General features: G+C 70.3%; 44 protein-coding genes (2 of these 44 cut by a window edge). 21 read left to right on the top strand and 23 right to left on the bottom strand.

Annotated features, from left to right (window positions below):
- From ACIPM1_RS28910 to ACIPM1_RS28925, 4 genes are all read right to left on the bottom strand, one after another.
- Positions 1–5,107, bottom strand: partial view of a type I polyketide synthase gene (locus ACIPM1_RS28910; protein ID WP_402439524.1) — the 5' portion only. 782 nt of this gene lie to the left of the window's left edge; only the first 5,107 of its 5,889 coding nucleotides appear in the window; its start codon is at positions 5,105–5,107; the stop codon falls past the left edge of the window.
- Complete coding sequence (locus ACIPM1_RS28915; RefSeq protein ID WP_402439526.1) at positions 5,104–6,108, bottom strand: hypothetical protein; 1,005 nt, start codon at positions 6,106–6,108, stop codon at positions 5,104–5,106. The genes ACIPM1_RS28910 and ACIPM1_RS28915 overlap by 4 nt, the downstream gene beginning before the upstream one ends.
- Entirely contained in the window at positions 6,105–8,051 is a 1,947-nt protein-coding gene (locus tag ACIPM1_RS28920; protein ID WP_402439607.1) for a CRTAC1 family protein, read from the bottom strand. The genes ACIPM1_RS28915 and ACIPM1_RS28920 overlap by 4 nt, the downstream gene beginning before the upstream one ends.
- Positions 8,052–8,609: 558 nt before the next feature.
- On the bottom strand, positions 8,610–9,410 hold the full coding sequence (locus ACIPM1_RS28925; RefSeq protein WP_402439528.1) for a TIGR03084 family metal-binding protein: 801 nt from the start codon (positions 9,408–9,410) through the stop codon (positions 8,610–8,612).
- 182 nt (positions 9,411–9,592) lie between these two features.
- Here ACIPM1_RS28925 and ACIPM1_RS28930 point away from each other — a divergent pair, with 182 nt between their 5' ends.
- The 3 genes from ACIPM1_RS28930 to ACIPM1_RS28940 all read left to right on the top strand — a co-directional run bounded on the left by ACIPM1_RS28930 (position 9,593) and on the right by ACIPM1_RS28940 (position 12,969).
- Positions 9,593–10,582 carry a DUF1702 family protein gene (locus tag ACIPM1_RS28930; protein WP_402439530.1) on the top strand — a complete coding sequence of 330 codons (990 nt, stop codon included), beginning with the start codon at positions 9,593–9,595 and terminating at the stop codon, positions 10,580–10,582.
- Positions 10,583–10,630: 48 nt separating this feature from the next.
- Positions 10,631–11,608: a DUF1702 family protein gene (locus ACIPM1_RS28935; protein ID WP_402439531.1), complete on the top strand. Its 978-nt coding sequence runs from the start codon at positions 10,631–10,633 to the stop codon at positions 11,606–11,608.
- 65 nt (positions 11,609–11,673) lie between these two features.
- Positions 11,674–12,969, top strand: coding sequence for a cytochrome P450 (locus ACIPM1_RS28940; RefSeq protein WP_402439609.1), 1,296 nt, complete (start codon positions 11,674–11,676; stop codon positions 12,967–12,969).
- Positions 12,970–14,008: 1,039 nt separating this feature from the next.
- Here ACIPM1_RS28940 and ACIPM1_RS28945 read toward each other — a convergent pair.
- A complete protein-coding gene (locus ACIPM1_RS28945) occupies positions 14,009–15,325 on the bottom strand; it encodes an MFS transporter (RefSeq protein WP_402439533.1) in 1,317 nt (438 codons plus the stop codon).
- A 635-nt stretch (positions 15,326–15,960) separates the two neighbouring features.
- Between ACIPM1_RS28945 and ACIPM1_RS28950 the strand changes: the two genes are divergently transcribed.
- From ACIPM1_RS28950 to ACIPM1_RS28965, 4 genes are read left to right on the top strand one after another with little or no spacing between them, the layout of a single operon-like run.
- Complete coding sequence (locus tag ACIPM1_RS28950) at positions 15,961–17,229, top strand: condensation domain-containing protein (RefSeq protein ID WP_402439535.1); 1,269 nt, start codon at positions 15,961–15,963, stop codon at positions 17,227–17,229.
- A complete protein-coding gene (locus ACIPM1_RS28955) occupies positions 17,229–17,495 on the top strand; it encodes an acyl carrier protein (protein WP_402439537.1) in 267 nt (88 codons plus the stop codon). Before ACIPM1_RS28950 ends, ACIPM1_RS28955 begins: the two co-directional genes overlap by 1 nt.
- 4 nt (positions 17,496–17,499) lie before the next feature.
- Positions 17,500–18,963, top strand: coding sequence for an AMP-binding protein (locus ACIPM1_RS28960; protein ID WP_402439539.1), 1,464 nt, complete (start codon positions 17,500–17,502; stop codon positions 18,961–18,963).
- A complete protein-coding gene (locus ACIPM1_RS28965; protein ID WP_402439541.1) occupies positions 18,944–20,239 on the top strand; it encodes an acetyl-CoA carboxylase biotin carboxylase subunit family protein in 1,296 nt (431 codons plus the stop codon). The genes ACIPM1_RS28960 and ACIPM1_RS28965 overlap by 20 nt, the downstream gene beginning before the upstream one ends.
- Before the next feature lie 258 nt (positions 20,240–20,497).
- Here the strand turns inward: ACIPM1_RS28965 and ACIPM1_RS28970 are convergent, their stop codons facing one another.
- From ACIPM1_RS28970 to ACIPM1_RS28980, 3 genes are all read right to left on the bottom strand, one after another.
- A complete protein-coding gene (locus ACIPM1_RS28970) occupies positions 20,498–21,166 on the bottom strand; it encodes a Type 1 glutamine amidotransferase-like domain-containing protein (protein WP_402439543.1) in 669 nt (222 codons plus the stop codon).
- Between the two features lie 645 nt (positions 21,167–21,811).
- The gene (locus ACIPM1_RS28975) at positions 21,812–22,243 is read right to left on the bottom strand and encodes an SgcJ/EcaC family oxidoreductase (protein WP_402439545.1); all 432 of its coding nucleotides are present in this window, start codon (positions 22,241–22,243) and stop codon (positions 21,812–21,814) included.
- Between the two features lie 299 nt (positions 22,244–22,542).
- Positions 22,543–23,694, bottom strand: coding sequence for an acyl-CoA dehydrogenase family protein (locus ACIPM1_RS28980; RefSeq protein WP_402439547.1), 1,152 nt, complete (start codon positions 23,692–23,694; stop codon positions 22,543–22,545).
- Between the two features lie 310 nt (positions 23,695–24,004).
- Between ACIPM1_RS28980 and ACIPM1_RS28985 the strand changes: the two genes are divergently transcribed.
- Positions 24,005–24,976 carry a carboxymuconolactone decarboxylase family protein gene (locus ACIPM1_RS28985; RefSeq protein WP_402439548.1) on the top strand — a complete coding sequence of 324 codons (972 nt, stop codon included), beginning with the start codon at positions 24,005–24,007 and terminating at the stop codon, positions 24,974–24,976.
- A 229-nt stretch (positions 24,977–25,205) separates the two neighbouring features.
- Here the strand turns inward: ACIPM1_RS28985 and ACIPM1_RS28990 are convergent, their stop codons facing one another.
- From ACIPM1_RS28990 to ACIPM1_RS29005, 4 genes are all read right to left on the bottom strand, one after another.
- Positions 25,206–26,207: a GNAT family N-acetyltransferase gene (locus ACIPM1_RS28990; RefSeq protein WP_402439550.1), complete on the bottom strand. Its 1,002-nt coding sequence runs from the start codon at positions 26,205–26,207 to the stop codon at positions 25,206–25,208.
- A 132-nt stretch (positions 26,208–26,339) separates the two neighbouring features.
- Positions 26,340–27,506: an epoxide hydrolase family protein gene (locus ACIPM1_RS28995; protein WP_402439552.1), complete on the bottom strand. Its 1,167-nt coding sequence runs from the start codon at positions 27,504–27,506 to the stop codon at positions 26,340–26,342.
- A gap of 45 nt (positions 27,507–27,551) precedes the next feature.
- Positions 27,552–28,253, bottom strand: a complete 702-nt coding sequence (locus tag ACIPM1_RS29000) for a DUF2306 domain-containing protein (protein WP_402439554.1) — start codon at positions 28,251–28,253, stop codon at positions 27,552–27,554.
- Positions 28,254–28,630: 377 nt separating this feature from the next.
- On the bottom strand, positions 28,631–29,686 hold the full coding sequence (locus ACIPM1_RS29005; RefSeq protein ID WP_402439555.1) for an alpha/beta fold hydrolase: 1,056 nt from the start codon (positions 29,684–29,686) through the stop codon (positions 28,631–28,633).
- Between the two features lie 409 nt (positions 29,687–30,095).
- Here ACIPM1_RS29005 and ACIPM1_RS29010 point away from each other — a divergent pair, with 409 nt between their 5' ends.
- The 3 genes from ACIPM1_RS29010 (at position 30,096) to ACIPM1_RS29020 (ending at position 33,153) form a co-directional block, all read left to right on the top strand.
- The gene (locus ACIPM1_RS29010) at positions 30,096–31,277 is read left to right on the top strand and encodes an acyl-CoA dehydrogenase family protein (protein ID WP_402439610.1); all 1,182 of its coding nucleotides are present in this window, start codon (positions 30,096–30,098) and stop codon (positions 31,275–31,277) included.
- Between the two features lie 80 nt (positions 31,278–31,357).
- Positions 31,358–31,789, top strand: coding sequence for an SgcJ/EcaC family oxidoreductase (locus tag ACIPM1_RS29015; protein WP_402439557.1), 432 nt, complete (start codon positions 31,358–31,360; stop codon positions 31,787–31,789).
- A gap of 29 nt (positions 31,790–31,818) precedes the next feature.
- Positions 31,819–33,153: an FAD-dependent oxidoreductase gene (locus ACIPM1_RS29020; protein ID WP_402439559.1), complete on the top strand. Its 1,335-nt coding sequence runs from the start codon at positions 31,819–31,821 to the stop codon at positions 33,151–33,153.
- A gap of 79 nt (positions 33,154–33,232) precedes the next feature.
- Here ACIPM1_RS29020 and ACIPM1_RS29025 read toward each other — a convergent pair whose 3' ends face one another.
- Positions 33,233–34,492, bottom strand: a complete 1,260-nt coding sequence (locus ACIPM1_RS29025; RefSeq protein WP_402439612.1) for a cytochrome P450 — start codon at positions 34,490–34,492, stop codon at positions 33,233–33,235.
- 567 nt (positions 34,493–35,059) lie between these two features.
- Between ACIPM1_RS29025 and ACIPM1_RS29030 the strand changes: the two genes are divergently transcribed.
- From ACIPM1_RS29030 to ACIPM1_RS29040, 3 genes are all read left to right on the top strand, one after another.
- Positions 35,060–35,812: a thioesterase II family protein gene (locus tag ACIPM1_RS29030; RefSeq protein ID WP_402439560.1), complete on the top strand. Its 753-nt coding sequence runs from the start codon at positions 35,060–35,062 to the stop codon at positions 35,810–35,812.
- Positions 35,813–35,982: 170 nt separating this feature from the next.
- Positions 35,983–36,144 carry a hypothetical protein gene (locus tag ACIPM1_RS29035; protein ID WP_402439562.1) on the top strand — a complete coding sequence of 54 codons (162 nt, stop codon included), beginning with the start codon at positions 35,983–35,985 and terminating at the stop codon, positions 36,142–36,144.
- Positions 36,145–36,207: 63 nt separating this feature from the next.
- A complete protein-coding gene (locus ACIPM1_RS29040) occupies positions 36,208–37,128 on the top strand; it encodes an oxidoreductase (RefSeq protein WP_402439564.1) in 921 nt (306 codons plus the stop codon).
- Positions 37,129–37,341: 213 nt separating this feature from the next.
- On the opposite strand, the gene ACIPM1_RS29045 is transcribed toward ACIPM1_RS29040, so the two are convergent.
- The 4 genes from ACIPM1_RS29045 to ACIPM1_RS29060 all read right to left on the bottom strand — a co-directional run bounded on the left by ACIPM1_RS29045 (position 37,342) and on the right by ACIPM1_RS29060 (position 41,833).
- The gene (locus ACIPM1_RS29045; RefSeq protein ID WP_402439566.1) at positions 37,342–37,965 is read right to left on the bottom strand and encodes a prephenate dehydrogenase/arogenate dehydrogenase family protein; all 624 of its coding nucleotides are present in this window, start codon (positions 37,963–37,965) and stop codon (positions 37,342–37,344) included.
- 57 nt (positions 37,966–38,022) lie between these two features.
- On the bottom strand, positions 38,023–38,826 hold the full coding sequence (locus ACIPM1_RS29050) for a TIGR03084 family metal-binding protein (RefSeq protein WP_402439568.1): 804 nt from the start codon (positions 38,824–38,826) through the stop codon (positions 38,023–38,025).
- A gap of 770 nt (positions 38,827–39,596) precedes the next feature.
- Positions 39,597–41,261: an FAD-dependent oxidoreductase gene (locus tag ACIPM1_RS29055; protein ID WP_402439570.1), complete on the bottom strand. Its 1,665-nt coding sequence runs from the start codon at positions 41,259–41,261 to the stop codon at positions 39,597–39,599.
- Positions 41,258–41,833 (bottom strand): DUF5987 family protein, encoded by a 576-nt coding sequence (locus ACIPM1_RS29060; protein WP_402439572.1) that lies wholly within the window; start codon positions 41,831–41,833, stop codon positions 41,258–41,260. The genes ACIPM1_RS29055 and ACIPM1_RS29060 overlap by 4 nt, the downstream gene beginning before the upstream one ends.
- 282 nt (positions 41,834–42,115) lie before the next feature.
- Here ACIPM1_RS29060 and ACIPM1_RS29065 point away from each other — a divergent pair, with 282 nt between their 5' ends.
- Both ACIPM1_RS29065 and ACIPM1_RS29070 read left to right on the top strand, forming a co-directional pair.
- Complete coding sequence (locus tag ACIPM1_RS29065) at positions 42,116–43,141, top strand: ParB N-terminal domain-containing protein (protein WP_402439574.1); 1,026 nt, start codon at positions 42,116–42,118, stop codon at positions 43,139–43,141.
- Positions 43,142–43,197: 56 nt separating this feature from the next.
- Complete coding sequence (locus ACIPM1_RS29070; protein ID WP_402439576.1) at positions 43,198–43,971, top strand: helix-turn-helix transcriptional regulator; 774 nt, start codon at positions 43,198–43,200, stop codon at positions 43,969–43,971.
- A 330-nt stretch (positions 43,972–44,301) separates the two neighbouring features.
- Here ACIPM1_RS29070 and ACIPM1_RS29075 read toward each other — a convergent pair whose 3' ends face one another.
- Positions 44,302–45,483, bottom strand: coding sequence for an IS701 family transposase (locus tag ACIPM1_RS29075; protein ID WP_402439578.1), 1,182 nt, complete (start codon positions 45,481–45,483; stop codon positions 44,302–44,304).
- A 230-nt stretch (positions 45,484–45,713) separates the two neighbouring features.
- On the opposite strand from ACIPM1_RS29075, the gene ACIPM1_RS29080 reads away from it, so the two are divergent.
- Positions 45,714–46,448 carry a TetR family transcriptional regulator gene (locus ACIPM1_RS29080; RefSeq protein ID WP_402439580.1) on the top strand — a complete coding sequence of 245 codons (735 nt, stop codon included), beginning with the start codon at positions 45,714–45,716 and terminating at the stop codon, positions 46,446–46,448.
- A gap of 551 nt (positions 46,449–46,999) precedes the next feature.
- Here ACIPM1_RS29080 and ACIPM1_RS29085 read toward each other — a convergent pair.
- Positions 47,000–47,761 carry a DUF899 family protein gene (locus ACIPM1_RS29085; RefSeq protein WP_402439582.1) on the bottom strand — a complete coding sequence of 254 codons (762 nt, stop codon included), beginning with the start codon at positions 47,759–47,761 and terminating at the stop codon, positions 47,000–47,002.
- 568 nt (positions 47,762–48,329) lie between these two features.
- Between ACIPM1_RS29085 and ACIPM1_RS29090 the strand changes: the two genes are divergently transcribed.
- Complete coding sequence (locus ACIPM1_RS29090; RefSeq protein WP_402439584.1) at positions 48,330–49,970, top strand: MFS transporter; 1,641 nt, start codon at positions 48,330–48,332, stop codon at positions 49,968–49,970.
- Positions 49,971–50,931: 961 nt separating this feature from the next.
- A complete protein-coding gene (locus ACIPM1_RS29095) occupies positions 50,932–51,231 on the top strand; it encodes a maleylpyruvate isomerase N-terminal domain-containing protein (RefSeq protein ID WP_402439586.1) in 300 nt (99 codons plus the stop codon).
- Between the two features lie 574 nt (positions 51,232–51,805).
- On the opposite strand, the gene ACIPM1_RS29100 is transcribed toward ACIPM1_RS29095, so the two are convergent.
- A complete protein-coding gene (locus ACIPM1_RS29100) occupies positions 51,806–52,144 on the bottom strand; it encodes an STAS domain-containing protein (RefSeq protein ID WP_402439588.1) in 339 nt (112 codons plus the stop codon).
- Positions 52,145–53,143: 999 nt separating this feature from the next.
- Here ACIPM1_RS29100 and ACIPM1_RS29105 point away from each other — a divergent pair.
- Entirely contained in the window at positions 53,144–53,512 is a 369-nt protein-coding gene (locus ACIPM1_RS29105) for a hypothetical protein (RefSeq protein ID WP_402439590.1), read from the top strand.
- A 280-nt stretch (positions 53,513–53,792) separates the two neighbouring features.
- Here the strand turns inward: ACIPM1_RS29105 and ACIPM1_RS29110 are convergent, their stop codons facing one another.
- Both ACIPM1_RS29110 and ACIPM1_RS29115 read right to left on the bottom strand, forming a co-directional pair.
- Positions 53,793–54,128, bottom strand: a complete 336-nt coding sequence (locus ACIPM1_RS29110) for a hypothetical protein (RefSeq protein WP_402439592.1) — start codon at positions 54,126–54,128, stop codon at positions 53,793–53,795.
- 913 nt (positions 54,129–55,041) lie between these two features.
- Positions 55,042–55,581 (bottom strand): carboxymuconolactone decarboxylase family protein, encoded by a 540-nt coding sequence (locus tag ACIPM1_RS29115; RefSeq protein ID WP_402439594.1) that lies wholly within the window; start codon positions 55,579–55,581, stop codon positions 55,042–55,044.
- A 396-nt stretch (positions 55,582–55,977) separates the two neighbouring features.
- On the opposite strand from ACIPM1_RS29115, the gene ACIPM1_RS29120 reads away from it, so the two are divergent.
- A complete protein-coding gene (locus tag ACIPM1_RS29120) occupies positions 55,978–56,520 on the top strand; it encodes a carboxymuconolactone decarboxylase family protein (protein WP_402439596.1) in 543 nt (180 codons plus the stop codon).
- A gap of 371 nt (positions 56,521–56,891) precedes the next feature.
- Here the strand turns inward: ACIPM1_RS29120 and ACIPM1_RS29125 are convergent, their stop codons facing one another.
- On the bottom strand, positions 56,892–57,671 hold the 3' portion of the coding sequence (locus tag ACIPM1_RS29125; protein WP_402439597.1) for a hypothetical protein. Its footprint extends 207 nt past the window's final position; the window shows 780 of its 987 coding nt (coding positions 208–987); its start codon lies beyond the right edge, outside the window — the gene reads right to left on this strand; the stop codon is at positions 56,892–56,894.

Genomic DNA, 57,671 nt, shown 5'->3' on the forward strand with positions numbered 1-57,671 from the left:
GGTGCAGCCGTTCGACGCCCACGGGCAGCAGCGTCGCGTCCGGCACACAGGCCTGAATGGAGTGCATCAGCGCGTCCCGGGTGCCCGGGTCGGCCAGCACCAGGTCGGGCGGCAGGAAGCCTGCGAACCAGGGCGCGGTGGCGGACGTGGAGATGTCCGCGACGCACTCCTTGGCGGCGAGGTGCCGATAGCCCGTCAGGCGCTGGAAGCGGGCGCCCTGGAACAGCACCGGCCCGTACATGTCCCGTGCCGGTTCCAGGGCCGGACGCACGCCCTCGGGCGGGGGCGGCCCGGCCGGGAGCTGCTGGTGCGGCCCGTAGCGCAGGACGGCGCGGAAGTGGTCGGCGCGGAAGTCCGTCTCGCTGCTGCGGATCACCGCGCGGACGGTGTCGGGACCGGTGGCCAGCACGGCCACCCGCACGGTGGTCGTGCCGTCCGGCGGCACCGCCACCGGACGCAGGAACTCGGCATCCTCCAGGATGGGCACCGCCTCGCTTCCCGTGCGGCCGGTGAGGGCCGCGGCGGCCTGGGCCATGGCCTCCATGCCGAGCACGGCCGGGAGCAGGAGGGTGTCGTCGAGGAGGTGGTCGGCGAGGTAGGGGTCGGTGGCGGCGGACAGTTCGGAGTCGACGACGAGTTCGACGCCGGGGTAATAAGTCTGTACGCGCTCCACGAACCGGAGCAGCGGCAGTTCCCGCTCCTCCAGGGCGATGGTCGGCAGGCCGCCGGCGCGGCCCATGACGACCAGGGTGTCGGGCACGTCCGGATGGGCCAGCACATGGCGGAGCATGGCGACGCCCTCGTCGGCAGGGATCGGCTCGATGCCCTCGCGGATGAGCGACTCGAGCACGCCGAGCCGTTCGCCCATCCCCGCACCGGACCACACCGACCACTCCAGCGCGATGCACCGGCAGCCCGGAAGGTCCTCGCGCAGCCGCGCGATCCGTTCGGTCAGCCAGTCGTTGGCGGTGGCGTAGTCGGCCTCGCCGCGCAGTCCGGCGCGGCCGATGATGCTGCCGAACGCGACGACCAGCCGCAGGTCGGCCGGGTCGACGGCGGCCAGGACCGCCTCCAGTCCGGCGATCTTGACGGCCAGGGTGCGGCGGAACGACGCCTCGTCGAGGTCGGCGAGTGCGCGCGGTTCGTTGCGTCCCGCGCCGTGCAGCACGGTGGTGACGGGGCCGAGACGTTCGCGTATCTCGTTGACGGCGGCCTTGGTGTCGCCCGGTGAGGTGACGTCGGCGCGGACGTAGTGGAAGCGAACGCCCGCGGCGGCCATCCGGCCCAGGTTGGCGGCGAGTTCACGGTCGGTCTCGGGGTCGGAACGGCCGAGCAGTCCGATGGCGCATCCGGACTCGCGGGCCAGGGACAGGGCGCACTCGGCGGTGATGCCCTTGCCTCCGCCGGTGACCAGGAGGACGTCGTCGCCGGTCAGCGGGAACTGGGCGGTGGTGCCGGGATCGTCCGCGACGGGCGGCAGGGCCCGCAGCACGGGGACCCGGCGGACGCCCGCGGCGTCGTAGTGCACTTCGCTGAAGCCGCTGGTCGCCGCGACGTCCGCGACGATGCGGTGCGTCAGCCGCCCGAGGTCGGGCAGGCTGTTGAGCGGGAGCGTGACGACGGTGGTGGCGGTGTCGGGCGCCTCCAGGTGGAGCGTCTTGGCCAGCCCGGCGGCCCCGCGCCGGTCGCCGACGGCGACAAAGCGGGCGGCTGGCTTGGTGGGGTGCAGGGCGGCGCGAGCGGCTGAGAGCATCAGCGCGGCATGCTCGTCGTCGCAGTCGGCGGGCAGGCACAGCAGCACGCCCCCGCCGAGCCCGGCCTCGCGCAGCGCCGCCGCGAGCGGCTCGGCCAGCGGATGCCGGTCGGGAGCGAACACGGTCCAGTGCGCGCCGTCGCCCTCGGCGGACGCCTTTGGCCCGGGCGCCTTCCCGGTTTCCGCCTCCACCAGGTCGACCGAGAACGCCCGGACCCACGGCGCCACGCCGGCCGCAGCGATTGGGCGGTCCGCGTCGGAGGGCAGGGCCGTGCCGGCCAGCTCGTCCAGCAGGACCGCCAGTTCGGCCAGCGTGGAGGTGGCGAACGCCGACGTCGTGGCCATGGGGTTGACCCCCAGCTCACGGGCCGCGTCGTTCATGATCTGGCCGACCGTGATCGAGCTGAGGTGCAGCTCGTCCAGCGGGTTGGTGTCCGGCGAGAGGGCCGAGGGCGGCAGCTCGGCGCGGGCCGCGGCAAGCCGCAGCAGGACGTCGAGGCTGCTCGGGCCGTCCCCGGCGGAGGCCGACGGTGCACCGGTGGACGCGCCCGCCGGTGCCATCTCGTCGCGGACGGCATCCGCGCCGGTGCCCGCGTCCAGCGCGAGCGGCAGGTCGCCGTCCGGTGCCGACTCGCACGGGTTGGCGAGGAAGCGGAACTCCTTGTCCAGCGGCAGGGGCCGGGTGAAGCGGTCCCGGAACAGCTCCCCGTGGCGCACCGGGGCGCCGAGCACCCACGCCGCCGCCACACCCAGGAAGAGCCCCGCGAGGGACGTGCTGTCCGTGTCGAGGGCGATCGCCGGAACGTCCACCGTCTGTCCGGCGAGCCCGCTCAGGACGCGTCCCGGGCCGACCTCCAGCAGCAGGTCGCTCTCGGCGGCGAGGCCCTCGACGGCCTGCGTGAACCGCACGGGGGCGAGGACCTGACGGGTCATCAGCTCCGCCACGTCCGTGTCCCGGTCGAGCGGCCCGCCGGTGACCGTCGAGACCACCCGCCGCGAGAGCGGCCGCAGCCGCTCCCCCGCCAGATGCTCGGCGAACGCGTGCGCCGCGGGGGCGACCGCGGGCGAGTGGAAGGCGTGGGAGACATTGATGCGCTGCGCGGCGAGGCCCTGCGCGACCGCCCGCGTGCTCACCCGGTCTACGGCGTCGGCAGGCCCGGAGACCACGGTCTGGCGGGAGCCGTTGTAACCGGCGATCACCACCGGCTCGCCGCTCAGCAGCGGCTCCACCGCCGCCGGCCCCGCTGCGATGCTCGCCATCGCCCCGCCGCCGTCGCTGGCCGCCGCCATCACCCGGCCTCGCGCGGCCGCCGTGCGCAGCAGCCCGGCCTCGTCCATGGCTCCGGCCCAGTGCAATGCCGTCAGCTCGCCGAGACTGTGGCCCGCGGCGCACGTGCCCTCGATGCCGAGCGCGTCCAGTACGCGCAGTCCGGCCGCCGAGGCGGTGACGATCCGGGGCTGGGCCACTTCGGTCGCCACCTGGTCGCCCCGGGCCGGGAGATCCTGCGCCCGGTAGAGCTCGTCCACGGCGGCGAAGCGGGCGCGCAGCGCGCCCCCGTCGCCGCGGCGGCCCGCGCCCTGCCCGGGGAAGAGGAAGCCGATCCGTGGCGGTGCGTCGGTACGCCGGCCGAGAAACAGGCCGGCGGCCGTATCGAGGAGGTTGCGGGCGCCGCCGTCGACACGCGCCAGCAGCTCGGTGAAACGCTCCTCGGCCTGCTCCGGAGAGGAGGCGACGACGGCGGCACGGACGGTACGGCCCGCGAGGTCGGCCTCCAACGTGGCCGCCAGGTCACCGAGTTCGGCATAGGACAGGTGCCCGGCGAGAGCGGCGAGCCGGGTCAGCCGGCCGCGCAGGTCTGCGGTGTCGTCCGCGTCGACCAGGAGCAGCTCGCAGTCCTGCCGGGACCGGACCAGGCGGACGGTGGACTGGGGCAGAGCGGTGGGGCTCCCCCCGTCGGCATGCTCGACGACGATGTGGGCGTTGATGCCGCCGAAGCCCATCGAGGAGACGCCGGCCCGCATCGGGGCGCCCTCGGGCCGCACCTCCGCATCCCGGGGCACCCGCAGCGCGGGCCGCTCGCCGAGAAGTTCCGGGTGGGGGTCGTGGTGGCCGGTGGCCGGCGGAATGACCTGGTGGCGCACCACCTGCACGGCCTTGAGGAGTCCGGCGATCCCGGCCGCGGCCTTGGTGTGTCCCATGTTGCCCTTGACGGTGCCGAGGGCGGCGGGCGGCGCGTCCGGGTCGGCGGCCCGGCGCGCCTCGGACAGGGCACGCAGTTCGGTGGCGTCGCCGACGGCGGTGCCGGTGCCGTGGCCTTCCAGGTAGGACACGGTTTCCAGGCCGAAACCGGCGGAGCGGTAGGCGCGGTCGAGGGCGAGGCGGTGACCGCTCGCCTCAGGGCGGGTGATGCCGCCGCGGCCATCCGAGGACCAGCCCCAGCCGGCGATGACCGCATGGCGCAGGCGTCCCTGGGCGACGGCGTCCTCGTCCCGCATCAGCACCACGGCGCCGCAGCCCTCGCCGGGCCAGAAGCCGTTGGAGTGGCGGTCGTAGACGCGCATCTCACCGGTGGCCAGGGCTCCGGTCTTGGCGAAGCCGATCACCTCGAACGGGTCGATGCTCAGGTCCACGCCGCCGGCGATGGCCACGTCCCACTGCCCGGAGGCCAGCGCGTTGCACGCCGTGGCGACGGACAGCAGCGACGAGGAGCAGGCACCGTCGACCGTGAACCCGCCGCCGCCGAGGTCGAAGTGGTTGCAGATCCGTCCGGCGATGGTGTTGGCCAGGCCGCCGGCCAGAGTGTCCTCGTCGATCGGCGGGAACGGCTGCTTGTACCGCTGTTCCAGAGTGCGCAGGAACTCCGCCAGCTCCGCATCCGGCCAGCCCTGCTCCCGCAGCGCGGCGGCGACGGTGCGGCGTACGTACGGCCAGCGCAGCCGCATCAGGTTGGCGCGGCTGAACTCGCCGGTGAGGCTGTTGCCGATGACGGCGCCGGTGGTGGACGCCGGCAAGCCCCCGCCGTCGGGGAACCCCGCGTCCTGAAGGGCCTGTGAGACGGTGTCGAGCGCCAGCCAGTGCGTCATGTCCGTGGCGCGGAAGGTGCTGCCGGCGATGCGGTGTTTGACGCGGTCGAACTCGAAGCCCTCCAGGACCGCCGCCTTGCGAGCGTAGTGGCGATCGGGGGCGGCGGGGTCGGGCGAGTAGTAGTCCTCGTGGCGCATCCGCTCGTCGGGGAGGCGGCGAAAGGCGCGCCGTCCGGCCAGGACGTTCTGCCACAGCTGCTCGGGCGTGTCTGCGTCGGGGTAGCGGCAGGCCATCCCGACGACCGCGATGCGCGGCCGCGGGCCGGTCATGCCGCCACCGCCTCTGCCTCGGATCCGGTGGCGGCGGTCGCGGACGGCACCGCGGCGGCGGCCCGCTCGCGCCGGCGCTGCAGCAGGTGGGCCGCCCACCAGCCGGCGCCGCGCAGCCCGCACACCAGCGTCACGGCGAAGAACAGCGTGTAGACGACGTTGAAGACCATGAGCACCCCATAGACCATCGCGACCGATGAGCCGAACATGAACTGGTTGCGAGCCTTGGCCGGCGTCGTCCCCGGATCGCTGATCATGTAGTTGGTGAAGAGCACGAAGGCCACGCCGCTCATCACACCGACGGCCGAGAACACCGCGACGTCCCAGACGAAATGGCGGATGACGCCCTGGATCGCGAAGCCGCCCAGCCAGCCGACGATCAGCGCCACGCGCTTGGTCAAGATGGCGTTGATGACGGTTCCCGCGGTGGCGATGATCAGCGGGATGGCGACCCGGAAGAAGTTGTTGGCGTTCTCCGTGAACTGGTACGGCGGCGCGATGCTGAACCAGGTGCCGAAGCAGAGCAGCGAGACGGTGATGCCGAAGTTCGACGGGTTCATGAAGTGCCGCATCCGGCCGCCGATCGGCGCCTGGAACACGTGCTTGCCGCCGACGCCGACGACCACGCCGAACAGGACCGGAAGGAAGAGGTCGTTGCCGTAGGTGAGCATCGACACGGCCAGCGAGGTGATGTGGGCGGGCAGCAGGAACTCGTACACCCCGCGGACGCCCCGGCCGCGGAAGCGCGGGGCCCGCCTGTACGCCCAGGCGCTGACCAGTTCGAGTCCGGTCTCGGTGGCGTATCCGCACAGGACCGCCAGGATCGGCCAGAGCCACGGCTGCTCGAAGCCGAGCAGGGTGTAGCCGAAGATGTTGAACACGCTGATGGAGATGGCGAAGTTGCGCAGTGCGAGGTAGCGCGGGTCCGGTTTGGCGGCGGGCGGCGCCGCTGTGGCGTGCGGGGCCTGTTCCGTGGAGGGTTGCGTGACCGTCGCGGTCATGAGCCCGACACCTCCTGGGCGTCGCTGGTGAGCATGAGAGTGTGGGTGCCGGGTGTGAGGCGGCGGACCTGCTGGTGGAGCTCGCCGTGGGCGTCGCGCCATCGCAGGTGCACGGTCACCGGACCGTCGTAGGAGCCGAGCCCGAAGCGGACGTCGAAGCTGCGGAAACCGCTGTGGCCGCCGCCGCCGTCGAGCTGTGCGATCTGCGTGCCGTGGGGCGTCGTGGCGCGCACGGTGGCGCCGTATGCGGGGCTGCCGGCGGCGGCCAGACCGCTGCGGGATCCTCCCGCGGCCGGCCCTGCCGAGGGACGCAGCAGGTTCAGGGTGAGGTGATTGCCGCGGTGCGCGGTGGTGTTGGCGTAGAAGGCGGGCGGCCCCCACTGCCGGGCGACGGCGAAGTCCAGCGCCCCGGTGCCGGTGGTGTCGCCGGTGGCCACGGCGCGGGTGGGATGGGGTACCGCGAGGCCGAGCTGCTTGCTGATGTTGGCGAAGGATCCGTCGGGGGTGCGGGCGTAGAACGCCAGCTCGTTGTGGCCGGCGATGTCGTCGCCCGGCCCCTCGTGGGGCCACATGGAGGGGTTGGACAGCAGAAGGTCGTTGGCCATGGCCATTTCCTGAAGCCACGGCCAGCGGTCGATCTTGCCCTTGACGAAGCCGTCGGTCTGGACCACGTCCTGGTGGCCGGAGTTGAGGAAGTCGCCCATCTTGACGTCCCAGTTCCAGCCTGTCCACGCCAAGCCCTTCGCACGGGCCTCCTGGCTGAACGGGGCAGTGCCGTCGGCGAGTTGCCGGTTCATCTCCGCCTCGCTGGCGGCCCGGTTCTTCCAAACGAAGTTGGACTCCTCCAGGCCCCATGCCACGGTGATGTTGCTGACCATCATGTCGAAACGGCCGGTGTTGTCGAGGTCGCCGAAGTCGACGCCCATGCCCTTGAAGGAGTCCTTGCCGAGCAGGAACGACTTGGGTGTGGTGCCGGTGCGTTCGCCGATGGCCTCGGTGAAGCGGATGTGGCCGGCCCTGGAGCGGTTGTACAACAGGTGGTCGTGGCCGAAGTCGTTGGCGATGTAGAGCTCCGGCAGGCCGTCACCGGTCAGGTCGGCGCCGGCGGCAGCAAGCGTCCAGCCCGTGGCCGCGTCGTACGGGATCGCCTTCGGCTCCTCTATATAGGCGGCGGTGGGCCGGGGGCCGGACGTGGCGGACGTCCAGCGCAGCACATGGTCGCCGCCGGCGTTCTGGGCACGGGACAACGAGTCGTTCATGACCACGTTGTTCAGGCCGTTCGGGTCGAGGACGTCGGAGTCCGGGAAGTAGTTGCCGACGACGATGTCCGGATGACCGTCGCCGTCCAGATCGCTCACGTGCACGGTGTCCGTGTTCCAGCGCGGGCCGTGGTACCGGCCGTCCTGCGACTGCGAGGGCACCAGCTCGCGTGGCACGTAGGCACGGGGTGAGGGCGTACGCGCATCGGAGCGGGCCAGGAAGAGCACCGGGGTGCGGCCCCAGTAACTGACCAGGATGTCCATGCGCCCGTCCCCGTTGAAGTCGCCGAAGGTGCACCCGGTGGGCGCCATGGTGCGGTCCACGGGGAGCGGCGCGGCGTCGAGGAGGAACGGCGTGAAGCGGTCGGCCTGACGGGCCGTGGGCGTGTACGTCACCGTCACCTGGTCGGTGCGGGTGTCCACGATGCACATGCCGGACGCCCGGCCGTGGCCGGTGACGTCGTTGATGGCGATGCTCGCGCCCACCGACGAGATCCAGGAGCGGATCTTCTCGTAGGCGGGGTTGACGGTACGCACGGTGCGCTTGGGCAGCCCGTCGTAGCCCGGCGGCATGGCGATGGGCATTTCCTTGAACCGGTAGGCGGCGGCCACCTTTGTACCGTCAGGAGCGGCGACTGCTGCCCGGGTTGCGAAGAACAGTGACGCCACGATGAGAACCGTCACCAGCCCCGGCACCAGTCTGCGAATCCGCTGGCTATATGCCACGGTGCTCCTCTCTCTCTTGTGGTGGTCAGGATCGGCGTGTGAATCATGGGATTGCATTCTTCAGATACGATCCGGGATCACCGCGCAACCGGCATCTCCCGACTTGCTAGCCGATGTATTCGCACTTCAGGGCAGTCGGCAAGCTCGAAGAAGCGTCACGGGACGCGTCATCGCGAGAATTCTCGACGGTGACTCGGCACGCGTCGTGAAATTTCTTGTTCACTTGCCGGCCACGTCCGATGAGATGCCCTGGAGGTGTCGGCGGGAGATGGATTTTCGAGATGCGCCGGAATGTGAGGGGAGCATGGAACTCGCTGCGGTCGACTGAGTTCGGCCGTTCCGGATCAGGGCTTTGGAACGGCGGTCATTCCAGGCTGGTGATGAATCGTCCGGCGACCGCAGGGCCGGTATCGGCGCCGCTCGGCGGGTTTGCCTGAGGTGCGCTGTGACCTGGAGGGCGGCCGTTCGTGGCATCCGGGCTCGGGTGCCACGAACCGGGCGGCACGCGGGCGCTGATCAGCGCCCGGCCCGCGCGAACTGGCCCGGCCTGCGCCCGGGTCCGGTAGGGCCGCGGTAGGCCTGGGCGATGTCGAGCCACTGGTCGGCGTCCGGACCGGAGGCGGTGAGCGCGAGGTCGTCGCGGTGCCGGCGCCGGGTGGCCAGCAGACAGAGATCGACGGCGGGGCCGGTGATCTGCTGCTCCGCGTCGAGAGCGCCGAGCGTCCACGTCTGGCCCGAGGGCGCCGTCAGTTCGAAGCGCAATCCGTTGCGGGGCCGCGGCAGACCATGTGACTCGTAGCCGAACTCCCAGGTGAGGCAGGTGTATTCGGCGACATGCCGAACTCGGTCGGTGTACTGGCGCTCGACTTCGAGCGCGTCGGCGATGTCCTGGCCGTGCGCGAACATCTCCATGATCCCGGCAGCCGCCAGCACCGCCGCCGGAATCGGCCGGACCAGCCACGGCACCAGCCGCTCCTGGGGCACACGATTCAGCGCCCGCTCGGTCGCCGCCCGCTGGGTCCGCCAGGTCTCGATCAACTGCGCGCCTTCGAGGGGCAGATACGGCTTCAGCCCGTTCTGGACGGCCTCGCCGAAGGTCGTGATTCCGGCGAGGAACGCCTTGAACCCGGCGGGATCCTCCGCCGCCTTCTCGGCCAGGCCGAACACCATGATCAGGTGGGCGACCTGGTGCCGGACCGACCATCCCTCGGCCGGAGTGGGCCGTGCCCACTCGGTCTCGCCGGCATCGGCGAGCAAGGCCTCGAGGGCGTCGCCCTCGGCCACCAGATCGCTGAGGACGTCGCTGTGCTGGGTCATGCCTCGTTCCTCTCTGCGGGCGGCTTTGTCGCGAGGCCCAGTCTGGGGGGAGGCAGGGGTCGGCCACTTCTCCGGCCGTGCTGTCGATGCACCACCCACCGGCAGGGGCAACCGCAGAGAAGCACCGACTGCCCCGCCGTGGCGATGATGGTCTGGCCGTCGAGTCATTCGTGGAGGGGAACGTGGCGAGGACGTTGAGAGCGCTGCGGCGCGTGCTGCTGGCCCCCGACCTGACCGAAGTGTCGTTCGCCCGGCGCGGCTTCGCACCGCTGCCCGCAAACGATCCCGCCACCCGGCTGGAGGACGTCCCGCGCGCCGTCGTGTGCGGCTTCGAGTGGGCCATGGAGGCACACGACACCCCCGGCATCGCGCATCGCCTGGATCTTCTGGATCCCGAACAACGCGGCTTCGGCTACGAGGGCGCCACCATGGCGTTCACCATCCTGGACGTGATGGGCCGCGGCCACCGGACCCGCGAGCTGCTCAACGGCCCGGGCCGCCCCCACGTCCTCCTCGCCTACATCGGCATCGGCTTCGCCATGGCACGGCTGCCGCGCGTCCTGTGGAGGAAGGTGCTGCCCGACCTCACCGGACAGCCCTTCCACCCGGTGATGAGCTGGCTCGCGGTGGACGGCTACGGCTTCGACCTTGCCTATTTCCATACCCGCCGCTGGGTGGACGAGCAGCGGGTTCCCGCGAGTTATCCGTGGCAGGGCGCGCCCGCCTACTTTCCTCGTGCCGTCGACCAGGGCATCGGCCGTGCCCTGTGGTTCATCCACGGCGCCCGGCCCGAGCGGGTCGACGCGGCCATTCGCGGCTTCGCCGAGCACCGGCGGCCGGACCTGTGGAGCGGTGCCGGGCTCGCCTCCGCCTTCGCCGGCGGCTGCGGGACGGACACGTTCGACACGCTGCGGCGTCTGGCCGATCAGCATCTGCCGGCGCTGGCCCAGGGGGCGGTATTCGCGATCCGCGCCCGCGACCTGGCGGGCTACGTGCCCGAGCACACGGCCGTCGCCGCACGGGTGCTGACAGGCCTTTCGGTCGAGGCCGCGGTCGCCCTCGCCGACGACAGCGCCGTCGCGGAGGGGCAGGCGGGCCCGGTCCCGGCCTACGAGCAATGGCGGCGTGCGATCCAAGCCCACTTCCTGCCCGAAGGGGCCGTCCCCCGATGACACTTCGGCCCCCACGCCAGGAAAACAGCCGATAGGAAAGGGAAATCCATGCCGAGCACCATGGGCAGGCTGCGTCGCCGGATCCTGACGCCCAGCGTGAGTGAGACCCTGCTGGAGACCCGCGGCTTCCACCGGAAGACGCCCGAAGCCGGACAACTGCTCGAGACGATAGGCAGCCGGTTCCTGGAGGGGTACGGCCACGCCATGGCCGCCCGCACCACGGACGAGGCCGAAGCGCACCTGGAGGCGATACCGGAGCGGTTCCGCGGCTTCGCCTACGAGGGCGCGGGCATGGCGTACGGCGTCCTCGACGGGATGCCCGGCTGGAAAAGGGACGGCGTCGACCGCCTGCTGGCCGGCCGCGGCGGCGCGCACATCTACATGGTGTACGTCGGCATCGGCTGGTCCATGGGCCGACTGCCGCGGTTCCGCTGGCCGAACGTCGACTCCCTCGACCCCCTGCTGCGCTGGCTGGTGCTCGACGGGTACGGCTTCCACCAGGCGTACTTCCACACCGACCGGTATGTGAACCAGCAGTACCGGGACGAGCGGTTTCCGTGGCCCGCCCACGACTTCCCCAACTACACCAGCCGCGCCATCGACCAGGGCATCGGTCGTGCCCTGTGGTTCGTGTGCGGCACCGACCCCGGCGTCGTCGCCACGACGATCGCGAAATTCCCCAAGACACGCCACGCAGACCTCTACAGCGGCGTGGGCCTCGCCGCGACGTACGCCGGCGGCTGCGACGAGGAGGAGCTGACGGCGCTGCGCGATCAGGCGGGACCCCATCGGGGCGCGCTGGCACAGGGCAGCGCCTTCGCCGCGGAGGCCCGGCTGCGCGCCGGGCTGATGGTGCCGCACACCGCGTCGGCCACCCGGGTACTGTGCGGCCTGGAGCCGGACGAGGCCGCCCGCATCACCCAGGAGGTCCGCCCGCGGGCGACAGGGACGGGATCCCTGCCGGCGTACGAAGTGTGGCGGCAGGCCATCGCCGAGCGGATCGCCGCCGTGACGGAGCGCCGGTGACCGGCGTGACCAGCGCGGCCCGGCGGGTTCCCCCGTCGCCGCCGCTGCGCGCAGTACCGTCCCTGATGCGGCAGCTGGCCAAGGACCGCCTGTCGATGATGACGGCCGCCGCCGGCTACGGCGACGCGGTGCGGCTCTCCCTCGGCCCGAAGACGCTGTACTTCTTCAACCATCCCGACCACGCCAAGCACGTGCTCGCGGACAACGCCGCCAACTACCACAAGGGCATCGGCCTGGCCCAGGCCCGGCGCGCTCTGGGGGACGGCCTGCTGACCAGCGAGGGCGAACTCTGGCACCGGCAGCGCAAGGTGATCCAGCCCGCCTTCCAGCACCGGCGGATCGCCCAGCAGGCGGGAGCCGTGGCCGAGGAGGCGGCGGCACTGGTCGAGCGGCTGCGCGGGTACGAGGGGCGCGGGCCGGTGAACCTGACGCGGGAACTGACGGGGCTGACGCTGGGCGTGCTGGGCCGCACGCTGCTCGACACCGGCCTGGAGGAGTTCGGCGACCTCGGCCATGCCTTCGAGGCGGTCCAGGAACAGGCCATGTTCGAGATGGTCACCATGGGCGCGGTGCCGATGTGGATCCCGTTGCCCCACCAGATGCGCTTCCGGCGGGCTCGTGTCCGTCTGCAGCAAGTGGTCGAGCGGTTGGCGGCGCAGCGTGTCGCGCGCGGCGGGATCGAAGAGGGGGACGACGCCCTCTCGCGGTTGATCGCCTCGGTGCGTTCGGAGGCCGACCCGCGAACCGGTGAGCGGCGACTGCGGGACGAGCTGATCACCTTGCTGCTGGCGGGCCACGAGACCACCGCTTCCACCCTCGGCTGGGCCTGCTACCTGATGGACCGTCACCCCGAGGTCCGGGAGCGGTTGCACCAGGAGGCGGTGGAGGTACTGGGCGACCGGCTCCCCCGCTACGAGGATCTGCGCCTGCTGACGTACACGACCATGGTGGTCGAGGAGACCATGCGACTGTATCCGCCGGTGTGGATTCTGCCCCGGCAGGCGCAGGCCGCCGACGAGATCGGCGGCTACGGTGTCCCGGCCGGCGCGGACGTCCTGATCTCTCCTTACACACTGCACCGGCACCCGGATTTCTGGGACGCGCCGGGGCAGTTCCGGCCCGAGCGGTTCGCGCCCGGGAAGCGGGGCGACCGCCCGCGGTACGCCCACATCCCGTTCGGCGCGGGCCCGCGGGTGTGCGTCGGCAGCAGTCTGGGGCTGATGGAGGCCGTGTTCACCGTGGCACTGCTGTGCCGGGAGCTGCGCCTGGAGAAGGTGCCCGGCCTTCGGGTGGTCCCGGAGCCGATGCTGTCGCTCGGGATGCGCGGCGGGCTGGAGGTGACGGTCCGGAAGGCGCGGTGAGGTGCCGGGGGGCGACGGGGTTCCTCCCACCGCCCCCGACCGGCCGCCGGCACGAGGTCCTCCTCGAGGTGCGGCCGACCGAATCCGCTGCAGTGCCATCGGCACGGGTGGGTCGAGAACGCCCCCCTCCATAAACGACGGCGGACTGCGGTCCCCGGCAGCGCAGGACGGTGTCGATCACCCGGCTGCCGCTCGCCGGGACCATCGGCACGGTGCTGGGATCGTGGCTGTGGGGCCGACTCGGCGGCCGCGCTGCCCGCCGGGCATCCATGCTCTTCGCCGGGACCAGGCAATCACAACCCGCTACGGAGCCGTCGTCGTACCCGGCGACGCGGACACGGTCGCAGCCCCCGTCCCGGGGCAACGCCGGGGCATCCGTGCACTGTTCGGCATAGGGCAACTGCTGCTCCGCCCCGGCCGTCACGGCCGTGGAGCATCGGCATCGGGCTGACCACATGCGGATTCCTGCGGTGGGTGCCCGCCGAGCCGGCCCGCCTGGGCTACTCCGAGTTCGACTCCGCGGACGTCGTACGCAACGCCGCCGTGCTCCGGCGATCTCTGCCGGCTCGGTCCGTACCGTCTCGCGGACAGGACATGCGTGGAATCGGTGCGCCGGGCGGTGCGTTCGCGCACGAGCCCGGCCTCCTCGTGCCGGGCCGGCGCGGGGGCGTATTCGACGTCTACACGGCAGCGCACCGCCTCGGCTGCCTGCCGGTCGCCGGAGGGGGCCAGGAACTGCAGCACGCTCGAGGTGGCAAGCTGGGCAGGCGAGAGGCCCACGCGCCCGTGGCGCGGTGCCGCCCGGCGAAGTCCTCGTCGTTCCACCGTCCGGCGAGACGGTCTCGTACCGTCTCGCCGTCGCGTCGTCCGGGTCCGCTCGCACGCGCGCCCCGCGCTGTCGGAGCTTGGACTGCTCACCGGGACGGGGACGGAGGGACGACGGGTACCTCGAGGGCCCTACAGGTCTTCGCAACAGCCCGCGGGCCTGCTGATCATGCTGCCGTACCGGAAAACTCCGAGGTCCCCGACAGAGCCAGGCTCAGACAGGGTCGTCGGCGGGCGAAGGGGTGGGGGTTGAGGTTTCGGCTGTCACGGGTTCGGTGGTCGTGGTGGCCGGTCGGGTGCGTACCCCCCAGCCGGCGATGGCGGGGCCGGTGAGGCCGAGCAGGAGCAGGAGTGCGCCGAGTGCGAGCCAGCCGATGCGGCCGTGGCTCAGTGCGAGGCCGAGCAGCAGGGCTGGGGCGACGGCTTTGGCTGCTGCTGAGGCGGAGGAGGAGAATCCTTGGTATTGGCCTTGAGCGTAGGCGGGGGGGAGTCCGTATTCGAAGGCGAAGGTGCCGGACACGTACCAGATTTCGCCCAGGGTGAGCAAGACCATGCCGACGATCAGCAGCAGGAGCGCGGCCCAGGCGGGCAGGTCGGCCATGAGGCTGAGGGCGGCGCACCCGAGGAGGAGGGCGATGCCGGCCCGGCGCAGTGCCGTTCCGCCGTCGGTGATCGTCTGAATCTTGTCGCCGAGTCTTACCTGGAGCAGTACGACGAGTGCCGTGTTGAGGACGAAGGCCACGGTGACGGACCAGGCCGGTGCGTGGGTGTGGCCCACGATCCATACCGGGACCATGATTTCCATGATCATGTTCTGTACGGCCATGGCGCCGCCGACGAGTGCGTAGGCGACGAAGGCCTTGTCCCGCAGCGCGATCCGTTTCGGTGCCGGTGTGGTGACGGTGCCGGTCTCGCCAGTGTGCGGTGCGTCCTGAGAGGGGCGGGGCAGGGGCTGGTAGTTCGGCAGTCGGAATAGCAGCAAGAGTGCCGTCACCTGGGCGGCGCTGAAGGTGACGGCCAGAATGCGGTAAGCGGTCGGGGTGCCGATCTCGATGCCGATACCGGCGATCAGGGAGCCGAGTGCCACTCCCAGGTTTGTCACAGCCCTGGTCTGGGATCGGATGGTGACGGTGCGCTCACCACCGACGCGGCGGAGGAGTGCGCCGGCGGACGGGAAATAGGCTGCGAGGCTGAAGCCCATGAGGGTCTGGACGGCGAGCAGGGTCCAGAAGTTCTGGACGAAGAGGTAGGCGACGCCGACAACGCCCAGTGCGGCAAGGGCTGCTGTCATCACGCGGCGTGGGCCGACTCGGTCGGCGAGTGCGCCGGCGGGGATCGAGGCCGGTATGGCCAGCAGGCCGGAGACGGTGAAGGCCAGCCCGACCTCGGCCGCCGGGAGGCCGACTATGCGGGTGAAGTACAGGATGCTGATCGGCAGGAGGATTCCGGCGCCGATTGTGCCGATGAATGTCGATGTTACGTATGTGCGCTCAATGCCCGATTCAGGGAAGAGGGACTTGACGAAGGCCATTGGGTTTAATGTGGACATGTCCGCCTTCTGTGATCAATGGCGCCGGTACCATCTGCGGGCAGCACGCCGCACCATGGCGCTGATCCGAACGTGACAACATCCTGCCGGCCGCCTGCCCGTTACTGCGGGCCATGGTGAATCGGGTTGATACAGGCAGACACCATAGTGCCCGTTGAGGAGGGGGTCTTCTTCCAACGTGCTCTGCTGCGCCGGGCCGGGCCGGGGCGGGAGGGGGCGTCGGGTGGCCGCTCCGGCGCTTGTTGTCCCTTGTCGGCAGGTGCCGGCCGTTCCTTCCCGCGGACCGATCACGCGGTCGTGGGGGCGCTTCGTCGCGGCGAGCGGATATCACAGGTCAGGACGGCACGCTGCGGGGTCCACCGGCGCGGGCCGTCAGCAATCTGAAAGTTGTCCGCTTCACCAGCCGGGACATAACTTCGGCATCGCATGCACCGTGCAGCTCAATGAGACGTATTCGCGTAAACGTTACTACTCAACGGCGTTGACACGCTCCGGTCGTGTTCGAACGCGGGCTGAAGAAGGTAGTTGGCCAGATGCGAGAAACTGAGGGATCCATCCGGTATCCGCTCTCCGCCCAGTTGACATCGTGCTGCATCAGCGAACCGGGCGGAAAGGACATGGCGAGGTTCGTCATGCCCATGGCCTTGCGGATCAGGGGCAGCGTGGACTCCGCAGCTCTGCAGGGCGCGCTGGATGACCTGGTGGCCCGGCACGAATCGCTGCGGACCGTGATGACGTGCGGCTGCGGGGACGGCGACGCCGGGTACCAGACGGTGCAGCAACCGGCCCCGGTGCCGTTCACCGAGCACCAACTGGGCGCGGGACCGGGCAAGTCGCGCGACGAGGTCGCCGAGGAACTGCTCACCACGCTCTACGCGGAGACCATGTCGAGGTTCGAGACGCCGCTGGTGCGGGCAGCGCTGTACCGGTTCGACGACCGCGACGCGGTGCTGACCATCCTGAACCACCACCTCGCCGGTGACGCGTGGTCCACGCATCTGCTCCGGCGCGACCTGGCCGCCTTCTACCGGGCCCGGACGGCCGGGACGGCGCCCGAGCTGCCGCCGGTGCGCCAGTACGGCGAGTACGCCCTGTGGCAGCAGGAGCGGCTGAGCGGTGCGAAGGCCGGGACGGACCGGGAGTACTGGGCCGGCCGGCTCGCCGGTTCCCAGGTCTTCGCGCCGCCGGCCGACCACCCCGACGGCGTCGCCGGCGCCAGCGGCGCCCCGTACGGCAGCGCCACCTTCGACTTCGGTCCGCAGGAGATGAGCGAGGTCCGCGCACGCGCACGCGGGGAGCGCTGCTCCACCTGGCACGTTCTGGCCGCGGCCGGCGCGATGCTGGCCGCCCGGATCTCCGGCGAGACCGACGTGACGCTGATGACCCTCAGGGCCCCCCGCGACAATCCGGCGTTCCAGGACACGGTCGGCATCTTCGTCGACACGCTGCCGCTGCGGATCGACCTCGGCGGTTGCAGGACCTTCCGGGACGTCCTGCTCCGCGCGCGGAGCACGTGCCTGGAGGCATACCGTCACGCGCTGCCGAGTTGCATCCTGGGACAAGAAGTGCCCGATTTCATGGAGCCGTTCGGGAAGGCGAAGAACATCCCGACCTTCTTCAATTACTCCGCTCACAAGCCGGCGAATGAGGAAATCCAGTTCGCCGACGGAGTCGATCGGGTCGCCTTCCGGCAGGAAATGCCACTCGAACGGGGCGGCTGGTGCGTCTGGGGTATGTGGGAGCTTCCGTCCGGCGGGCTGCGCAGTCAACTCGAGTACTCCCCCGATCGACTCGAGGCCGGAACCGCCGATCGCTGGATCACCGACTTCCGCGACCTGGTCCTGCGCATCACCCACACCCCTGATCAGACCTGGAAGGACAACTAGTGGAAACCGCCACGGGCAACGACCTCAGCCAGCAGGTACTCACCGCGGTACTCGCCGCCGCCCGGCGCGTCCACCACGAGGACGTCGACGAGACCCTCGACCCGGTCTCCGCCGGTTTCGACTCGATCGCCGCAGTGGAGATGGCCAGCCTCCTCGAGGAGGAACTCGGCGTCGACTGCACGATCGTGGACATCTTCGACACCACCTCACTCGCCGAACTGGCCGCCCTCCTGGTCCAGCGCATCAACGACGCCGGCGGCCGGTAACGCCGTGGACAGGACCGCAGAGTGCCCGGTCGTGGACCGGGTCGAGCGCACCGCCGCGCAGTACCCCGAACACACCGCGGTGGTCACCGCGACCGAGCGGTTCACCTATCAGGAGCTGTGGTGTCAGGTGCGTCGGTGGCAGGAGCGGTGCGCAGCGCTCATGCTGCCGCCCGGGGCGCTGATCGCGGTCCTCGCCGGCAGCGGGGCGAGCTGGCCTGCGGCCTTCCTCGGCGCCCGGGCCGCCGGGCTGGTGCCCCTGCTCGTCGACGTACAGCAGCCGGCGGCTCGGGTCGACGCGGTCCTGGCGGCGGCCCGGCCGTCGGCCGTGCTGCGGCCGGAGAGCGACGAGGCCGAGCCGATCGCAGGGCCCGACCGGCGCATCCTGCCGGCCGGCGCCGGCTACGTGGTGTTCTCCTCCGGCAGCCAGGGAACCCCGAAGGGCATCATCGGCCGGGCCGCCGGGCTGCTGGCCTTCATCGACTGGGAGATCAACACGCTGGGGCTGGGGCCCGGCAGCCGGGTGGCGATGCTGACCTCCCCGTCGTTCGACGTGGTCTACCGCGACCTGCTGCTTCCGCTGTGCTGCGGCGGCGAACTGCACATCGCCGCACCGACCGTCCGCGCCACCCCGGCCGCGGTGCTTCCCTGGCTCGCCGGCAGCGCCGTCGAGGTACTGCACGCGGTGCCGAGCCTGAGCGCGCGTTGGCTCGCCGCCGGCCCGTCGACCACCGTCGATTCGCTGCGCTGCACACTGTTCGCCGGTGAACCGCTGTACGGGCGGCATGTGCAGCGGTGGCGGTCTGCCGCACCGTCCACGACGGTCGTCAACCTCTACGGACCGTCGGAGACCACGCTCGCCAAGTTCCACTACAACGTCCCCGCCGACTGCGATCCCGGCCTGCAGCCGGTCGGCCGCCCGCTGCCCGGCGCCGTGCTCGGCCTCGAACCCGTCGGGGCGGCGGGAACACCGACGGACGCTCAGCAGGTTGTCATCACCACACCGGACGGCTCGCTGGGGTATCTGCCGGACACCTGCTCCGCCGACGACCGGAACCGGCTGCGTTGCACCGGCGGCGTGACTCGTTTCCGCACCCAGGACCGCGGCCTGCTGGACGGCACGGCAAACCTGGTGATCGTCGGTCGGTTGGACTCGCTCGTCAAACGCAGGGGCGTGTTCGTGGACATCGCCTCCATCGAGGCGGCCGCGGCCGGCCTGCCCGGGGTCCGGTCGGCGTGCTGCGTCCAGCTGACGACGAGCGGCGACGTCGTCCTGGTCGTCGAGGGACCGGATCCGGCCGCCGCCGCCGCACTGCGCCGGCCGCTGCGCAACGCCCTCGGCCCGGACATGCCGGACCGCGTGCTGGCGCTGCCGGCCCTGCCGCTGCTCCCCGGGGGCAAAGCCGACCGTCGAGGGATCAAGGAACTGCTGCACCTGGAGGAGACGGCCGATGACCGTCAGGCGTCCTGACCACACCGGCCCCTGCACCGTCGTCGTGTGCAGGTACCAGCCGGAGCTGCTTGCCGCATTGCTGGACCACCCCGCACGCACCACCCGGCATGTCGATGTCTGCGTGGTCCTGGAACGTGCCGACATCGTGTACGAGTCGCCGGACCAGCAGCTGCTCGCGCGGTGTCGGAAGGTCTACACCGTCGGCAGCTTCGACTCGCTGGCCGAACTGTCCGCCGTCGCCGTCGACCTGCGGCTGACCTGTCCGCCGGTCGTCCGGGTATGCAACCAGAACGAGCTGAGCCAGTTCGGCGCCGGCTACCTGCGCCTGCTGCTCCACGACGCTCCGGCCGACCCGAGGCATCATGTCGCGCACCGGGACAAGCGGCTGATGAAGCAGCTGGTCCGGGAGGCCGGCGTGCCCGTAACGCAGTTCCGGTCGCTGGCGGACGCCGGGGACGAGGCCGCCGTGGCCTCGGTCGCGGGCGAACTGACCTCGCCGCTGATCGTCAAACCGGCGGCGGGTTTCGGCGCCAGCTCCACCGTGAAGGTGGACGCCGCAGAGCTGGGTGCGGCGGCGAGCGGGCTGACGTTCGACCCGGCGCAGCGGTCCCGCCAGCTGATCGTCGAGGAGTTCGTGCCGGGCGAGGATCTGTGCGTCGACGCCGTCTGGTCCGGTGGGAAGGCGCTGACCTTCGTGGTGCAGCGCTATCTGCGACGGCGGATGACGGTCCTGGAGGGCGCGCTCGACGGATCGGTGATCGTGGCGCCTGAGGAGCATCCGGACCTGTACGCGCGGCTGCGGGAGATGCACGCGCGGGTCAATGCGGCGCTCGGTATCCACGACGGGCCGACGCATCTTGAGGTGTTCGAGCGGCCGGACCGGGACCTGGTCTTCTCCGAGATCGCCTCGCGTGCCGGCGGCGGCTGGATGCAGCACATGATCGGCGCCTATCACGGTCGTTCCACCTGGTCCCTGCTCGCCGACACCGTGCTGGGCGAGGACGCTGCGCCGCTGCACCGGGCGTGGCCGCACGTCGGGGCGATCCACATTCGGCCGACCGCGCCCGGGATCATCACCGGCGCGCCGTCCGACGCCGAGCTCCGGGCCTTCCCCGGGACAATCACGTGGCACCGGCACCGGCAGATCGGTGACCGGGCCCGGCTGTCGAGCCCGTCCGAGTGGTATTTCGACCTGGTGCTCGGTGCGGACACCGCCGCAGAGCTCGTCCAGACCTGTCTGCGGGCAGCCCGCACGTTCGCCATTGAGACCGACGCGGAGGCCGTGGTGGCCTGACGTCCGCAGCCCGGGATCGATCACCGGTGGGGTGCCGGGGTCGGTGATGTCCCGATCTGGGGCGGCGGGGGCTCGCGCGCCTTGGGGGCCGGTGTGCCGTGGTCGTGGCGGCCCTGCTGGGGAGGGCGTGCCGGAGGAGTCCGCGGTGTTGGGAGGTGGGCGGTGGCCTCGGATGTCCCGGTCACCGCGGTGTGTGGCCGCTGCGGTTGTGGTGCCGCCTTCAGGGAGAGCTGGTGAGGTGCCGCCTGGCGTGTGGTGTCACGGGTGGAACCGCCACCGGCCTTCGGAGACGACGTCCACCTTGTCGTCGCTGACGCGGACAGCCGTCTCGTCGTCGATGAAGTAGACCGGGAAGTCCGCCCGGGAGACGATGCGATCGGCCCAGGCGTCGTCCCGCTCCGGGAAACCTGGCGAATATAGGTGCGGCTTCAGATACCAGTCGAAAAGACCGAAGGGCGGCCGAACGGTCACCGCGCCGAGCCGATGCAGGTCTGCGGTATCCCCGATGACGTCGGCTGAGTGCTCGGTGAGATTCCGGCTGAAGATCATGGACCCGGCGCTGACTCCCACGTAGACACGGCTCTGAAGCGCTTCCAGGATGCCGGCGGCCAGGCCTTTGCCGGTGATGCTGCGCGCGAGGTGGTAGTGGTTGCCCCCCTCGGCGTAGACGACGTCGGCGTGGAGCAGCCGGTCGAGCACCGTCTGCCGCGGCAGGCCGTTCAGCTCCAGGATGTCGAACTCCCGCCAGCCCAGGGCGTGCAGCTGGTTCATGTTGGCGACGAACCACCCGTGGTCTCCGGGCTCGGCGACGGCCGCGGTGGGCAGGTACACGATGTTCGCCGCTCCGAACGGCTTTCCCAGCATGTCCCGCAGCGCGTCCCGCAAGGTCTCGTTGCGCAGGCCGCCCGACGTCAGCAGAAGCTTCATCAGCAGATCCAACCATGCCCGGCAGGCAGGCACAACGGCTCCTGGCGGCCGGTGTCCTGACGGCTTGGTCGCATCAGGAGCAGGCGGTCGGCTCGGGTGGGGGCGGTGCGTGGCCGCTGGTCGGCCTCAGGCCCAGGGCGCCATCGGGTACCAGGTGAGATCGAAGCGGGCAAGGGTGCGTACGTCCCAGTACAGAAGCAGGAGCACGCCGGCCCCGAGGAACGCCGCCGCCGCGACGGCGGACCACCGGCTTGGCCTGGATGCGATCCACCGGTGCAGCCGGTTGCCTGTCACCGCGAAGACCAGCTGCAGGCGGTGAGGCTGCCGGCGACACCAGTGGCCGGCGCATAGCCGATGCCCGCGGAGCACCCCGAAGATGGGGGCACCCTGCGGGTCGTACCCCATCAGGCCGGATGCGATGGTGCGGCCGATGATCTGGTCGACGGACTTCGGCCGACCACACCACCGTCAGCAGGAAGCCTGCAAGGGCACTGGTGATCGCGATCAGAGGAGGGGGGCCTGTTGCGGCGTGCGGCTCTCCGCATCGCCTGTGCCCTGATCGGCGCGCACCGTTCGGTCTGTGGATCTGCCGTGCGTGTCGGCGATACGAAGCGTGTGCCGGCGCAGAATGTGGCTGGCGGCCCCTCAGGCGGTCGCGTGACGCGGGCTATTCTGGTAGGCGGCCAGCCGCCATTCGCCGTCCAGTTTCACGGCGGTCCAAGAGGCGTGCACCGCCCGCTCGGCCGCGGGCTCTGTCTCCCCGGGGGCCAGGATGCCTCCGCGGGTGAGGAGGATGGCCGCCTCGGAGTTCAGGAAGCGGAGGTCGATCGGGGTTCCTGTGACACGGGTGCCCTGATAGGGGCCGCTGAACGCGGTCTTGGCGAAGGCGCGGATGGCGGCGCGGCCTTTCTCGAACACGCCCGGCAGGACAAGTGTGCCGTCGGCGGTGAACACCTCGGCGAAGGCGTCGGAGTCGTAGGCCGCCCAGGCGTCGACGATGCGCTGGGGCAGGGCCGCAACGGCGGCCTTGTCCGCGTCGGGGATCTGGTCGCTGCGACTGGCGGTGTGCGGGTTCATGTCTGCTCCCTCGGGGGCGGGCTGATGTGGCCGGGGCGCGGTGCCTGCGGGCGGCGCTCCCCGGCCGGAGCCGCTCATACGGTGCCCCACCGTCGCACCGTGCCTACGGCTGCCGCACCTTCCGGGTTGTGGATTCGGGGCCGACTTCAGGGCGCCTGCGCACGCCGGAAGAAGCCGCCTGGCCGACGTGGGCGAGCGGGAGAACGGCAGGAGGCGCGGCCGGCCCCGTTTTCGGGGCGCGTTGCCTGGTGAGAGAGGTGTGCTGCGCCGGCGGGCCGGAATGCTGTCGACCGGAGGGGTCACGCGGGGGGCTTCGGGCCGTCCTTGTTCAGCCAGGACAGGGCGAGCAGTTGCCGGCACAGCTCGTTGGACGGCCCCATCAGGGACACTCCGCGGGCGTCTGCCAGCAGTCGGGGGAGAACGGCTCCGGACTGGTAGCCCGACGAGCCCAGCAGACGGGCCGCCTCGAGGCACAACTCCTCTGCTGTGGTGGACGCGAAGAGTTTGCTGTGCAGTGTCGTCAGTTCTGGGCGTGGCGCGGTGCAGGCCCCGGCCCGTTCTACGATTCCTCGGGCGGCCTCCAGCCGGGTGGCCAGGTCGGTCAGCCGGTGCCGTACGAGTTGGCGTGCCAAGAGGCCGCTGTGGGTGGCGTGTTGTACGGCATAGTCCATCGCGGCCTGCGCGATGCCGACGGCCACCGCGCCCAGTGTCGCCCCGGTTGCGCGGCCCTCTGCGATGATCGCCTGTGCGTCGCCGGGGGGACCGAGGCGGCAGGCGTCCGGCGCGGAGCAGCGGCGCAGCGAGACGACGCCGGTGGCGGAGCCTCGCATGCCGGCGAGGTCCAGACTCAGCTCCGGGTAGAGCCCCGGTGTGCTGCTGGGCAGGAGGAAGAAGGTCCGCGGTTCGCGCGGGCCGGTCCCGGCCGCAGTCGTGGGAGGTGGGGTGTGCACGAGCACCAGGTACAGGTCGGCCAGGCAGGCGGCCGTGGTGAAGGCTTTCACGCCCTGCAGCGTCCAGTGGCCGTCGCCGCCCTGGACGGCGGTGCTGTCCGCGTGGCGGATGCCGGGTCTCGAGGCGCCTTCGCTCCATGCTGAGGCGGCGAGCCAGCTGCCGTCCGCGAGGCGGGGCAGCAGGCCGGCCTTCTGGGCCGGTGTGCCCCAGACGGCGATCCGCAGGGCAACGGAGCAGTGCTGATAGGCGATGATCGCGATGGACGGGTTGACCACGGCGAGTTGCTCGACGACCCGGTTCACCTCGGGTGCGCTGCCTCCCAGGCCGCCGTATTCCTTTGGGACGGCCGTGGCCAGCAGCCCGGATTCCCGCAGGCCGGAAAGGGCCGCTGTGTTCGGTCGTCCGGTGAGCGCGGACTCCTCCGCCGCTTCGCGCAGGGTGCTGCGCAGTGTCGCGGTCAGTCCCGCTCGCCTGTGTCCTGCGGACCGATCAGTTGACACGGCACCTCCTCGGATGGGGATCTCCATGTCTCCGTGCTCCGGAGCTGCAAGTGGTTCTGTGCGAGGGGGGTGGCGGCCATCCAGCGTTCAACCGGTGTGGGCGGTGCGCATCTTCCGCCGTGCCTCTTCGGCCGGGCGGGAGGGGGGAGGCACGGCGGAAGATGACCCGGGAAGGGGGTGGTTGGCAGGCTGCGATGCAGCCGGGATCGCCCCACGACGGGCGGGCGGCCGCTGCCTGGGAGGCTGAGCGATGAGGATGGCTGTGCGGACAGTGCTCCGCCGTGCGCGCAAGCAGGTGAGGTATGTGCAGGTGGTGCCGCCTGCACAGGCGCGCGGGGCGGTCGCCGAGGTGTACGCCCAGGCCCAACGGGACTTCGGTGTGCTGGCGCCTCCGCTGGCTCTGCACTCCCCCGCTCCCGCTGCGCTCGCCGCGGCGTGGCTGCTGCTGAGGGAGACCCTGCTGGCCGACGGGATCACCCGCCGGGCGGCACGCGAATCGGTCGCTGCCGGTGTGTCACGGGCCAACGCCTGTCCCTACTGCGTCGACGTCCACCAGGCGGCCCACGCCGTGCTGCAGTCGCCCCCTGACGATGCTGCGCTGGCCGCCTGGGCGCAGAGTGCCGGGGGCAGCGGTCAGGGGCCGCATGCCGCTGTGGCGCCGTTCTCCGCGCAGGAGGCTCCGGAGCTGCTCGGTGTGGCCGTCACGTTCCATTACCTCAACCGCATGGTGAGTATCTATCTTGCGGACTCGCCGATGCCCCGGCGCACCCCCTCCTTCCTGCGGGGGCCGATCATGCGGACGGTGGCGCGGGCCATGCGCCCCCGCGATCGGGGGCCTGTGGTCCCTGGTCGCTCCCTGAGGCTGCTGCCGGCGGCGCCGCTGCCCGCCGGTCTGGAATGGGCCGAACCGAATCCGGTGGTGGCCGAGGCGGTCGGCCGGGCCGTGGCGGCCGTGGACGGTGCGGCCCTGTGGCTGCCGGAGCAGGTACGGGGGCTGGTACGTGCGCGCCTTGCGGTCTGGGACGGGCTGCCGGTGGGGCCGAGCCGCGCGTGGCTGGAGGATGTGCTGTCCGAACTGCCGGTACCGGATCGGGCTGTTGCCCGGCTCGCGCTGCTGACGGCGTTCGCGCCCTACCAAGTGATGGCCGAGGACGTAGCCGCTGTGCGGGTGCGGTACCCCTCGGACCAGTCCCTGATCGAGCTCACCTCGTGGGCGGCGCTGGCGGCCGCCGTCTGCCTCGGTGGCCGCCTGACGGCATGTCAGCCCGCTCCCGAGAGGTGATGGCGCAGGGAGCCGGCGGCGAACGAGAATCAGGTTCGCGAGGACCGAGATGCCGTTTTGCGAGCCCGGGCGGAGCACCTGGGCCCGTGTCGTTCCCGCCTGGGTCTGTGAGCCCGGGTGTTGCGGTGTTCGGGGGCGGACCGGGGCCGCACGCGCGGTCCTGAAGGAGGCTCTTCGCGAAGTGCGGGGCCTCGGGCGGGCCGGGCGTGTGGGATGTCCGGAGCGCGGGTCACGGGGCATGCTCGTCGTGGCCGGCGGCGGCTGCCGTTGTCGTTCGGGGAAGGGCGTCGACGAGGCGGTACTCGAGCGGGAGGGGGGAGCTCGGCAGCCAGACGGGCCGAGGTGGGTCCGGCTCGGCCGAATAAAGGACCGCGCGGAGAGGTAGCGAGGCCGGCAGTCCCTCCTGGCTCGGGGCGGGCTGGTGTCCGTGATAGGCGATCGACAGGGAGGGCTGCGCCAGTGCCCGCATGCGTACGACGAGTTCCGCCTCGTCCCCGGTGACCTTGGGGGGCAACGTCTGTGTGGGGATCGGCACGAAGCCCAGGCGAGCCTTGAATCCGAAGAGGCCGGGCTGGGCCGTGTGTCCGAGCAGCGAGGGGTCGTTGCCGAGTGAGGCCCAGGTGTAGCCGCGTTCTCGTGCTGCGTCGAACGCCGCCATGTACATGAGTCGGGCGAGCATGCTCTGCCGGGCCGTGTCGGTCACCGCGGAGAACTGCAGGTGGACGAGGGACTGGTCGGGCCGCAGCCGGCCGAGACAGCCTCCGACCAGTACACCGTCGGCGTGCGCGAACACGCCCAGGAGGGTGTCCAGGTGGCGCAGCAGGTGGCGTTCTTGTCTCCTGGCGTAGTTCACGCCGCTGGACATGGCGGCGATCCGTTGGTCGTAGAGGTCGAGGAAGGTGTGCACGTCCTCGTCCCCGACGCGGGGCAGGACGTGGAGTTCGATGCCGCTCTTCTCGGCTGTCCGGGCGGCGTAGCGGTGGCTCTTGCGTTCCTTGGTCGACAGGCGTTGCTGGAAGGCGGCCGCTGAATCGGTGAGGGGTGCCATCCAGTTGATCCACGACGGTTTGACGAGGAAGCCGGCGGCTTCCAGTTCCGTGCGTGGCTCCAGGTCGGCCAGTCGGACCCTGACGATGTCGATGTCGTGTGCGGGGTCGTGCCAGTCCCGTTCCAGCGCTTCCGTCAGGGTCGCATGTGCGATCCTGGCCTGTCCTTGAACGTCGATGCGCACTGCCGTCTCCCTGGCACGGTGATTCCTGTCGGGCAGGGCTGCCTGCCCGGTTCGCGGGGTGGCCGCCCGGGGGCTGGGCAGGTGGTTCTCGGCCCCCTGAGGTCGCTGGGGGAGCCTGTCCTGCGCCGGTGGTCAGCGGCTCTCGAGGGTGGCGGCTGACGTCCTGAGCGGACGGGCGAAGGAGCGGATGTCCCGGACGAGGAGGTCGGGCTGTTCCATGGCGGCGAAGTGACCGCCGCGGTCGAACTCGCTCCAGTGAGAGATGTGGGGCAGGAAGCGGTCCGCGAAGCGCCGGACCGGCAGGAAGATGTCGTGCGGGAACACCGCCACTCCCACCGGAACGGGAACGGGTTCTGGCATTGTCTGCCGTTCCTCTGCACCTTCGTAGTAGAACCCTGCGGAGGAGGCTGCGGTGCGCGTCAGCCAGTAGATGGAGACGTTGGTGAGGAGGCGGTCACGGTCCACAGCGTCTTCGGGGACGCTGTGAGAGTCGGTCCATTCGTAGAATTTCTCGGCGATCCAGGCGAGTTGGCCGACCGGAGAATCATGCAGGGCATACGCCAGGGTTTGCGGGCGGGTGGACATGATCTTCATGTAGCCCGAGAGTTCTGCATCGAAGCGGGAGAAGCCGAGAAGCCGGGACTGATCGGATTCCGTCAGGGCGTTGAGCTCTTCGGGGGAGCCGGCGGGCGGCGCGATGAGCATGTTCAAATGAACGCCGATCACGCGGTCCGGTGCGACCCGTCCAAGTTCGAGGGAAATGGGTGAGCCCGCGTCTCCTCCCTGCGCAAGGTAACGGCCGTAGCCCAGGCGGTTCATGAGTTCTGCCCAGGCCAGGGCGATGCGGTGGACGTTCCATCCGCTCTCCCGGACGGCGCCTGAGAAGCCGAATCCGGGCAGCGAGGGGATGACCAGGTGAAAGGCCTGGCCCGGGTCTCCGCCGTGAGTGCGGGGATCCGTCAGCGGGCCGATCACATCCATGAACTCCGCGACGGAACCCGGCCATCCGTGTGTGAGGATCAGTGGCATGGCATCGGGTTCCGGGGACCGTACGTGCAGGAAGTGGATGTCTGCGCCGTCGATCACGGTCATGTACTGAGGGAAGGCATTGAGCTGCTTCTCTGCCGTTCGCCAGTCGTACTCCGTACGCCAGTATTCGGCCAGCTCCCGCAGATAGGAACGGGGAACTCCCCGGGTCCACCCGGTGTCCGGGAGCTCGGAGGGCCAGCGGGTTTCGGCTAGCCTGCGCTTCAGGTCGTCGAGGTCTTCCTGCGGCACTTCTACGCGAAAGGGGCGCATACGCTGGGGTCCGTTCTGTGAAAGGAGCGCTGCCTGTACTTCCTCTTACCGCCGCGTCGTATCCCGGGCCGTCCGCTCCAGCCACCACTGGGCCAGCAGCAAGTTGATCACGAATCCGATCCAGGTTGCTGTTTCCAGGGCGAGGTTGAGCTTGGCGGGATCGGCGAAGTTGTACTCGAACAGCGGCAGCACGTAGATGAGCAGGACCCGGCCCCATATGATCTGCATGGTCAGCGCGAAGCTGTATGCCATCCAGCGCCGGTGCTCACGGTATCGGCGCTGACGGGCCGTTCGCAGGCCCGCGACGGTCGTGGCCAGCCAGGCGACCGCGGCCACCGTGTTGCCGGCCGGGCCGGCCGAGAAGGGCATGATGGCCAGGGCCAGCAGTCCGGAGGGGAGCGCCCCGGCGAACACGTAGATTCGGCCGGACCACCGGTGGACGGCCGGATGATTCCGGCGCAGCCAGGGCCACACCTGCAGGCATACGGTCACCAGGGCCACGGTTCCGGAGAAGACATGCGCCACCAGCAGCGGATAGTGCCAGGGGATGTCCCGCCGCAGGTGGGGGATCCGCGCCTGGTTGGGGTCCAGGCTGAGATAGACGGGCAGGGAGTGGTTGATGAACCACAGTGCTATCAGGGAGAAAACCAGCGTCCAGATGTTGCGCCGGCGGCTGTTCGGCTGAGCTGATTCGATGTCGGGAGACTCCGGGCCCGCGGGTTCGGATGTGTTCAGGGTCTGAGACACGGGTGACCTCTCTGCTCTGCACTGTCCGTACGGCGACACCGGTCGCCCCTGACGAAAGAATGCCGCGGACCAGCCGGAAGGGAGACAACCTCCGGAAAAGCGGCGGAAGTTCCCGGCGATAGGGCCGGCTGTCGTGGCCTGATTTTTCTGACCGTCTCGCCATGCGGCAAGCACTTCCCGGTTCTGCAGCAAACTGGAAGGTGTCCGACCACGTCCGGGAGGATCTGTTCCTGATTTTTATCCGGTGCGGTCGCCGGCAGCGGGCCGGTCCCCCACGGTGAATCACGGAAGGGGATCCGGTGCGTGTTGAGCGCATGACCGGTAGAGCACCTGTCTCCGGCCCTGATGTCTTTCCGGGCCGGAGACCGGAGCACCCTCTACGGGGCGCAGTGTTCAAGCTGGGAGCTCGTCGTGCTCGGCTTGTGTCCGGTGATTTTGAAGAACAGGCGCGCGCAGTCGACCACGAACTTCGGGTTCTCTTCCGGTACGTAGTGTCCGGCGTCCGGTGCCACAACGGTCCGGACGTCGTCCGCGACCCGGGCGAACTCCTGTCCCACTCGTTCTCCGAAAAGGTATTCTCCGCCTATCGCCATGACGGGCATGGACAGCCGCTCCGCGCTGATGTTGCTCCGGTTGTCCTCCGCGTCCTGGGGGATCGCCCGGTAGTAGTCGTAGCCGGACGAGCGGTCGGCCGGGTCCGCGTTCTTCCGGAAGTACTCTTCCCGTCCGATGGCTTCGGGGTGATAGGCGATACCGTCGTAGAAGTAGTTGAAGAACGGTTTCACATCGGCGTTGTCCACGATCTTCTCGGGGAAGGGGGCCGGCGATGCGAGGAACCGGTAGTGCCAGGTCTTCGAGTAGGACTCCTCGACGCCGTAACCAGCGAGCATGGTCTCCGTCACGGCGAGGCGGGTCACCTCGCCGGGGAAATCGCGTGCATAGCGATATGCGACCTGAGCGCCGATGTCGTGGCTGAGGAGTTCGACCTTGTCGAATCCCAGCTTGTGCACAGCCTCGCGCACCCGGGCCGCCGTGGTCTTCTTGTCGTAGCCGCCGGAGGGGTGACTGGAGTCACCCAGGCCGGGAAGGTCCACGGCGATCACGGTGCGGTCCTCAGCCAGTGCGGGCATGACCTTGCGCCACTCCCACCAGGTCTCCGCCCAGCCGTGGAGAAGAACGAGGGGCGGGCCGTCCCCTCCGCGGACATAGTGGATGGTGCCGCCCTCCACTGGAACGGTTCCGTGGGTGAACGAGGGGTCGAAAGCAGCCGGCCCTTGGGGGGAGGCGCTGCGGGACGGGGCCGGGAACCCGGGAACCGGGATGAGCAGGACGAGCGCCAGCGCTGCGACCACGCTGAGTGCCGTTGCCCACAGATGGCGTCCGAGGAGCCCCGCCACCGTGTGCACAGGGGCGAACGCGCGGCTTTCCGACATTTGACTTTAACTCCCGCATGATCGGTGGAGGCTGACGGTTCGGATGCCCGACCCTGGCAGGCGCACCGGGGCGGAGCATCCTCCAGGTTGCTGCGTTCGGTGCTGGCCTGCGGGCAGCCCCAGGCCGCGGGAAGGCGCCCTTCCACACGGCCGCGCTTCGACCACGGCCGACGTGCTCAGGCGCTGCGGCACCAGGCCCCCACGGTTCTGGGGGATTTCTCGTCGGTTGCTCGGTTGCTCCGCTGTGCAGGGCTTCGGGCGCAGCGCAGTGCCCCTGTACGGGCTCCCGGGCCTCCAGTTCGGCAATCCAGAAGGTGCCTGGATGCGGCCGTCGATGTGACGGTCGGGCAGCCAGGAAGACGACGAAGAGGCGAGCCCTTTCTCAGGCGTGACGTCCCGGGAGGACATGATGCGAGTTGCCGAGGCCCCGACCCGCGCGCAGCTGGTGCAGCGTGCGAAGGATCTGGCGCCGGTGCTGAAGAAACACGCGGAGCAGTCGGAACAGGACCGGCGGCTGCATGAGGAGACGATCGAGGCTCTGGCGGATGCGGGCATCTTCAGGATGCGGGTGCCTGCGCGCTACGGCGGGTACGAGGCCGGCACTCGCACCCTGGTGGATGTCGCGGCCGAGCTGGGCCGGGCGGACGGGGCGGCGGCGTGGACGGCCTCGGTGTACTGGATTCCCACCTGGATGACGTGCCTGTTCCCCGAGCACGTGCAGGAGGAGGTGTTCTCCACCCCCGATGTCCGCATCTGCGGCACGCTCAGCCCGTCGGCACTGGCCGTCCCGGCTGACGGCGGTGTGGTGGTCAACGGCAAGTGGAGCTTTGTCAGCGGTGCCCTGCACAGCCAGTGGCAGGAGATCGTGGCCGTCGTCCAGGAGGCCGACGGGCCGCCGCAGCCGATCATGGCGCTGGTTCCGGTCTCGGACCTGCAGATCGTCGACGACTGGCACACCTTCGGCCTGCGCGGCACCGGCAGCGTCAGTACGGTCGCCCAGGACCTGTTCGTTCCGCAGGAACGGGTGATGCCGCTGGGAGCCGTGCTGCAGGGGCAGCACGCGTCCCCGCTGAACGCGGACACCCCGATCTACCGCGCCCCTCTTCTGCCCGTCGCCTCGGCCTCCTCGGTCGGCACTGCGCTCGGGCTGGCACGTGCGGCCAGGGACGCCTTCTTCGAGCGGATGCCGCACCGCGGCATCACCTACACCGGCTACGGCCGGCAGGCCGAGGCACCTCTGACGCACCATCAGGTCGCCGAAGCCGTCCTCAAGACGGACCAGGCGGAGTTCCACGCCCACCGTCTGGCCTCGCTGGTGGACGGCAAGAGCGAAACGGGCTCGGAGTGGACGCTGGAGGAGCGTGCCCGGGCGCGCGCCGACATGGGCGCGGTCTGCCGGCTGGCCAAGGAGGCGGTCACCGTCCTCGCAGGTGCCAGCGGCGGCTCGTCGGTCTACAGCGATGCTCCCATGCAGCGCATTGCACGGGACATCCAGGCCGTCAACCTGCACGCGCTGATGAACCCGGACACCAACAGCGAGCTCTACGGCCGGGTCCTGTGCGGTCAGGAGCCCGACACCCTCTACCTCTGACCAGTCCGCGGCCTTTCACCCCCGGGCCGGCCGGACCGTCGTCCTCGGCCGGCCCGTCATCCCAAGGAGTACGCATCCTCATGACTGCATCGACCTCCTCCCCGTCAGCCGTCGTCCCCACCGACGCGGACAAGGCTGCTGTCGCCGAGCTGCCCCAGCGCGTCGTCGCTGCCTGGGCGGCTCACGACGCCGATGCCTTCGCCTCGGTGTTCACCCCGGACGGGACGCTGATCCTGCCCGGTGTCTTCGAGAAGGGCCGTGACGCCATCCGGTCCTTCCTGGCCGCCGCGTTCGAAGGCCCCTACCGCGGAACCCGCGTCACCGGTACGCCTGTCAGCATCCGCTTCCTGAGCGAGGGGGTCGGTGTCCTCATCACCGAGGGCGGCGTCCTCGCCCCGGGCGAGAGCGAGGTCAGCGCCGAACGGGCGGTCAACGCCTCCTGGGTGGCCGTCAAGCACGAGGGCGCGTGGTCACTCGCCGCCTACCAGAACAGCCCGCGCGACGCTGCCTGACCGGCCGCGTCCTCGAGGAGGGAAGCAGTATGGCCGTTCAGGTGGGCAACCGTGCGGTAGTACTCGGGGCGAGCATGGCCGGGCTGCTCGCTGCGCGGGTCCTGGCCGAGGCGTACCAGGAAGTCCTGATCGTGGAACGTGACGGGCTGGGCGCAAGCGGTCCGCGCCGTGGAGTCCCGCAGGGGCGGCACGTGCACGGGCTGCTAGCCCGGGGCCAGCAGATCCTGGAGGAGCTGTTCCCGGGATTCACCCAGGACGCGATCGACGCCGGGATACCCACCGGTGATCTGGGCGAACTGAGGTGGTACTTCAACGGGCGCCGGCTCCGCCCGGCCACCACCGGACTGATCTGCATATCGGGCTCCCGGCCGTTGCTGGAGAGTCGTGTCCGCGCGCGGGTCCAGGAGCTGGCCGGGGTCAAGATACTGGAGCGGCACGACATCGCCGCGCTGGTCACCGACGAGGCGCACAGCCGGGTCACCGGGGTGCGGGTGCAGCAGGGTGAAGGCGGTGAGCCGTACACGCTGGAGGCGGACCTCGTGGTCGACGCCACGGGCCGCGGCTCGCGCACCCCGGTGTGGCTGGAGGAGTTCGGGTACGGGCGGCCGACGGAGGACCGCATCCACATCGACCTCAGCTACACCACCCGGCGCTTCCGGCTGCCGGACGAGTCGATTCTGCGCGGGGACCTCTCGATCAACCCGGTCTCCTCACCGTCCCATCCACGTGGGGCCTTCTTCTCCCGGATCGAGGATGGCCTGTGTGTGCTCTCCCTCACCGGGGTCCTGGGCGACCGTGCGCCGACCGACCTCGAGGGCTTCCTTGCCTGGACCCGAACCCTGCCGGTCCCGGATGTGCACGAGGTCATCGCGGACGCCGAACCGGTGGGTGAGGGCGTGACGTTCCGCTATCCCGCGAGTATCAGGCGGCGTTACGAACGCATGGAGCGCTTCCCGGACCGGCTGCTGGTGCTGGGTGACGCGGTGTGCAGCTTCAACCCCGTCTACGGGCAGGGAATGACCGTCGCCACGCTGGAGGCCCTGGTCCTGCGCGACCATCTGCGCCGGGGCACGCCCGTCCCCTTGCGGTTCCTCCGGGACATCGCCGGCGTCATTGACGTGGCGTGGGACTTCTCCGCCGGCGGCGACCTCGGCTACCCGGAGGTCGAGGGGCGCAGAACGGCCAAGGTGCGAATGGGCGGCGTGTATATGGCGAAGCTGCAGGCCGCCGCGACGCAGGACAGCAGTGTCACCAGCACTTTCATGAAGGTGGCGGGTTTTGTCGAACCGCCTCAGGCCCTCATGAGTCCTCGCATGGTGTACCGGGTGCTGCGCGGAGCGAAACAGGCCGCCCTCACCGCGTAGAGGCCGGTACGGGCAGAGCCCTGGGGGCGGGTGCTCCGGCACCGCCCCCAGGGCTCTGCTGTGTCCGCCTGCCACGGACCTATTTCTGTCCCACCGCCGCAGGCTCACTCTGCGCGGGCGTGGTGAGCCGCACCGGGAGACTGCGGTGGCCGTTCATGATGAACGTCGGCAGCGGCTGCAGCTCATCGCGCGGCACCGCCAGCGCAAGGCCGGGGAACCGGTTAAACAGCCGGGACAGGCCGGTCTTCGCCACCAGACGTGCGATGCCGGCGCCCAGGCAGTAGTGCGGGCCGTAGCCGAAGGAGAGGTGTTCCTTGCTGGCACGGCGGACGTCGAAAACGTCGGGCACCTGGCTGTGCAGCTCCGGGTCCCGGCCCACCGCACTGTAGTTGACCAGGATCGGGTCTCCCTTGGGAATGGTCACCCCGTCGAGCTCGATGTCCTGTGCGGCATACCGCAGCGGCAGATGCGCCAGCGGTGACTCCACCCGCAGGGTCTCATCGATCACATCATCCCAGGTCGCCTGGCCCGAGCGGACCAGTTCCAGCTGCGCCGGATCGCTGAGCAGCGCGGTGATGGCATTGTCGAAGAAGTTGATCGTGGTCTCGGAGCCGGCACCGAGAATCGCGAAGATCGTGTCGGTCAGTTCTTCCTCGGAGAGCCTGGAGCCGTCTTCATCCCGGGCAGTGACCAGGTCGCTGGTGATGTCTTCGGCCGGTTCCTTGCGCTTGTCCGCGATCAGTTCGGCCATCGCTCCGCGCCAGCCCGCCAGGATCGCCTGGGCCTGATCGGGGGTGACGGTGGTGTCCACCATCGCGTCGATCACCTTGGCTGTCCGGGCACGGGCCTCCTCCGGCATACCGATGAGGTCCGCCACCAACCGGGCCGGCAGCGGATAGGCGAATCGCGCCCGCAGATCCACCACCTCGCCCGGGCCGGCCTCTTCCAGCGCGTCCAGGAGCTGGTCGGTCAGCTCCTCCACGCGGGGCCTGAAGGCCTCGGTCCTGCGCGGGCTGAAGGCCTTCCCCACCAACCTGCGCAGGCGGATGTGGTTCTTGCCGTAGGCCGTGACCATGTTGTCCATCGCAACCCAGCTGATCAGTTCCCAGTCAGGCGGTATCTCGCCGTTGCTGAAGGCGGGCCAGTGACTGCGGGCGCTCTTGGTGACCCGCGGGTCACCAAGCACCTTCTTGATCACTTCATGGCTGTTCAGCGACCAGGCGAGGACGCCCCCGGGCAGCTCCACCCGGACGGCGGAGCCCTGGGAACGCAGTAGGGCGGCTTCGCCATGTATGTCCCGGCCGGTGGGATCGAGGGCGAATGGGCAGCCTTGCTCCATGGGCGCATCCTGAGTTCTCTGAAGTGACGGCTGCCTGGCGATGTGCATGTCCATTCCGATTCCCTTTCGGGTTCACTCCGGCGACGTGTCCGTACCCGGGGTTCTCCGGATCCGGTCGCAGCAGCCACAGCCTGCAGCCCGGGCTCCCCCACCGTGACACCCCGGCCGGAGACGGACATCTTCGCCCGTGCTGCGTTCGGTCAGCCAGAAGCCGCCCCCGGCCCGATACCGGCAAGTCGCCTCAGTGGAGGCGGTGTTGCCCGATACAGCTCTGCTCGCCCACACCGGGCCTTGACACACGAGGATCGGCACCGCTGTGACACGCCCGCACCTCCGAGACGGCGGGGCCTCCCAGGGGGCCGACGTCTTCGCCCATGCTCCGGGCCGGCCGGCAGTGCGCCGCCGGACGCGTCGACCTAGACAAGTCGCCTGAGTGGAGTGGGGTCTTGGCCAGAGGCGAGCGGCCCTTCTACTTTCGGCGGGCAGGAACGTGATGCGCTGTCCGCCGCCTCGAAGAGCCACGACGCGATGGTCGCAGGCGTGGGTGAGGGGAAGAGGGGAACAGGAATGACCTGGCTGAGCTGCATGTCGCCGCTGCCCGGCGCGGCACGGCACCTGGTGTGCTTTCCGCACGCGGGAGGATCGGCGTCGGTCTTCCGGTCCTGGGGCGCTGCGTTCACCGGCACAGAAGTGCATGCCGTGTGCTATCCGGGGCGCGCCGAGCGCGCGGCGGAGCCGTATGCCACCGGTGTGCGGGAACTGGCTGCGGGGGCGGCGCGGGCGATCGGTGCTCTTGCGGACCGGCCGGTCACTCTGTTCGGGCACAGCATGGGCGCCTGGGTCGCCTTCGAAACCGCGCGGCTGCTGGAACGGGACGGCGTCCCGGTGAGCCATCTCATCGTCTCCAGCGCTCATGCCCCGCAGACCCAGATGGCGCCCGGCAACGCGTTCGGTGTCCGGGGCGATCTGTCCGAGGAGGCGCTGGCGGCGGCTCTGGTCAGCCTGGGCGGTACGGATCCGGAGCTGCTGGCCCATCCCGTCCTGCTGAAGCTGTTCTTCCCGTATGTCGCGGCGGACTTGCGTATCTGCTGGGAGTACACCTGCCGGCCCGGTGCGCCGCTGGACTGTCCGATCACATCCATCGTGGCGGACAGCGATCCGCTGGTCAGCCGGGACGACGCCACCGCCTGGTCACGGCAGACCCGCGGTGCCTACGGCAGCCGTGCGGTCGGCGGGGGCCATTTCTATCTGATCGAGAGACCGCCTCTCGCTCTCGTGCAGGAGCTGCTGTCGCCGCAGGCCGCCTTGTCCCGTCGATGAAGGGAATGCGAGATGACGCACGTCGAACTCGGCAACGGCCTCCCGGGGATCTCCTCTTCCGACCCGTCCGCCCCGACACCGGTGAGCCGTCGAGGCGGTCCGCCGACGCGTCGGCGCACGCGCCGTCGCCGCTGGGGCGCGGCGAACGTGACCTGATCGCGACATAGGGGGTGGAGCTGAACGGCACGGAGTTCTGCCCGGCCTCCCACAGTCCTTTTGCCGCAGCCTGGTTGACCGGCGGCCGCGATGTGGTGGAGGCGGTGCCGGCCGATTCGGCGGCGGCGTTGCAGATCGTGGCGCAGGGCCATCTCCCGCGGGCCTCGGCCGCCTGAGACGGCTGCGGCCAAAGTGCTGCGGCGCGGGCGTACCGCGGCCGCGGGAAAAGGAGAGATCTGATGGGTTCCAGGACGTACTGGACGGTTGCCGATGCGCCGGACCAGGGTGGCCGCACAGCGGTGGTGACCGGTGCCACGTCCGGTATCGGCTTCGAGGCGGCGCGCGCGCTGGCGCAGCTGGGTGCGCATGTCGTGCTGGCCGTGCGGGATGCGGACCGGGGGCGCGCCGCGGCGGAGCGGATCAGGTCGGAGGTGCCGGGGGCCGGTCTGTCCGTGCAGCCGCTCGACCTGGCCAGTCTGGTCTCGGTGCGCACGGCTGCGAAGGAGCTGCGGCACCAGTGGCCGCGGATCGATCTGCTGATCAACAACGCCGGTGTGATGTGGACACCCGAGTCGCTCACCGATGAGGGTCATGAGCTGCAGTTCGGCGTGAATCATCTGGGGCACTTCGCCTTCACCGGCCTGCTGCTGGATGCGTTGCGGGCGGCTCCTGGTGCGCGCGTGGTGACGGTCAGCAGTCATCTGCACCGGCTGGGCCGTATCGGTGCCGCGCCGGCCCGGCCCGGCCGCCGCTACAGCCGATTCGGTGCCTACAGCCGCTCCAAGCTGGCCAACCTGATGTTCACTCTCGAGTTGCAGCGCAGGCTGGAGCAGGCCGGTGCCGGCATCCTCGCGGTCGCCGCTCACCCCGGGCTGGCCGCGACCGGCCTGGGACGGGAGATCCCGGGCGGGGTCCGCAGGTTCGGTGCGCTGTTGGGGCCCCTGTTCCTGCAGCCGGCCCGGATGGGCGCGCTGCCCGGTCTGCGGGCGGCGACGGACCCGGCCGTTCGCGGCGGGGAGTACTACGGCCCGCTCGGGCTGACCGGGACCAGGGGGTACCCGGGGGTGGTCCGGCCGGGGCGGTTGGCGCTGGACGGGCGGATGCAGCGCCGTCTGTGGCGGGAGTCGCAGGAGCTGACCGGCGTCACCTACCGGTTCTGACGGTGGCGGCCCGCCGGGGCCCGGGCGCGCGTTCCCCGTGCCGGTCCCCGTCGGCCCGGCTTCCGGGTCGCGGGCCGCACGTGCCGTGTGTCCGCAGCCAAGGGCCCCGGTCGATGACCGGGGCCCTTGGGTGTGGAGCGGCCGACGGGCAGGACGCAGGCTCGGTGTGTCGTGTGGGGGCGGTGAGCCGTGGTGGTGAGCCGGTGGGTCGACTCAATGTGAGGGCCCGCGTCGCGGTGCGCCGGCCGGCGGCCGGTGCCGGCGACGCGGGCCGGAGTGGGTCGGCCGGCGCTGTGCTGCGCTGAACCGATCATGCTCGGTGAGTGTCATGTCGCGGCGGCGCCCGCCGCAGAGGGAGACGAGTTCGTCCGCCGCGGCCAGCGCGGCCGGTTCCACGAGGGGATAGGGGCACAGGATCCAGGGCCGTTCGGTGAACAGGTCCGCCCGTGCCGCGTCCGGGTGGCGGAGGTCGGGGCCCACGAGGGGATGTCCCGGCAGGTAGCCCCACAGGTCGCAAGCGCGCAGTTCGGCCTCCTGCCAGATTTCCCGCTTGCAGCCCGCGATGTCGGTGTAGGCGTGGCCGAGGCCGCGGGCCTGGGCTTCGTAGAGGGTGTCGACGGCTGCGGCCGCCTGGGTTGCGATCACCACAAGGTCGGCGGGCCGTTGGTCGTGGGCCAGGGGTGTTCCGGCTCCCATGCGCCAGGCTCGGTCCAGGACGTCGTCCTCGTGATCGGTGAGCGAGACCTGCACTCCTGCGCGGGTCAGGGCCAGGGCGATCGAGGTGCCGATCAGTCCACAGCCGATCACGGTGACGCCGTGCAGTGCGACAGGGATCATGATCTGCTCCTGGAGGGCTTCTGCGCCGCCGCGTCGGGCGGCCGGTACGTGCTCGGCTCATGCGCGGTGGTCTGCGAACTGTCCTGGCATCCTGCCCTCCCCCGCGGGACCGCGGTAGGCCTGCGCGATGTCGAGCCACTGGTCCGCGTCCCGCCCGGTGGCGGACAGCGCCAGGTCGTCGCGGTGCCGGCGGCGGGTGACCAGCAGGCAGAAGTCGTGGGCGGGGCCGCTCACTGTCTGCGTGGCGTCGTCCGGGCCGATACGCCAGATCTCCCCGGAGGGTGCGGTGAGTTCGAAGCGGAACGGCTCGGAGGGGGCCGTCATGCCACGGGCCTGGTAGCCGAAGTCGCGGGTGAGGAAGGCGAACTCGGCCAGGTGACGCAGCCGGTCGGTGGGCTCCCTGCGGGCGCCGAGCGCATCGGCGATGTCCTGTCCGTGGCCGAAGAGCTCCATGATGCCGGCGCAGGCGAGCACGACGGGGGGAAGCGGGTTGACCAGCCACGGCACCATCTGGCCCTCGGGGACGGCGGCCAGGGCGTGCACGCAGGCCTCGCCCTCGGCCCGGTAGGCGGCCAGCAGTTGCTGCGGGGGTATGTCGTTGAACTGCTGGAGAGCGGCGTTGACGGCGCCGTTGAAGTCGTGGGCGGCTCCCGCGGCGATGGAGGCGAAGGTCTGCGGGTCGGCGGCGGCGGTCTTCGCCAGCCGGAAGATGAACGTCAGATGGGCGATCTGGTCGGCGATGGTCCAGCCGGGGGCCGGGGTGGGAGTCTGCCAGGCGGGAGCGTCCAGGCTCGCCACCAGGCGGGCGATCTCCTCGGTGTCGGCGGACAGGTCCTTGAGGGTGTCCTGCAGGGTGGCCATGGCTTGGTTCTCCTCGGTTGGGCTGGCGGGGTCGGATGTGCTGTGGGCCGGGTCGAGGCGTGGTGCCGGCTGCGGCCCACCGGGCGGGCCGGGGTGGACGGTGCGTCGGGCTGACGCGCCTCCCCCGGTGTGCGGGAGTGCGCGGGCGATGACGGGAAGCGAGGTGGTGCGGCCCGGCCGGCGATCGTCCGGACCTGTGCGGCGCAGGGTTCGAGTGCCAGGGCCGGCGCGTCGGGGACGGGGGAAGGGACGGTGGCGGTGTCGGGTCCGCGTATGCGGGCGGTCCGCGGGCGCCCACAGTCTCGGTGCCGTCCTGGGCCGCCTTTACGTGGCCGATGGTGAATTCCAGCCGGGCCAGGCGCGGCTCGGCCGGCCGCACGGATCGACAGCTCGTCGAAGGGGGTGACCCCGGGGAAGAATGCGCCGAGATCACCTTCAGGGTGAACAGCTTGAGGTCGTCCTGGGTTCCGGCGGGTGCGGTGAGGGCCGTCTGTTTGCGGAGCAGTCCGCGGCAGCGGCCCTGTCGGCACGGGTGGGTGAGGCAGGAGACGTCGACAAGGCCGGTCTCCTCGAAGCCGGCCGTGGGGCCATACTCGAAGTAGTCGCTCGTGATCCTTGTCCTTGCTGCCGTGGTGGCTGGTCTCGTAAAGCAACTCGCCGGGGTTGGCCGGCCTGGTCCGCTCGGCAGTGCTCTCCGCGGTCGTCGACCGGGCGGGGTGCGGGGCGGGCCTGGAGGGTCGTGGCCGGTGTTGCGGGTCTGCCGCGGTCGCCTACGAGTCGGCGCCGAGCAGGGTGGGTAGCTGGGTCATGGCGTTGTCGCGGGCGCTGCGGGATCCGTCGGGGGCCGGGGCGCCGTAGTTGACTCGAACTCCTCTGCGCTGTGCCGCTTGCACGATGCCGGGGACGGCGCGCTCTGCGAGAGCGGCGATGGTCATGGCCGGGTTGACGGTCAGGGCACCGGGGACGGCGGAGCCGTCGGTGACGAAGATTCCGGGGTGGCCGCGCAGTTCGTTGCGGTCGTCCAGGGCTGAGGTGCGGGCGTCGTCTCCCATCCGGCAGGAGGCGAGCGGGTGGACGGTGTAGGCGCCGACCAGATCGTTCGTCCAGGGCATGACCTTGGCCAGCCCGTCCTTCTCCAGGATCTCCTTGACCTCGGCGTCGGACTGGGCCCAGGCGCCGAGGGTGTTGGCGGTGGGGTCGTATCGGAGGTTTCCCCGGCCGAGCATCTGCTGGGAGATGCGGTGGGCGTTGCCGGTGGCCGGCGGCGGCCCGAAGACGCCTTCGTTGTCGTCCTCGATCATGGTGAAGATCGTCAGCCAGGAGGTCCACCGCTGGAGGAGCTGCTTCTTCTCGGGGCCGAACCAGGTCGGCCCGGTGGCGTCGGGTGCCTGGGCGAGGATGGTGCCCAGGCCGGGCGGGAAGTACAGCTGCTCCAGTGAGTATCGGGAGTATTCGGGCAGCGATCCGTCCAGGCGGTCCCAGCTGGCGACGGTGGGGCCCTTGCCGATGTGGTTGGCGGCGTAGGCGGGAGCGCCGGTGTGATCCAGGCCGAGCAGTTCGGCGGCTTTCTTCTCGTCGATGACGGCGGTGTTGAGGCGTTCGCCGTTGCCGGAGAAGTAGCGTCCGACGGCGTGCGGCATCGGGCCGAGCGCGGGCTCGCTGCGCTGGAGGATGACGGGGGTGGCGCCGGCGCCGGCCGCGAGGACGACGATCTTCGCGTCGATGATGCCGCCGCCTGTGTGGAGGCGATAGTCCTCCTCGTCGATGACGTTGTAGTGGACCCGGTAGGAGCCGTCCTGGTTCCGCGCGATGTGCTGGACTTCGTGCAGGGGCCGGATCTGGGCGCCGTGGGCGAGGGCGGCGGGGAGGTAGTTGAGCAGCAGGGACTGCTTGGCGTCGAACCGGCAGCCGGCCATCATCCAGTTGCAGTTGACGCAGGCGGCGCTGTCCACTGCGGTGGGCAGCGGGTTGGCGGTGCGGCCGGCGTGGTGGCAGGCGGCGGCCCACAGACCGCCGGCGTAGCTGACGTCGCTCCACTCCTGCTTGCTGATCGAGATGGACTCGGCCACCCGGTCGTACCAGGGGTCGAGGGTGTCCCGGTTGAGCGCTTGGGGCCACATGCGCCGTCCGATGCTGCCGTGGCGTTCGAAGACGAAGCGCGGGGCGCGGGGCATCGCGGCGAAGTACACGACGCTGCCGCCGCCCACGCAGTTGCCGCCGAGCACGCTCATTCCGTCGCCGACCACGAAGTCGAAGGCCCGGGTGTAGGAGGAGCCGAGCTTGTAGTCGTGCTCGAAGTCGGTGTTCTTGAGCCAGGGGCCGCGTTCCAGGACGGTGACCTTGGCTCCGCCGGCGGCCATGTGGTAGGCCGTTATCGCCCCGCCGAAGCCGCTTCCGACCACCAGGACGTCGGTGTGTTCGGTGCTGGTGCTCATGCCGGGCTCCCTGAGGGCGTGGTGTCGGGGTGGAGGCGAGCGAGTTCCCGGCCGTAGCCGGGGACCTTGAAGCGCCACAGTCCGTCCGTGTCGGGCTGCGGGATTCCCAAGGCCGTCAAACCCGGGTGGCCGTCGGCGAGCGCCTCGGCGGTGTTGCGGTGGGCGGCGGAGTCGTAGGCCATGTTGGAGAAGAGGGCGAGCAGGACCCACAGGTCCTTCTCCGGGTGGCCGGGGCGGGTCAGCTGCTGTACCAGGGCGACGCGGTCGGTGAACTCCAGGGCCACGAAGGGGGGTACGGAGGCGTCGGGTTCGATGCCTGCGTGTGCGGCGTAGCGCCGGGCGTGGTCGTTGAGCAGGTCCGCCAGCGTGTCCAGATCGCCGGAGATGCCGGTGGCGTCCCAGTGCAGCAGTTCCAGGGCGCCGGCTGCGACGGCGCCGCCTCCGGCGGCGGCGCCTGCGACCGACCGGTCCCCCGGTCCGCGCTTTTCGCCCGGAACGATGGTGTCTGCGTAAGCCTCGAGAGTCAGTGTGCGGTATTCGACCAGATCGTCCCCGGCTGCTTCGCCATTCAACTTCTTTCTCCCTCGTATGTGCCGAAACTCTGCGAACGATAAGAACGCTAGGTCGGCCCGGCCAGTTCAAGCAACGGGTATCTGTTCAAGCGGTTGAGGTAGTTTACGGTGGAAACTAGCCAGAGTCTCCGCATCTCCTGACCGAAACTCTTATTACCAACCAGTTGCCCTGTAGGCTTCCAGGCGGTTTCACGTCACCCCCTTCCACCGCAGTCGCCGATCTCGCACAGCGCCATATCCCGCATGCAGGATTCCAATTCGCCACTTCTGTATGGAGCGTCCTTGAACAGCTCTTCCGGAAGAGTCATGGACCTACCGGCACATTTCACGCAGCCTGTACGGATCATCAGTCTTGCGCCGGCGGACACGCCGCGTCTCAATGGAATTGACGAGGCGCATGCTCAGCGGCTCGCCGAAGTATTCGAGTCGCTGCCGCCGATACTGGTCCACCGGCCGACCATGAGAGTGATCGATGGAATGCATCGTCTTCGGGCGGCATCGTCACTCGGGGTCGAGTTCATCGACGCCCAGTTCTTCGATGGTCCGGAAGACGAGGCCTTCATCCAGTCGGTCGCCCGCAACATCGCCCATGGCCTGCCGCTGTCGATCGCGGACCGGCGGGCGGCGGCGGAGCGGATTCTGGTGTCGTTCCCTGCCATGTCCGACCGGAGTATCGCCGTGTACACCGGCCTGGATGCGAAGACGGTGGCCGACGTGCGGCGCCGTTCAGCTGTGGAGAATCCGCAGCCGAACGTCCGTGTGGGCCGCGACGGCAGGGCGCATCCCCTGGACCGCACGGCGGAGCGCCGGCGTGCTGCGGAACTGATGACCAGCCGGCCGGGCATGCCGCTGCGAGCCGTGGCTCAGGAGACCGGACTGTCGCTGGGGACCGCCCATGATGTGCGGCAGCGGTTGCTGCGGGGCGAGGAGCCGGTTCCCCCGCCGGGCCCGCCCCAGCAAAGTGATGCTGCGGCGGGCCGGGCCGGCGATCGGGGTCTGCAGGCGCCGGCGTCGAAGGAGGGCGGGCAGTTGCCGGCCCGCCGACCGAGGTCGGCCGCGGCGCGGGGTGCACTGGAGACGTTGCGTGTGCTGGCCGGCGATCCGTCCCTGCGGCACTCCGAGTCGGGCCGTGAATTCATCCGCTGGCTGCACGCTCATTTCTTCACCGACGAGGCATGGCGCAGGCGGATCAATGCCATACCCGCCCATGACGTCGAGGCCGTCACGGACATCGCGATGAAATGTTCGGACACGTGGCGTCGATTCGCCGAGGAGCTTTCCGAGCGGCGGTCTTCTCGCAACAAGTGAGAAACATGTACTGCCCAAAGCCCTTGTCCCGGCCCGAGAGTTCTGAAGGGAAACCCATGAGTTCCTCCTCCGTCGAAAATGCCATTCTCCGGGTAATCGAGGAAATGCATGTCAATCTGGGCCAGGAGCTGACGATCGACGACATGGCGCGTACAGCCATGTTCAGCAAATTTCATTTCACGCGCGTGTTCCGGAGTGTCACAGGCACTTCTCCGCGCCGGTTTCTGTCCGCTCTGCGTCTGCAGGAGGCCAAGCGTCTTCTGGTCAGCACGGATCTGAGTGTGGCCGATGTGAGCAGTCATGTGGGCTATTGCAGTATCGGTACCTTTAGTTCACGTTTCAAGGCCTGTGTAGGTGTTCCTCCGAGCAAGTTTCGAGAGTTGGGCGGAAGAGTGGGGGAACTGCCCACCGACCCCGGTGCGGGCCTGGATTCGCCGCATCTGGCACCGCTGCGCGGCCGCGTCGTATTGCCCGGGGACCGGGCTCTGGGGCAGGTCTTTGTCGGGCTGTTCCCCAGCTCCATACCCCAGGGTCTACCGGTGCGGTATGTCGTGATGGACGGCCCCGGTCCTTTCGAGCTCGACGATGTGCCTCCCGGAACCTGGCATGTGCTGGCTCATTCCGTCCCCTACGGGGCCCCGCCCGCTCCTGCGGGGGGCGCAGGGGACACTCCCGAGAGCCTGGCCGTCGGCCGCCATGGCCCGGTCACCGTGCGTGCGGGGATGCGGGTGATGCCTGTCGACATCGTTCTGCGCGCCGTGGATCCGCTGGATCCGCCGGTGCTGCTCGCACTGCCGGGCGGCGAGGCCGCGCGGCGCACGGCGGCGTAGCGCCGTCGGCTGCTCTGCGGGGCCTTGGCGTCCTTCGTCGAGCGATGCGTGGGGGTCTCGGGTCGCAGAGGGGACCGTCGCGGATCATGGCGAACGGGACGCTGATGGAAGCGGTCCGGGTTCTGAGGGCGGGGAGAGGACCGGAGTACGGCACGTCCTTCTCGGTCAGGGCAGGGCATGAAGCGGATCACGCCGGTTGACGCCTGCCCTCTGCGACGTCGCGTCATGTTTCCGTTGTGAGGCCGGGAAGCGGTGCGGGCACGGACTGGGCGAGCATGGATCGCCGAACACGCCGGCAGGGCGGGGCCGCCTCGTCGTCCCCGCCCGCGGTCAGTGGCTCTGGGGCGTCCAGGAGTCCGGCAGGTTGAGCCGGCGGTGCATGTAGGCAGCGGACATCAGCGCCATGTGGTGATGCCAGCCCGGATACGAGCGGCCCTCGAAGTCGAGCAGTCCGTAATCCTGTTCGAGCCGCTCAAGGGTCTGCACCGACCGTGCCTGCAACTGCGTCAGCTCCACGACCTCATCGAGACGCCGGTTCACCATACTGGTCAGCCATAGGTTCAGCGGCCGGCCCGACCGGGGGGAACGGATGCCGAGCAGGCGGTAACTCCGCTGGACAGCAGGATCCGCTCCCCGCCCCGCAAGATGCACGATGCTGGACTGGATGAGCGGGGCGTTCGCCTGCCCCTCGCGCGAGGTGTACACATCCAGGCCCGCGCGCTCACTGTGGACAGGATCGAAGAGCTTGCCCGCATCCATGACCGCCGGCCATCCACTGCCGTCCTGTTGCTGGGCCCGCAGCTGCCGGCCGGCGACCACCGGCAGACTCGCCGGCACCCCGATGACGAAATCCCGCCCCTGCAGACTTAACCCACGCGCCAGCGTACTGGTCCCGCAATGCGTACTCAGATCAGCGACCACAGGCACCTCGGCCAGTTGCGTCCGGTCCCCCATCGCCCGGATAAGGTCCAGGGCGCCCCCCTCAAGACTCCGCGTAGCGGCGTCTGGCGGAATACGCGTGCGGGTGCGGCGCTGAGAATCCTCGATCCAGATCCTGGGCAGCAACAGCCGCCAGCCCACCGGCAGCGCATCATGGTCCGTGACCACAAAGGCCCCAATGCCTATCTGACAGTTGACCGATCGCCCGGTGCCCGGGATGAAACGTCGGTGGACACCACAGGAATGCTCCCCCCGCTTACGCAGTACAGCCACATCGACAGTCCACGCACGAGGAACCGTGCATTGCTCCGCCCACCGCATCAGCTTCCGGCACACCGGCTCCCACGGCCAGGGACTGGCATTGACGAACTGATGCAACGACTGCGCCGCCGTGGCCGAATCAGACAGAGACTGAGCAAGCCTGCGCACCGACTTCTTCCCTGGCGTACGCAGAAGTGCCATCAGGTAGGCATGGGCCCAACGGCGCTGGTCAGCACGCGGCAAATGACCGAAAACCTGCTCCGCGAAGTCAAAGGACGAGGCCCGCGGCCCTAGCGATCGAGACGTAAGCACAGCGCAACTCCCCTGTCGGCCGGGTGACGGGCGAACACCCAGAAAGAATAGCGGGCGCCCTCTTTTTTTCACCCCCCTCCATGTCCCGTCCGGTCCACTTCGCCACGCGTTCAGCACACATGTCCGCCATAAGGATTCCGCCGTACTACTCAGCCAACTCCGACTTGCCCCGACCCCCCGGGCCCACCAGTCTGATCCCTACGCAAAAGCCGGACAGATGCGGAGAGTAGATGGTCAAGCAGGCGAGGGCACTGCGCACTCGCACACTCCTGATTAAAGCCGCCGCCCACGCGTTCAACGCAGACGGCTTCCACGGCGCCTCCCTGTCGCAGATCTGCAAGAGGGCCGACATCTCCATGGGCGCACTCACTTTCCACTTCTCCAGCAAAGCCGCACTCGCGGACGCCGTCGAAGAAGACGGCTGGAGCACCACCCGCACCGTCGTCCAACGCATCAACACGCAAACCGCATCCCCCCTCCAAAGCCTCACCGACCTCGTTACCGCACTCAGTCACTTACTCGAAAGCGACCCACTTGTCCGCTGCGCCGTACGCCTCTCCCGCGAACGCGCCCGCACCAACTGGACATATCTATGGCTCCCCGCAGCCACCCGCCTCACCCTCGAAGCCCACAGGAGCGGCCATCTCAACAGCACCATCCATCCCGACGACGTCACCACCCTCATCACTCTCCTTCTCAACGGCACCCAACACCTCCACGCCACCGCCAACAGCAACACAACCGCGCTCTTCCAACGCAGCTGGAACCTCGCTCTCAACGGCATCACACCCCCTGACGTCCCTTGTCCTCATGTGCCGCGGGAAACGAGACGGGTGACTCCGGCCGCCCGCGTCACCACCGGCCCCGAACCCCGGCCAGGACGGCAGCGATCGCCCTGCCGAACCGGGGACTGTCAACTCAATGAGGTGACCGGGGTGGCGGGTGAGCCCGATGCGGGCCGCTGAGAGCCTGCGCCGAAAACGACGCCGAAGGCCTGGAGGTCCCGCTTCCCACGGCTGGTCCGCCGCGCGCGGCCGGTGCCGGCCGGTGCCGGCCGGGGCCGGGCTCATGACGGTGAGGCAGACGCATCTCAACGCGGCTGCTTGAGGGGAAGCGGCCGCGGTTCCGGCACCGCCCGGCAGATGCGGGCGGTGCCGGAACCGGTCGCGTCAAAGCGGACGACCCGGCGGATCCCCGGCGCCGAAGACGCAGGAACGGCGTGAACCGTCCCAGGAGTTCTCCCAGAGCCACACGATCGCCGGGCAGGTCCCGGTGCAGCAGGGAAGCGACGCCGGTGGGACGACGCTGTCACTTCCCTGCGCTCTGCCACTCGAAGCCGCCCTGACGCTCCCGAGGTACCTCGATCCCGACCGGGCCGCTCGTCCCTGGACCGCTTGCCGTGGCGGGAGTTGGCGCCGTTCCTGCCCGGCCGACCGTGCGTGTCACCGCCGCGACGGCCGGTCACCTCGTCGGCGAGGGGCGGCCCGCGGCAGCCGCTTCGCCGTCCGCTGCGGCTTCAGGAGCAGCAACGGCCCGAACCGCCCGTGCCGACCCGTCCGCCGAGGATGTCGTCGTCGTGCCCGGCGGCGATCCGGGCCCACTGCGCGGTCGGCCGTCCGTCCTTGCGGAACTGCTGGCCGAGGATCTCGTACGGCTGCGGCCAGCCTGCCGGGGAGTCCTCCCAGGTCTCCTGCCGCCCGTGGACGGTCATGTCGAGGATCCCGTAGGAGGGCGCCATGGCCTCCACGCCGCGGCCGATGGTCCAGTACGTCTCGTAGACGCGGTCCCCGTCGCGCAGGTAGCACGCCTTCATCCCGAAGGGGCGCCCGGCGACGAGCCGTTCGTGAGACTCTGCGGGTACGGAGTACCAGGGCATGTCCCAGCCCATGAAGCGGCGGTACCGGTCGGACTCCTCGTAGGGGCCCTGGCAGAAGACGGCGAAGGTGACGTCACGCTGGTGCAGATAGGACAGTTCGCGGACCTGGCCGGTGAAGAAGGTACAGCCCTCACACTGGTCGGCGGCGGGGCGGCCGTCGTGCCACATGTGATACGACACGAACAGCTGGGTGCGCCCCTCGAAGACGTCGAGCAGGGGGACGGTACCGCTGCCTGCGACGAGCGGAGTCGATGGGTCCACCTCGGTCATGGGCAGCCGTCGCCGCGCGGCGGCGATCGCGTCGCCCTCTTTGGTGTGCGCCTTCTCCCGGCCGCGCAGGGTGTCGATCGCGGCCAGCCACTCCGTGCGGGAGACGACCGGCGGCATGTTCAGTGCAGTCATGTCCGTACTGACCCTGCCGGCCGCAGAAACTCATCGCTCGACGGATCAAGACCGCTGAACGGAATGCGGACGGCTTCCGAGCGGGCGTTCCACATGAGCGAATCACGTATTGCATCCCGATGTGTTTCTCGCCGGGTGGGCGTCGTCCCGTCCGCCTCGCGCTCGGTGAGGTTGCCAGTCGACGCGAGGTGAACCACGGCTCCCCCCTGTCCGGGCCGCAGCGGCGGGGCGCCGCGCCCGCAGCCACAGGGATGAATCCGTCGCCCGGTTCGGCACACCACGGCCCCAACGCACCGGCGAACGGCTCGCCGGGACCGCCCGCGGGCGTCGGCCGACGCGAGCCGCGGCGGCCCACCAGGTCGCGGCCGCGCGGCTCAAGGCGGGACCGGGTCGTCGTGGTCGCCCGCGCGCGCAGGAAGCTCCCGCAGACCGGACAGGGCCCCGAAAAGAAGCGCACGGAGCAATCTGTGAGAAGCCATCACCCCCTGCGTTGCCCGACGATGACAGCGGCGCCGACGATCTCGGCTCCACCAGCCCATCGGTACGCGACTGGAGGATGCCCGTGTTCGTGTCCGGCACAGGACGAGGAGCCCGCGACCGCAGCACCGCCCACCGGGGCTTCGAGCACCCGCTGGCCTTCTGGACCGGCACCCTCGCCTGCACCGCGGGTGTCCTGCTGCACCTGCCCATGTATGTGAGCGCCCGGAGCATGGGCTACCACATGAACGGCATGCGGCCCGACACACCGATGATCGTCGGGATGATGCTGATCGGCACAGGACTGCTCGCGGTGCTGTACGGCCTCGTGCCGCGCCACGCGAATCAGATCCGGCACAGTTCTGCGCGCATCCGGATCCACACCCTCGACGACGCGCCGATCAGAGGCCAGCACGTGGCCCTCCTGATCGTCCTGGCGATCGCCGTGACGATCGACGTGATGAAGCCGACCACCCTGTCCTTCGTCGCACCCGGGGTCGCACAGGAGTACGGCCTGAAGTCGCCCATGAACCCGCACGGGCACATCCCCGTGTCCTGGCTGCCGCTGGCCGGCATCACCGGCACGGTGATCGGTTCCCTGCTCTGGGGGTGGCTGGGAGACCGAATCGGGCGCCGGGCGTCCCTGCTCTTCGCCGGCATGCTCTTCGTGACCACCTCCATCTGCGGCGCGATGCCGGGGTTCTTCTGGAACCTGGTGATGTGCATGCTCATGGGCATCGGCGCCGGCGGCATGCTGCCCATCACGTTCACCCTGCTCGCCGAGACCGTACCGGCCCGGCACCGAGGGTGGCTGATGGTGCTCATCGGCGGCGACATCGCGGGCGCGTACGTCATCACGAGCTGGCTCGCGGCCCAACTCACCCCGACCTACAGCTGGCGGATCCTCTGGCTGCTCGGCCTGCCGACCGGACTGCTCTTCATCGCCCTGAACCGGTGGATCCCCGAATCGCCGCGGTTCCTCCTGGCCCGTGGCCGCCGCAAGGACGCCGAAGAAGTGCTCGCACGCTACGGCGCGGTCGCCGAGGAACGCGAGGAGCAGGAGAGCGCGGTCCGCGAAGCGGTCGAACGCGGCAGCTACCTGACACTGCTGCGCCGTCCTCTTCTCTGGCCCACCGTCGCGATCACCATCCTCGGCCTCGGTGCCGGACTGATGACCTTCGGCTTCCAATTGTGGGTGCCCACCAACCTGCAGCATCTGGGCTACTCGGAAGTGAACTCGGACTACGTCGTCCGCAACAGCGCGCTCATCGGCCTGCCCCTGACCGTGCTCACCGCGTGGATGTACGGCGTCTGGGGCAGCCGGAAAACCCTCGTCACGGTGTCCGGCGTCACGGGACTGACCCTCATCGGCTTCATCCTGGCGGGCGATGCCCTGGCCAAGGACCACCTGCTGCTCTCCATGCTCCTCGTGGTACCCCTGTCCGGAGTCAGCTCCGTCGTCGCCGTCATGGCGGGATACGCCGCCGAGGTGTACCCCACACTCGTGCGCTCACGCGGCTCAGGGTTCGCAGCCGGCATGACCAAAGCCGGCGGCGTACTGATCCTCTCGCTCACCGTCGCGGCCGCGACCGTGCCCTCGATCGGCACGACCGCCCTCATCGGCGCGGTGCCCTTGCTCCTGGCGGCACTGGTCTTCCTGCGGGTCGGACCGGAGACCAGGGCCCGCGGGCTCGAGGACATCCACCGGGAGCTGATGTCCTCCCGGCCGTGACCGGGACAGGTGGCACCGCCTTCCCGGGCGCTCACCCCCGTGACCGACTCGGTCCGGCGCGGGGCACACGTCGAACTGCCGGTCCGCGAACCGGGCCGGGCGGAACAAGCCTTTTGCGTCCCCTCAAAGTGAAGCCGGATGCCCCGCAGACAGCGGCGGCTGACGCCACCGCCGCGACCGCCGGGGCCGGGGCCGTCAAGGACACGGACGCAGTCCTGCCCGCTGCGCCGGCCTGCCCGACCGGCACCAGAAGACGCAGCGGGATGCCCAGGACCGGCACACGGGGCACAGCGCCGGTCCTCGAGGCCCCCGCATCGTCCACGCCCCCACCGTGCACGCCAGGCTTCCGGCCTGGAACTCCTCCCAAGACGACTGCGATCGGCACCCCCGGCAAGACCTGCCCGGCCACCACAGCAGCCGCACAGACGACCGCGCGACGCCCTCAGGAGGCGGACTCTGCGGCGGTGATCAACTGCCCGCCTGCTCCGCCCGGGCTCCACACCCCTCGACGGCGACCAGAACACACGCCCGCGCCACGAACCGCAAAGACCGCTGCCGCTGCGGCAGCGCGGCGGCTTTCCGAACGGCGAGGTCCAGGACACCGCCGAGCCCCCCCACCCGGCCCATCACGACCCCCGCAAGGCCACCAGGGCGGCACTCCGGCCCGAAACACACCCCGACGACGCCCGGCCACCTCCCCACCGTCGGCGACGTCACGGGCCGCACCCCCACCGTCTCCCTTTCCGGGCCGGTGCAGCCGCCACTCGCGCGGCGCACGAACCCGGGCACCAGGCCCCCCGGCACATCCCCGCCGAGTACGGCGCGGTCTGCACCTGCACCTGCACCTGCGCCACGCCCCTGGCCCAGAACGCGCCGACGGGCGGCGGCACCCCAGCCCGGCCTCCGGCGGACCCGACCGGCGGCACCATCCACCGGCTGCGCAACCAAGGACCCCTCCCCCTTGCGATTCCTCCCGACCCTGAAGGGGCCCCTGCCCATGACCGAGGCCCAGCAACACGACTCCCTCTCCACACCCGCCTACCGCACTGCCCGAATCGACACCGCCAGCCTCACACGGCAGCACCCGGCGGACGCGGACCTTCCCGTGCCCGCATGCCTGGGCTGGACCGTGCGCGACCTGCTCGGCCATCTGTTCCAGATCTACCAGACAGTCACCACCAACGGCCTGGGCGATACTCCCGACCTCCCCCCGCCCCGGCAAGACCAGCCCCCTGCAGACCCCCTCAGCAGGCCTCACTGAACCAACCCCCGCCAGGCACACCCGCCCCGCCTCGCAACCCCCGGGCCCCTCAGCCCGCACCAAGCGCCCTACACGCGCCGCACCTACCGGCCACAAGCAGCTCACCCGCCACCACAGCGCCCTGCGCCCCACCACCCCGAACGCACGCCACACCCGCGCCGCCGCAACCGTCCCGGGAAACGGCCCGGGCCGGCGAGATCCGCACCACCACGTCCCCCCCTCTCGCAACAACTCGCAGAGCACCTCGCCAGCGCCGACGCGTCCAACACCGTGGACGGCAGGGCGAAGAGCCAGACGTGGAACCGTCCACGGCGCCGTCGCCACCGACACGGAGATCCACGACACCGTTCCGACCACCCCGATATTCCGCCTGCGCAGGAGATACGCCGGAAACCCGCCGCCAAGACCCCGACACCCCCACGCCTGTGGGACCACGACCCACGCATCGGCCACCACGACCGTCGCAATCCCCCACCCCCGCGCGCCGGACGGCCGGCCGACTCCGAAGGCACACCGGCACACCCACGTCCGAGCCTGAGGGCTCCACAAGGAGCGGCCCCGGCAAGCGTTGCCGCTACCAAGACTTCCCCGGCGGCTGACCACCAGCACCGTCAGGAGCCCACAGTCCACCGGCCTGGGCACCGAACACCTCGTCCAGGCCGGCCAACACCAGCAGCAGCCGCAGCCGTGGCCCCACACCCCGCAGAACGAGAGTCCGACCGGCGCGCTGGGCCGTCAGCCGCAACCGAGCAAGGTGGTCGAGGTCGACCGCCCGCGGCTGCTCCACAGCAGACACATCACAGACGACGACCCCCGCGTCAGGGCGATCAGTCAGCAGCGCAGCCAACTGATCGGTCAAAAACACCCCCGCACCCAACGGAAGCGGCCCCAGACAGAACTCTATGGATTCCATACACACCAAGACCTCTGAGAAGCCCCGGACTCATCGACACCGACCGAGGGCCAAGCCCGCCGCGGCACCCCACGCGCAACAGTGGGAGCGGCCGGCTCCGACCGGGTACACGACGCGCGGTGGCCTTCGGCGCCGGGACGCTGCCAGGCCATGAAGACGGAGCGCTGCGCCGGTGGCCACTCGTGGACTCCTACGCCCCCGCCCGGGACGTCCCAGCCGCTTTCCGCGCAGTCGGCCCTGCAGCAGTACGCAACCAGAGCACCCCAAAGGTGCCGCCCGGCCTGCTGCGGCCCCCCGACCTGCGCAGTACCAGATAACCCCCGGTCACACCGATGACTTCGAGGCCCTGACCGAACGGGTGCACGCGCTCGGACCTGCCGCGGTGGTCACCGGCAGCAAGATGCGGCAGCGGCACAACACTCAGACGCACTCGCAGCGCTGCCACCGCCACCGCCACCGCCACCGCCACTGCCACTGCCACTGCCACTGCCACTGCCACTGCCACTGCCACCGAGCATCACGGCGAACGGCGTCCGGGTCCGACCTCCCTGCATGCCATCGTCGATCACCCCGCCGATGCCGGCCTGGAGGCGGCGGGCGTGCAGACGACGGCCGACCTCGCCGACAAGCAACGAAATCTCCCGGACGAGGTCACCGAACTCCCGCTCTTCAAAGGCCACTTGCTTTGCATCGGCACCCTGCTCGGTCTCCGGTGATGACCGGGGTCCTCACCTGTACTGCACCCACGTTCCCGCCGCCCGCCGCCACCGCCTGACGCTCCCCCGTCCACGAAGTCCTCATCCGGGTGCCCTCCTGGCTCAGCCGACCTGACACCGGGCGCCAGCCCACTAGACACGGGTGAGCGTCCGCCGCACGGTGCCGGAACCGTCCGCGTGTGACCGCACCGCCCGCCAGACCGTCCCGCGGCCCCAAGGAGCCGTCCGGCGCGCTGGCGCCCGCGCGCCAGGCCCTCTCCGAGTTTCGTTCGGTTCTGAAAGCGTGCACTGCGCGGCTGCCGCCGGACCGCCCGGCTGGACCGGCCGCACCATCGAACCGGCCGGGCCGGCACATCTGGACGGCGAGGCCCTGGACGCGTACCTGAAGGGATCCGGTCCCGGCTCGACCGTCGAGCACCAGGACGCCCGCTTCACCACGGCTGTTGGGGAACGCCTTCTCGGCGCGCTGCGCGTCCCCGGTGACGGCCGTCCGTACCGGGGCGGCGCTGACTTCGCCCAGGCCGTCTTCATGGAGAGGCTGACTTCGGTGCGGCGGTCTTCGCTGACGGTGGTGACAGGCAGACCATCGACGACCGTGGACTGGGCAGGATGCAACGAAGCTGTACACAGCCACTCCCCGGCCCAGGGGTAGTGCGCCGGTGCGGCCCCCATGGCCCGCACTCGGGGAAGAAACCTCAAGCCCGACGCCCGCGACCGCGCACAACGATGCTGCGCATCGGGAAGACGAGCCTCAAGGCCTGTCTCAGTCACGCGTTAGGTCCACGGCCACGGCCGATCGAGTGGTGTCGAGTGACGCACGACGAGCACCAGGCACGGGCAGCGCGATCCGGAACCGGCCCTGGCGCGCAGAGTGCCGTCGGCCCCGCCGACGCCCGGAGGCGAGAAGTTGACGACGGAAGAAGATGCCACCCTCACCGGGAAACTGCCGGAAACCGTCGCCTCTTGGTGCGGGGCACATGAGCGGCACCTGCTGCCACCGCCCTGAAGCCGTGCCGGGAGCGCCAGGAGAGGACGGACCAGCGGGACTGGGCGCAGAGCAGTGAGCCGGTGCTGAACCAGGAGGCGGTGCAGAGCAGGCAGAGGGCGGAGCCGATGGCTCCCGCGGACAAGACGCTGCCAACCGATCCGACGGACAGGACGCTGCCCACGGAACCGACGGAGAGGACGGATCCCACGGAGCCGATGGACAGGATCGAGTCCTTCGACCCGAGGGAGAGGAAGGATCCGCTGCGGTGTGATCTGGACATACGGCCATCGTGCCAGCCTCATGCGGCGGGTGGATTCGTGTGACATGGCGCAGTCGACGCGGGCTTCGATGACAGCACGGTGGGAGAAGCGGGCGGCGATCACGCCGGCGGATTTGGCGGTGTACGGCCACATCGGGGCGACGCTGGTGGTCCGAGGATGTCCGCCGCAGGCCGCCGCCTGACGTCGGGCAGGGCGGATGTCCCCGGGGCCCCGGCGGCCGGATTCCGCCGGAGTCTTCGGCGCTGCCGTCGGGCGGAGGCTCAGCAGAGGTCGGTTGTCGGCGATCGGTGGCTCGGCGGCGAAGAGCGCGCTGTGGCGGGGGCGAGGCGGCCAGGGCGCACCGCCGCCGTATCTGGCTGTTCCGCCCACGCTTTGGCCGTGTCTTCGGTGGGCGAGGCGGTGTCCACCAGGCGGCGCGGACGTCTGCGAGCTGCCCCTGGATCACGCGACGACGGGGTTCTTGCGACCCGTCCCCCTCAGCGCACGGGCCGACAGGAGGCGGAGCACGAGCCTGCGAAACGCTTCCACCTGGTGTGCGCCCGGCCTCGAATTCCGGCCCCGTGCCCCCGCGACGGCGCGAGGGACGAGGCCGATCAGGAGAGAGCCGCCGGCCGTGAGGGAGACGGCCGCCATGAGGGCGGGGCGCCGGCCGCGCCCGCCGGCGAGCGGCACAGGAGGACGCCGCCGAGCAGGCGCATCAGGACACCGACACCGAGGACGGCGAAGACGCCGAGGAGGGAGTGAGGGAGTCGCCGGAGGGGAAGAACTGGGCGGCGAACAGGGGCGCGAAGAGGCCGTAGCCGAGCCTGTCGAAGGATTCGATGAAGTTGCCGACGACGGTGGCAATGACGGCGCGGCGGTGCGCCTTGTTCGCAGTGTGCGGGGTGGCGGACAGGGCAGGCGGTTTCTTTCTCAGACGGCGGCGGCGTAGCCGTGCGCGGTGATCCGCCTGCCCGCCTCCTCGTAGTAGCCGGGCTCGGTGGGTTGTGCGGTGGCCAGGGAGCTGACGTAGCGGTTGTACATGCAGAAGGCGGCCGCGATGAGCACGGTGTCGTGGATGTGGGTGTCGGTGGCGCCGGCGGCGCGGGCGGCGGCGACGGTCTCGTCGCGGAGGGGGGCCGCCTGGGCCTGGATCTCGGCGGCGATGCGCAGCAGGGCCCGGATCAGCGGGGTGAGGGGGGCGGTGTCCGGATCGTGCTGGACGGCCTTGACCAGGTCGATACCGCCGTCGAGTTGGGCAGCTGCGGCCGCGCCGTGGGTGTCGGCGCAAAAGCGGGTGGCGTTCAGCTCGGAGACGTGGGCGGCGATGAGTTCGCGTTCGCCGCGGGTGAGGGGCGAGGGGCCGCGCAGCAGGGCGTCGGCGAGGGCGTTGAGGGGGACGGCCGTGTCGGGGCGGTCGGCCATCAGTCCCCTGATGCCCGGGAGGTCGCTGGCGATCTCGATGTGCGGCACCACAGTGTCCTTTGCTGCGCGGGGTTCGGGTCCCTCATCGTGGGCAGGCGCGGGCGATCGGGTCAACTTCGTTCGTGCGGTGCCGCATTGGCGTTCAGCGTGCTCCGCCGCGGCAGGCCTGCCGACGGCCTTCCACCGGCGGCGCATGCCGGCGGTCTCGGCGGGACCCTCACGCCGGCGGAAGGCGATGACACCCGGGAGCTCGCCCCAGGTGGTGCCGGCGGGTCGCGGCGCCGGTGCCGGCGGCCTCTGCGACGGCTCTTCTGGCCGCCGGCAGCCTCCCGTGCGGGCCTCGCCTTGGCCTCGAGCAGGCCCCGCATTCTGGGAGTTGATCGCGCCGGCTGCGGGTTTGGACCATGAAGCGCCCGCCTGTTGCCCCTGGAAAAGGACGTGCTGGTGGCCCACATCGAGATCACGAACGGTCTTCCCGGCATCAGCGGTCTGTTCGTCCAGCGCCCGGACACCGCCGTGGTGCTGTCGGAACTCGCCGAGACGCTGCTGCGCAGTGGCCCGTCACCGCTCAGCAGGGGCGAGCGGGAGCTGATCGCCGCCTACGTGTCGAACCTGAACCGCACGGCCTTTTGTGCCGGTTCGCACAGCGCTATCGCCGCCGCGCAGCTGGAGGGCGGTGCGGAGCTGGTCGCGGCCGTGTTCACCGACGTCGACACGGCGCCGATCACTCCACTGCTCCGAGCGCTGCTGAGGGTGGCCGGCGAGGTGCAGGCGAAAGCGGCCCCCGTGTCTCACCAGGCTGTCGCCGCGGCCCGCGCCGAAGGCGCGACGGACACCCATATCCACGACACGGTCCTGATAGCGGCCGCGTTCGCCATGTTCAACCGGTACGTGAACGGTCTTGCCACCGCCGTGCCGTCCGATGCGTCCTTCTACGACCTGACGGCCGAAAGAATCATCCATCACGGGTACGGCGCCGCGCGCTGACACCGGTACCGTCCGCGCCGCCTGCCCCAGGAGGGCACCATGGCCCGGTCTGCCGTACACGCGCCCGACCAGGGCGGCAGGACCGCCCCGGTCACCGGCGCGTCCAGCGGCATCGGCCTGTGGACGGGTTCGGTTCCTCGCGGCAGGCGGGGCGCATGTGGTGCTCGCCCGCCGCAGCGTGGAGCGGGGCCGGGCCGCAGCTTCGCGTACCGGCGGCAGCACGGAGGTCGTCCGGCTCGCCCCGGCCTCGCCCGCCTGCGTACGTGAGACGGCGCAGGAGGTACGTGGCCGGCGCGGACGTCTGGACCCACTGATGCACCGGCGCTGAAACCGCCGTACCGGCGAACGTTGCCCGATACGGCACCAGCGGCTCACCCCCGGCGGTCGGCGGTTCCGGTCGGCCCACGTGTGGAGTCGCTCCGAGCAGTCCCGACCCCGAGGAGGGTGCGGGCGATGGCATCCTGCTTGCGCACCAGTGCCGCACGGTCCCTGAGCACGTCCGGGTGCTGGGTCAGCCACCGGCGCTGGAACACGGCGAGCCGGGTGTAGGCGACGCTCAGGTAGTCGTCCCTCTCCTTGCATCGGACGTCCGCTGGGGGCAGCCGGCTGCTGCCGGCGTCCTTCCCGGGCTGCGAGTGGGCCGCCACCTCGGACGGGGAGGCCAACTCGAAGCCTGCGCGGTGCATGCAGGCACTCCAGCGGGCGTTCGCGGCGCGGAAGAGGCGGTCACGCATGACCATCCCGAGCGCGTCCTGCTGTGCTTCCTGCAGCAGGATCTGCAGTTGCATCCACCGCACCCGCTGGTCCCCCAGCATGCGCTGCTCGGCCTCGGCCAGGCAGCCTTCAGCCGGTGCGCTCACAGAGAGCCGCTCGCCGTGAGCGGTGATCTGCTTGCCGGGGTCGCCGAGAAGGGCCCGGCCATAGGCCGCGCTCCGGCCCGTCGAGGATTCGGATCCATCTCGGGCACGGCCGCCGTACGGTGCGAGTGACTCCCGCCCGAAGGGTGTCGGCCACTCCTGCCCCACGTCGGACTTTGTGGCCGGCGCGGCAGGCCGGTAGCTGAGCCCGTGCCTGGCCATGCATGCCACGGTCAGGCGCTGTTGGGCCCGGGTGATGCGTGCGCCTGCCGGATCCCAGGAGTAGACGACCGC

Source organism: Streptomyces sp. NPDC086766 (genome assembly GCF_044746005.1).
Taxonomy (GTDB): Bacteria; Actinomycetota; Actinomycetes; order Streptomycetales; family Streptomycetaceae; genus Streptomyces.

What these genes read in the sequence shown, in the direction of transcription:
- ACIPM1_RS28915 (WP_402439526.1), bottom strand. Translation starts at nt 6,108, where the DNA reads ATGACCGCGACGGTCACGCAACCCTCCACGGAACAGGCCCCGCACGCC.
- ACIPM1_RS28925 (WP_402439528.1), bottom strand. Translation starts at nt 9,410, where the DNA reads ATGACCCAGCACAGCGACGTCCTCAGCGATCTGGTGGCCGAGGGCGAC.
- ACIPM1_RS28935 (WP_402439531.1), top strand. Translation starts at nt 10,631, where the DNA reads ATGCCGAGCACCATGGGCAGGCTGCGTCGCCGGATCCTGACGCCCAGC.
- ACIPM1_RS28940 (WP_402439609.1), top strand. Translation starts at nt 11,674, where the DNA reads ATGCGGCAGCTGGCCAAGGACCGCCTGTCGATGATGACGGCCGCCGCC.
- ACIPM1_RS28945 (WP_402439533.1), bottom strand. Translation starts at nt 15,325, where the DNA reads ATGGCCTTCGTCAAGTCCCTCTTCCCTGAATCGGGCATTGAGCGCACA.
- ACIPM1_RS28950 (WP_402439535.1), top strand. Translation starts at nt 15,961, where the DNA reads ATGGCGAGGTTCGTCATGCCCATGGCCTTGCGGATCAGGGGCAGCGTG.
- ACIPM1_RS28965 (WP_402439541.1), top strand. Translation starts at nt 18,944, where the DNA reads ATGACCGTCAGGCGTCCTGACCACACCGGCCCCTGCACCGTCGTCGTG.
- ACIPM1_RS28970 (WP_402439543.1), bottom strand. Translation starts at nt 21,166, where the DNA reads ATGAAGCTTCTGCTGACGTCGGGCGGCCTGCGCAACGAGACCTTGCGG.
- ACIPM1_RS28975 (WP_402439545.1), bottom strand. Translation starts at nt 22,243, where the DNA reads ATGAACCCGCACACCGCCAGTCGCAGCGACCAGATCCCCGACGCGGAC.
- ACIPM1_RS28995 (WP_402439552.1), bottom strand. Translation starts at nt 27,506, where the DNA reads ATGCGCCCCTTTCGCGTAGAAGTGCCGCAGGAAGACCTCGACGACCTG.
- ACIPM1_RS29005 (WP_402439555.1), bottom strand. Translation starts at nt 29,686, where the DNA reads ATGTCGGAAAGCCGCGCGTTCGCCCCTGTGCACACGGTGGCGGGGCTC.
- ACIPM1_RS29010 (WP_402439610.1), top strand. Translation starts at nt 30,096, where the DNA reads ATGCGAGTTGCCGAGGCCCCGACCCGCGCGCAGCTGGTGCAGCGTGCG.
- ACIPM1_RS29015 (WP_402439557.1), top strand. Translation starts at nt 31,358, where the DNA reads ATGACTGCATCGACCTCCTCCCCGTCAGCCGTCGTCCCCACCGACGCG.
- ACIPM1_RS29020 (WP_402439559.1), top strand. Translation starts at nt 31,819, where the DNA reads ATGGCCGTTCAGGTGGGCAACCGTGCGGTAGTACTCGGGGCGAGCATG.
- ACIPM1_RS29025 (WP_402439612.1), bottom strand. Translation starts at nt 34,492, where the DNA reads ATGGAGCAAGGCTGCCCATTCGCCCTCGATCCCACCGGCCGGGACATA.
- ACIPM1_RS29030 (WP_402439560.1), top strand. Translation starts at nt 35,060, where the DNA reads ATGACCTGGCTGAGCTGCATGTCGCCGCTGCCCGGCGCGGCACGGCAC.
- ACIPM1_RS29040 (WP_402439564.1), top strand. Translation starts at nt 36,208, where the DNA reads ATGGGTTCCAGGACGTACTGGACGGTTGCCGATGCGCCGGACCAGGGT.
- ACIPM1_RS29045 (WP_402439566.1), bottom strand. Translation starts at nt 37,965, where the DNA reads ATGATCCCTGTCGCACTGCACGGCGTCACCGTGATCGGCTGTGGACTG.
- ACIPM1_RS29050 (WP_402439568.1), bottom strand. Translation starts at nt 38,826, where the DNA reads ATGGCCACCCTGCAGGACACCCTCAAGGACCTGTCCGCCGACACCGAG.
- ACIPM1_RS29055 (WP_402439570.1), bottom strand. Translation starts at nt 41,261, where the DNA reads ATGAGCACCAGCACCGAACACACCGACGTCCTGGTGGTCGGAAGCGGC.
- ACIPM1_RS29070 (WP_402439576.1), top strand. Translation starts at nt 43,198, where the DNA reads ATGAGTTCCTCCTCCGTCGAAAATGCCATTCTCCGGGTAATCGAGGAA.
- ACIPM1_RS29080 (WP_402439580.1), top strand. Translation starts at nt 45,714, where the DNA reads ATGGTCAAGCAGGCGAGGGCACTGCGCACTCGCACACTCCTGATTAAA.
- ACIPM1_RS29085 (WP_402439582.1), bottom strand. Translation starts at nt 47,761, where the DNA reads ATGACTGCACTGAACATGCCGCCGGTCGTCTCCCGCACGGAGTGGCTG.
- ACIPM1_RS29100 (WP_402439588.1), bottom strand. Translation starts at nt 52,144, where the DNA reads ATGGAATCCATAGAGTTCTGTCTGGGGCCGCTTCCGTTGGGTGCGGGG.
- ACIPM1_RS29110 (WP_402439592.1), bottom strand. Translation starts at nt 54,128, where the DNA reads ATGTCCAGATCACACCGCAGCGGATCCTTCCTCTCCCTCGGGTCGAAG.